Raw genomic sequence first — 57,086 nt, 5'->3', positions numbered from 1 at the left:
CCCGCGACGACCGCCTTCGCCGCGTTCCTCGACCTCATGCCCAGCAACTCCGCCGCCGAACTCACCGGCGGCCTCGACCCGCGGCTGCCCACCGATCCCAGCACCCTCGAGGCGGCGCTGACCGCCGCCCGCGCCGCGGGTGTGGCGCCCACCCGGTACGCCGCGCTGCTGCACCAGTTCTGGCTGGCCCGCGGCGCCGTCGCGTCCGGCATCGACCTCGCCGGCTGGGACCCGAACGCGGGCTTCCTGTCCAACGCGACCCTGGTCGAGCGGGTGTACGCGAACTACGGCCGCTACCAACGCGAGCGCGCCGAACTCAACTGGGCGGGCATGGCCGGGATGGCAGGCGGCTCCTTCGCGGCCGGCTTCTGGGACCTCGACATGGGCCGCACCGTGGTCTCCGTGGACGCCCTCCATCGGCTCGGCACCGCGGTGGCCGGCGTCCTCGCGGCGCTGCCCGCCCAGGCCGCAGCCGCGCTGCCTGCCGACGTCCGGGCGCTGGCCGCGTCGGGTCCGGCCACCACCGCCGCCGACCTCGACTGGTACCAGCGGCGGCTGCTGATCATGCAGAAGCACATCTACTTCGACATGGTGCCCATGCACGAGGCCTACCTCACCGGGGGCCGACCCGCGATCGAGGAACTCGATCGGGCCGGCCTGCTGGACGACAACGCCCGGGCGGCCTGGCACGGAATCTTCTCGGGCACCCGCGACGGCCTCGACGAGGCCACCCGACGGATGGCCGACCGGGAGCAGAACCAGGTGGTCGCGGACCAGTGGGACGCCACCGCCACGGGCCGCGACGGGATCGGCCGGGTGCTCGCCTACGTCACCACCCTCGCCGCGCAGCCGGCGATCCCGGGGGCGCGGGCGCCGGGCGTGGTCGCGCCGCTGACGGTGGTCGGCGACGGCTTCGAACTGCGCGCCCCGCTCCCCGACTTCAACTGGGCCGACCGGGCCCCGCGGTGGCGGTACATCGCCGACGACACCGCGACGGCCTACGCCCGGCTCGTCGCGGACGGACCGGGCCGGGCGCAGGGGCTGCTCTCCCGGCCCTTCCGTCAGTTCATGGACGAGCAGCGGATCCTGCACCGGGTGCCGGACCTCGCCCGGGACGCCGTCATCGGCTGGTCGTTGACACGAGAGCCGTAGCCGCCCGACAGCCCAGCGGGTAATTGGTCCGACCGGCAATGAGACAATCGGGCCGTGAGACGACGTTCTCACCCGAGACGACACCTATGCCGACGCCCACCCGCGTCGCCTGCAAGGAGGCACTGCCCATGACGGCGAGCACCCCAACGAGTCGCCGCGAGGCACCGGACCGCAACCTCGCGCTGGAGCTCGTCCGCGTGACCGAGGCCGGCGCACTGGCGGCTGGACGCTGGGTCGGCAAGGGCGACAAGGAGGGCGGTGACGGCGCTGCCGTCGACGCGATGCGGCAGCTCGTGAGCAGCGTGTCGATGCGCGGCGTCGTGGTGATCGGCGAGGGCGAGAAGGACGAAGCGCCCATGCTGTTCAACGGCGAGGAGGTCGGCAACGGCGACGGCCCCGACTGCGACTTCGCGGTGGACCCCGTCGACGGCACCACCCTGATGTCGAAGGGCATGCCGAACGCGATCTCCGTGCTCGCGGTCGCCGAGCGCGGCGCGATGTTCGACCCGTCCGCCGTGTTCTACATGGAGAAGATCGCCGTCGGCCCGGACGCCGCCGACGTCATCGACATCTCCGCCCCGATGGCCGAGAACATCAAGCGGGTCGCGAAGGTCAAGAAGGCGTCGGTCTCCGACGTCACCGTCTGCATCCTGGACCGGCCCCGCCACGCCCAGCTGATCGCGGAGGTCCGCGCGACCGGTGCCCGCATCCGGCTGATCTCGGACGGCGACGTCGCCGGCGCGATCGCGGCGGCCCGCCCCGAGTCCGGCACCGACATGCTGGTCGGCATCGGCGGCACCCCCGAGGGCATCATCGCCGCGGCCGCGATGCGCTGCATGGGCGGCGCCCTGCAGGGCAAGCTCGCCCCGACCGACGACGACGAGCGCCAGAAGGCGATCGACGCGGGCCACGACCTGGACCGGATCCTGCTGACCGAGGACCTGGTCTCCGGCGAGAACGTCTTCTTCAGCGCGACCGGCGTCACCGACGGCGACCTGCTGCGCGGCGTCCGCTACTACGGCGGCGGCGCGTCGACGCAGTCCATCGTGATGCGAAGCAAGTCCGGCACCGTGCGCATGATCGACGCGTACCACCGCCTCGAGAAGCTGCGGGAGTACTCGTCCGTCGACTTCGACGGCGAAGACGGCGCGGTTCCGCCCACCTTCTGATCCACCTGCTGTCCGCGCCCTCCCCCGGTCAACCGTGGGAGGGCGCGGACAGTTGTCTGTGGTGGCAAGCTTGGTTGGCATGACGGACAACAGCGAATCGCAGTTCCGGATCGAGCACGACACCATGGGCGAGGTCCGGGTCCCGGTCGACGCCCTCTGGCGCGCCCAGACCCAGCGCGCCGTGGAGAACTTCCCGATCAGCGGGCGCGGACTCGAGCGCACCCAGATCCGCGCGATGGGCCTGCTCAAGGCGGCCTGCGCACAGGTCAACCGGGACCTCGGCCTGCTCGACTCGGCCAAGGCCGACGCCATCATCGCCGCCGCGAACGAGATCGCGGCCGGCCGTCACGACGACCAGTTCCCGATCGACGTCTTCCAGACCGGCTCGGGAACCAGCTCCAACATGAACGCCAACGAGGTCATCGCATCGATCGCGAAGGCCGCCGGGGTCGACGTCCACCCGAACGACGACGTCAACATGTCGCAGTCCTCCAACGACACCTTCCCGACCGCAACGCACGTCGCGGCGACGGAAGCGGCCGTCGCCGATCTGATTCCGGCGCTCGCCCGCCTCCAGCAGGCGCTGACGGCGAAGTCCGCCGAATGGAAGACCGTCGTCAAGGCCGGCCGCACCCACCTGATGGACGCGGTGCCCGTGACCCTCGGCCAGGAGTTCGGCGGCTACGCCCGCCAGATCGAGGCCGGCATCGAGCGGGTCACCGCCACCCTCCCCCGCCTCGGCGAGCTGCCGATCGGCGGCACCGCGGTCGGGACCGGCCTCAACGCACCCGACGGGTTCGGGCCGAAAGTCGTTGCGGAACTGATCAAGTCGACCGGAATCGAGGCCCTGCGACCGGCGCGGGACAGCTTCGAGGCGCAGGCCGCGCGCGACGGCCTGGTGGAGGCGTCGGGGGCGCTGCGCACCGTCGCGGTGTCCCTGACCAAGATCGCCAACGACATCCGGTGGATGGGATCGGGACCGCTGACCGGGCTCGGCGAGCTGCACCTGCCGGACCTGCAGCCGGGTAGTTCGATCATGCCGGGCAAGGTCAATCCGGTGCTGCCGGAGGCGGTCACGCAGGTTGCCGCGCAGGTGGTCGGCAACGACGCCGCCGTCGCCTGGGGCGGCGCGGGGGGCGCCTTCGAGCTCAACGTGTACATCCCGGTGATGGCGCGCAACCTGCTCGAGTCGTTCCGGTTGCTGGCCAACGTCTCCCGGCTCTTCGCGGACCGGTGCATCGACGGACTCGTCGCCGACACCGAGCGCCTGCGTACCCTCGCCGAGTCGTCGCCGTCCATCGTCACGCCGCTGAACTCGGTGATCGGCTACGAGGAGGCGGCGGCCGTCGCCAAGCAGGCGCTGAAGGAGAAGAAGACGATCCGGCAGACCGTGATCGACCGGGGGCTGGTCGGCGACGGACTCACCGAGGCCGAGCTCGACCGGCGGCTCGACGTCCTCGCCATGGCCAAGGTGAAGGAGTAGCTGCCGCCGATTCCGGTCAGCGGGTGATCGCGATGACCGCGCCGGGCTGCAGCCAGCGGATCAGCCACACCAGCGGGGCCTCGGCGACCGCGACGCAGCCCTCGGTGGGCTGACCGTTGGCCACGTGCAGGAAGAACGCGCCGCCCCCACCCGGCCGCCGCTCCGCGTTGACGCCCATCACCACCGCGTAGCGGTAGGCCGGGATCGCGAGCTGCTCGCTCTGCGACTCGTCGAAGCCGCAACTGCCGGGCGCGCAGACCTGATGGGTGTTGTAGGTCGCGCTCTGCGGGTCGCCGTCCCACCAGTCGTCCGCGCCCACCACCCGGTAGGGCAGCCCGCCGCCCGGGGCCGCCGCGGTGCCGAACGCCGCGTCCAGGCTGTACACGCCCTCCGGGGTGGCGGGCACGCCGTCCCTCGCCTCAGGCGCGAAGCCGTCCACCCCCACCTGCGCGGGAATCGACGGCGAGATCCGGTGCCAGCCGAGCGGCGAGCGCTGCCATGCCTCGACGCTCGACCCCGACCCCGACCCGTGGACGGCGACGACCTGGCTGGCGGAGCCGACCGCGCTCGAGAACCACGGACCCTGCGCGACCGCGTGCGGGGCACACAGCAGGGCCAGGGTGGTCGCGACGACGATCGACAGGAGCGCACTTCCCGTTCTCCGCATCGAAGCATCGTGACCCACGTCATACACTGCGTCAATTCAGCCACGACCCGCCGACGTCACCAGGAGTGCCCCATGACGACCCCCGCAACGACCGACCGGAGCGACGCCGCGGTCGCGGTGGTCACGGACTTCTTCGAGGCGCTCGGCGCACTCGACGTCCCGCGCGCCACCGCGCACCTCACCGAGGACGTGCAGTGGCAGAACGTGTCGCTGCCCACCCTCCGCGGCCTCCCCGCGGTCGGCCGCGCGCTGCGCGCGGCCGGACGTCCGCGGTTCCGGTTCGAGGCCGTCATGCACCACATCGCCAGCGACGGCGACACGGTCCTGACCGAGCGGACCGACACCCTGATCGTCGGCCCGCTGCGTTCGGTGTTCTGGGTGTGCGGGACCTTCGAGATGCGCGACGGCAAGATCGCGGTGTGGCGGGACTACTTCAGCTGGCGCGCCTTCCTCGTCGGCACGGTGGTGGGCACCGTCCGCTCGGCGCTGGGGCGGTAGGACCGCCCCAGCGCCCCGGACCCGGCTCAGCTGTTGGGACCGAACTCCTCGAGCATCTCGGTGACCAGCGCGGCGATCGGCGAGCGCTCGCTGCGGGTGAGGGTGACGTGCGCGAACAGCGGATGCCCCTTGAGCTTCTCGATCACCGCGGAGACCCCGTCGTGCCTGCCGACGCGCAGGTTGTCCCGCTGGGCGACGTCGTGGGTGAGCACCACCCGCGACCCGGTGCCCAGTCGTGAGAGCACGGTCAGCAGCACGTTGCGTTCGAGCGACTGCGCTTCGTCGACGATCACGAAGGAGTCGTGCAGGGACCGACCGCGAATGTGCGTGAGCGGCAACACCTCCAGCATGCCGCGGCTGATCACCTCGTCCATCACCTCCGGACTGGCCAGGCCGTCGAGGGTGTCGAAGACGGCCTGCGCCCACGGGCCCATCTTCTCGGCCTCACCGCCCGGGAGGTAGCCGAGCTCCTGGCCGCCGACCGCGTACAGCGGGCGGAACACCACCACCTTGCGGTGCGAGCGCCGCTCGAGGACCGCTTCGAGTCCGGCCGTCAGGGCCAGCGCCGACTTGCCGGTCCCCGCGCGCCCACCGAGCGAGACGATCCCGATGCTCTCGTCCAGCAGCAGGTCGAGCGCGATCCGCTGTTCGGCGGACCGCCCGTGCAGCCCGAAGGCCTCCCGTTCGCCGCGGACCACCTGCACCCGCTTGTCCGCGGTCACCCGGCCGAGGGCACTGGACCGGCCACCGATCAACCGGATCCCGGTGTGACACGGCAGGTCTCGCGCGTCGTCCAGGTCGACGACGCCCTCGGTGAACAGCTCGTCGATGCGTGCCGAGTCCACCTCCAGCTCGGTCATGCCGGTCCACCCCGAGGCCACCACGTCATGCGCGTGGTACTCGTCCGCAGGCAGCCCGACGGCGCCTGCCTTCACCCGCAGCGGGATGTCCTTGCTCACCAGCACCACGTCCCGGCCGTCCGCCGCCAGGTTGAGCGCGCAGGCCAGGATCCGGGAGTCGTTGGAGTCGGTGCGGAATCCGACCGGCAGCACCGCGGGGTCGGTGTGGTTCAGCTCCACCTGCAGGGTGCCGTCCTCGGCGCCGATCGGTACCGGCTGGTCCAGCCGGCCGTACTCGACCCGGAGGTCGTCGAGCATCCGAAGCGATTCCCGCGCAAACCATCCGAGCTCGTGGTGGTGGCGTTTGCCCTCGAGCTCACTGATCACCACCAGCGGCAGCACCACTTCGTGCTCGGCGAATCGCGTGACGGCCCACGGATCCGAGAGCAGGACCGAGGTGTCGAGAACGTAGGTGCGGACTGCGTGGTTGGCGGCGGAGCGGGATGCGGTCACGGTGGGCTCCTACTGCTGCGCGGCACCCGCGCAGACGGCGTTCGCTGGGCCGTTCGGTCCGGGTGGGTCTTACGACCCACGGGGACCGGGCGCCGGCCCCTTCGCCCTGAACAAGTCAGTCACGATTCGAACCTCCCGGACGGGCGGCTTCTGCACCACCCGCTGACCTGAACGCTACGGCGACGGACCGGGCCGGTGTCGGACCAACACGATGAACGTTGTGTAAACGTGTGGTGGGGGTCAGTAGACGTCACGCACGTACCGCTTCTCGGCGGCCAGGGCCTTGACGTACGCCTCGGCACTGCGGGGCGCGAGCCTGCCGTACTGCGCGACGATGCCGTTGAGCGCGCCGTCGACGTCCTTGGCCATCCGGGCCGCGTCGCCGCAGACATAGAAGTGGGCACCGTTCTGCAGCCACTCCCACAGCAGCGCGCCACGCTCGCGCATCCGGTCCTGGACGTAGACCTTCGCGGACTGGTCTCGGGAGAACGCGACGTCGAGTTCGGTGAGGAACCCGTCCCGGCGCAGCTCCTCGATCTCCTCGCGGTAGTAGAAGTCGGTCGCGGCGTGCTGCTCACCGAAGAACAACCAGTTCGGTCCGGTGTGCCCCAACGCCCGCCGCTCGTGCAGGAACGCGCGGAAGGGCGCGATGCCGGTGCCCGGCCCGACCATGATCATCGGGGTCTCGGGATCGGCCGGCGGCCGGAAGTGACTGGACTTGTGCACGTAGATTCCGATGTCGTCGCCGTCGGCGTAGTCGGCGAGGTAGGTCGAGCACACCCCGCGCCGGGGCACGCCCGCGACGTTGTACCGCACCGTCGAGACCGTCAGCTGCACCTCGCTGGGGCTCTCCTTCGGGCTCGAGGAGATCGAGTACAGCCGCGGCTGAAGGGGTTTGAGGACGGTGAGCCACTCGTCGACGGAGGCGCGAACCGGGGACTGGGCGAGCACGTCGACGGACTGGCGCCCCCACGAGAAGTCCCTGAGCGCGGACTTGTTCTCCGGCTTCATCAGTTCCGCAAGGTCGGCGTCCGCGGTGCGCTGTTGCACGAACCGGAGCAGGTCGCCGTTGAGTCGGGTGATCTCCAGCCGTTCGGCGAGGGCGGTGCGCAGCGTCATCGCACCGTGCTCGGCGAGTTCGACGGCGGCATCGCCGTCGAGTCCGGTGACGGCCAGCCACTCGTCGACGAACGGGCTGCTGTTGCGGGGCCAGACACCGAGCGCGTCGCCTGCCTCGTAGCTGACGGTGCCCGGCGGCAGGTGAAAGCCGAACTGCCGCACGTCCTTCGTCGATCCGGGTCGGTTTAGGACCACGTTGCGCGTGAGCGAGGTGACCAGCGGCGACTTCTTGCTGTACTGGCGCGGTTCGCCGGGTGCGGGCGCCGGGTGGGCGCCGACCTCCGTCCGGGAATCGACCGGCACAGCAGCGCGATCCGCCCCGCCACCGGTCGATTCCGCCGGGTCCTGCAGCGCTGCCGTCACCGCGTCCAGCCAGTCGGCCGCGGACTCCTCGTAGTCGGGTTCGCAGTCGATGCGGCCGGCGAGGCGGGTGGCGCCGAGTTCGGCGAGCCGGTCGTCGAGCTTGCGGCCGTGTCCGCAGAAGTCGTCGTAGTTGGAGTCGCCGAAAGCGATGACGGCGTACCGCATCTCGGCCAGTCGCGGCGCCGAGTCCGAGCTCAGGACCCCCCACAGGCCGCTGCCGTTGTCCGGCGGCTCGCCGTCGCCGGTGGTGCTGGTGACCAGGAGCAGCTCGCGGGTCGTCGACAGGTCGGCCACCGCGAACTCGTCCATGCCGAACGTCACCACGGGCAGGCCTGCCTCGCCGAGCCGGGCGGCGCAGGCGGCGGCGAACTCCTCGGCGGTTCCGGTCTGCGAGGCCCAGAGCACGACGATCGGGGCCCGCCCGGGAGCGGGCACCTCGGCAGGCTCGGTCCGTTCGCCCCCGGGGATCGGGGCACGCGAGAACAACCCGGCCAGGACGCCGTCGACCCACATCCTCTTGCCTGCGTCGAAGGGGCTGTTCGCGGGCAGGGTCGGCACCCCGGGGGTGCGGCCCGCATCCGATCGCAGGGCCGCGAGGAGCCCCGCGAGGTAGGCCTTCTCCATCGGGTCGAAATCGACTGCCGGTGTGTCGGTCTGCCCGAGCACTGCGGCCAGGACGTCCAGTCGCGACGAACCGCCGTCCGCGGCGCCGAGCGGCGTGGGAGTTGACTCCGGCGCATCGGCGGTCTCGGTGGGCAGCGCGTCGGGTGTGGTCACGGCAACCTTGGTCAGTGTCACGGCGCAGGCCTTGAACTCCGGCTGCTGCGACGCGGGATCGATCGCGTCGTTGGTGACGGCGTTGATGGACAGGTACTCGCCGAAGGAGTCGTTCCAGTGGAACGGCGCGAAGCAGTTCCCGGGACGGACCCGATCGTTGACCAGGGCAGGCAACACCGCCCGTCCGCGGCGCGAGGACACCTCGATCGGATCGGAGTCGGCGACACCGAGGCGGGCGGCGTCGTCGGGGTGGATCTCGATGAACGGCCCCGGGTTGAGCTTGTTGAGCTTGGCCACCTTGCCGGTCTTGGTCATGGTGTGCCACTGGTGCGCGAGACGGCCGGTGTTGAGCAGGAACGGGTAGTCGTCGTCGGGCATCTCGGCGGGCGGCAGGTGCGGCCGGGCGAAGAACATCGCGCGGCCGCTGGCGGTGGGGAACGCCAGCCGCGGGGCGACGCCGTCCGCGCCGACGAGGAGCTGCTGGCTCACGCCGTCGTTGAGGTACCGGATGGGATGGCGGTCCTGGTCGCTGTCGGGCGGGCACGGCCACTGGATCGAATTCTCCCGGAGGCGGTCGTAGGTGACGCCCCGCAAGTCGTAGCCCGTCTTCGGGTTCCAGAACTGCTTGATCTCCTCGAACACCTCCTCCGCGCAGGTGTAGGTGAACGCCTCGGCGTACCCCATCTCGCAGGCGATCCGGGCGATGATCTGCCAGTCCGGCAGCGCCTGCCCGACCGGGTCGAGTGCCTGCTGGAACAGGGTCAGGTTGCGTTCGGAGTTGATCATCACCCCATCGGACTCGGTCCACAGCGCCGCCGGGAGCAGCACGTCGGCGTACTCGTTGGTCTCGGTGCCGAGGAACGCGTCCTGGGTGACGACGAGTTCGGCCCGCTCCAGCCCGTCGATGACGGTCTTGCGGTTGGCCACCGTCGCAACGGGATTGGTGCAGATGATCCAGCAGGCCTTGATCTCACCTGCGGCCATCCGGGAGAACATGTCGATCGTCCCGCCGCCGGTCTCGGTGCGCAGCGACCCGCGCGGTATTCCCCACCGGTCCTCGACGAACTCGCGGTCGGCGTCGAACATCACCGCGCGCTGGCCGGGCAGACCCGGCCCCATGTATCCCATCTCGCGCCCGCCCATGGCGTTCGGCTGGCCGGTCAGGGAGAACGGGCCGCTGCCGGGCCTGCAGATGGCGCCGGTGGCCAGGTGCAGGTTGCAGATGGCGTTGGTGTTCCAGGTCCCGTGGGTGCTCTGGTTCAGACCCATCGTCCAGCAGCTCATCCAGTTCCCGGCCGCACCGATCCACCGCGCGGCCGTGCGGATGTCCGCCGCCGGGATCCCGGTGATGTCGCTGACCTTGTCCGGGGTGAACTCCGCCAGGAAGCTGGGCATCACCTCCCAGCCCTCGGTGAAGTCGGCGATGAACTCCTGGTCGATGTCACCGCTGACGACGAGCAGGTGCAGGAGCCCGTTGAGCAGCGCCAGGTCGGTGCCCGGCGCGATCTGCAGGAACAGGTCGGCCTTGTCCGCGGTGGCGCTGCGCCGGGGGTCGACGACGATCAGCTTCGCACCGGCCTTAACCCGCTCCATCATGCGCAGGAACAGAATCGGGTGACAGTCGGCCATGTTGGCGCCGATCACGAAGAACACGTCCGCGGACTCGAAGTCCTGGTACGAGCCGGGCGGGCCGTCGGCACCCAGGGACTGCTTGTAGCCGGTGCCTGCGCTGGCCATGCACAGGCGCGAGTTCGACTCGATCTGGTTGGTGCCGATGAAGCCCTTGGCCAGCTTGTTCGACAGGTACTGGGCCTCGAGTGACATCTGCCCGGACACGTACAGGGCCACCGCGTCGGGGCCGTGCTCGTCGACGATCGCCCGCAACCGCTGCGCGGTGTCGGTGATGGCGGCGTCCATGTCGGCGGCCTCGAGCGACTGCCCCCGGGCCGGCCGCAGGTACGGCGACTCCATCCGGCCCGGTCCGGCCAGCATGTCCGCGGTGGTGGCGCCCTTGGTGCACAGTCGACCGAAGTTCGTGGGGTGCGAGGCGAGACCCGACGACTTCGCGGCCCAGCGGCGCCCCGTCTCCGGGTCGGTGACGATGTCGAGGACCAGGCCGCACCCGACACCGCAGTAGGCGCAGAGTGTGTCGACACTGGTGCCGTGGCTGCGAGCGCCCATAGTCCGTGCATCCCTTCGGCCGCGGATCAAGGTCGCCACCGATCATCGGGCGCGGATGTTTCGGGACGTCACATCCGGTGTTGCGGACCGGTCAACACTTGCCCTCCGCGGGCGGGGACCGGCTGTGCGGTTCCTGACGTCGCCACGATCCCGGCGTGACAACGGCGGCGGCCCGCACCCCCGGGTGGGGATGCGGGCCGCCGCGCGAGCCGAAGAGCGAGGTCAGACGGTGCGGGAGAGCAGTCCCCAGTCCTCGAGACCGTCGTACAGCGGGAAGTCGAGCGCCAGCTTGGAGACCCGGGCCCGCAGGGCCGGGACGTCGGCCGCGGAACCGGCGGCCAGCGCGGTGCCGATGATGTCGGCAACCTCGGTGAAGGCCGCGTCGTCGAATCCGCGGGTGGCCAGCGCCGGGGTGCCGATGCGCAGGCCCGACGGGTTCATCGGCGGACGCGGGTCGAACGGCACGGCGTTGCGGTTGACGGTGATGCCGATCTCGTGCAGGAGGTCCTCGCCCTGCTGACCGTCGAGCTGCGAGTGCCGCAGGTCCACCAGCACCAGGTGCACGTCGGTGCCGCCGGTCAGCACCGAGATGCCGTTGCCCGCGACGTCGGCGCCGCCGAGACGCTCGGCGAGGATCTTCGCGCCTGCGAGGGTGCGCACCTGCCGGTCCTTGAACTCGTCGGTGGCGGCGATCTTCATCGCGACGGCCTTCGCGGCGACCGCGTGCATGAGCGGGCCGCCCTGCTGACCCGGGAACACCGCGGAGTTGAGCTTCTTGGCCCACTCCTTCTTCGCCAGGATCATGCCGGAGCGCGGTCCGCCGAGGGTCTTGTGCACGGTGGTGGAGACGACGTCGGCGTGCGGCACCGGCGAGGGGTGCAGACCGGCGGCCACCAGGCCGGCGAAGTGCGCCATGTCGACCCACAGCTTGGCGCCGATCTCGTCGGCGATCGAGCGGAACGCCGCGAAGTCGAGCTGACGCGGGTACGCGGACCAGCCGGCGATGAGCACCTCCGGGCGCTCGGCCAGGGCGGTCTCGCGCACCTTGTCCATGTCGACGACGTGGGTGTCCTCGCGGACGCCGTAGGACGCCACCTGGTAGAGCTTGCCCGAGAAGTTCAGCTTCATGCCGTGGGTGAGGTGACCGCCGTGCGCGAGGTCCATGCCCATGAGCTTCTCGCCCGGGTTCATCAGCGCCATCAGCACCGCGGCGTTGGCCTGCGCGCCTGCGTGCGGCTGCACGTTGGCGAACTCGGCGCCGAACACCGCGCAGGCGCGCTCCTTGGCGAGGTTCTCGACGATGTCCACGTGCTCGCAGCCGCCGTAGTAGCGGCGACCCGGGTAGCCCTCGGCGTACTTGTTGGTCAGGACGCTGCCCTGGGCCTGCAGCACCGCGCGCGGGACGAAGTTCTCGGACGCGATCATCTCGAGGGTGTCGCGCTGACGGGCCAACTCGCCGTTCATCGCGGCGGCGACCTCGGGGTCGAGCTCGGCGAGCGAAGCGTTGTTCACGTCGGTGCTGGGCACAGCGGTCATCGAAGAATCTCCAAGCGGAAGCCGGGCAGGGGCGCTACCAGTCTAGAACCGCGCGAACCACCCGACCCGCCGGGCCCCGCCACGACTCGTCCCGGTGACAGGGATCACAACGCCGACCCGGGCCGGCGGCGGGCTAGCGTGCCGTCGGCGCCGGGGCCCATCCGCGCCACCACGACACCTTCAGGAGACCCGATGCCCGCCGCCGAAGCCACCGTCGAAGACCTGCTCGCCGAGCGCGCCATCCATCGCACCCTGATCCGGATCGCCCGGGCGATGGACGAGCGGGACTGGACCGCGCTGGACGATCTGGTGCTGGCGGAGGCGACCGCCGACCTGGGCGCCGGGAACCTGACCGGACTCGCCGCGATAGTCACTAGCATCCGGTCCTTCCTCGACGACTGCGGCCCGTCCCAGCACCTGCTCGGCAACGTGCTGATCGACGTCGACGGGGACACCGCGACCAGTCGCGCGTACGTGAGCGACCTGCACGTCGGCACCGGCGAGGCGGCGCACCTGACGTTTCAGACCCTCGGCGACTACCACGACGAGTGGGCCCGGCGAGGCGGCCGGTGGCTGCTGCGCAGGCGGGTCAAGCTCAGCCGCGCCCACACCGGGTCATTCGAGGCGCTCGGCCCCGGACCGGCCGGTTGGTCGCCACGCACCTGACGGACAGCAGGGTCAGCGCAACGCGGACGGGATCAGCGGCTCGTCGAGAAGCCGCCGGAACAGCTCCGACCGCTCGTCCGTGGTCGCGCCCCGGTCCAGCCAGGACCCGAGCAGCCGGTAGCCCTCCACGTACGTGCTGGTGTACGCCCGCCACAGCGGCGAGGACAGGAACCGCAGCGTCTGCCGGGCCCGTTCCGGCGTGGTCAGGGTCCAGCGCTGCAGGAACTGCGCCACCTCGTCGTGGCCGCGGCCGCGGTCGTGCAGGAGCAGGGCCGCGTCCTGCCGGACCCCGAGCAGCTTGCCCGACGCCGCCGAGAGCGCCTCCGCCCGCTCGCCGTCGAAGCGCAGGCCCAGGTCCGCGTAGATCTCCTGCGCCCACCGCCCCCAGCCCGGCCCGACGACCGACTTCAGCGCCAGGTCCGCCAGGCCCTCCGCCATCAGGCACTGCGGGGTGTTCACCAGGAACAGCGTCTGCTCCTGCTGCCCGGCGGCCACCAGCCCGGCCTCCTTGCGGCAGTGCTCGGTGTGGTGACCGGGATAGGACTCGTGCGCGATCAGGTGCGGCAGGTGCGCCATCTGCTGCTTGAGGTCCGAGTTGATCGCCACCTTCGACCGGTAGTCGCCGAGGTAGTAGTTGAAGCCCGACCACGGCTTGTCGCCGACCACCTCGTACTCGACCCGCTCGGTCTCCGGCAGCGGGTACCGGTCGCGGACCAGGTCGCGCAGCGCACTGGAGAACGCCTCGACGCACTCCGCGAGGCGCTCCGGCGGGATCTCGTCGGCGGCCCGGTGCGCCTGCAGTCGCTCGGCCAGGGGTCCGGAGCCGGCCCCCGCGAGCACCTCGTCCATGGCCCGGTGCGCGTCCCGGTAGTCCTCCTCGCGGCCGGGTTCGATCCGCACGTCGAAGTAGGCGTGCACCTCGTCGACGAAGCCGATGTCCTCGCCTGCGAACTTGCGGCCGGAGCACTCGAGCGCGCGCAGGTGCACGTCGAGGAAGTCCGCCCGCTGCGCCGTCAGGTCCACGCTGGGCAGCTCGGCCCGCAGTTCCGCGGCGCGACGCGCCAGGTCCGCAGGCGCAGGCACGGGCGCGTCCACCACCCGTCGCCGCAGCTCCGGGTCCCCGGTGTACGCGTCGACGAAGCCGTCCTCGAGCCTGTCGAAACCGAGCCCCAACAGCAGGTATTCGCGGACGAACGCAACGGGATCCATGCTGACCCACGGTAGCGGGCCCCGGCACGGCCGGGTCGCACGGGCACGCTCGTGTTCGACACAATCCGGACCCGCCGCAGCAGACTCCCGTGTCGACGAGCACAATTCGACCCATGCAGACCGAGCGCGAGGTGAGCGCATGGCCAAGATGAGCGAGACCAGCCCGTACGTCGAATTCGACCGGAAGCAGTGGCGGACGCTGCGCAAGGCGACACCGCTCGTGCTGACGGAGGAGGAGCTCCTCGGCCTGCGCGGCCTGGGCGAGCAGATCGACCTCGACGAGGTCGCCGAGGTGTACCTGCCGCTCTCCCGCCTGATCCACCTGCAGGTGGCCGCGCGCCAACGGCTGTTCGCCGCGACCGCGACCTTCCTCGGCGAGAAGCACCCTGACCGTCAGGTCCCGTTCGTGATCGGGGTGGCGGGCAGCGTGGCGGTCGGCAAGTCGACCACCGCGCGCGTGCTCCAGGCGCTGCTGGCCCGCTGGGACCACCACCCGCGCGTGGACCTGGTGACCACCGACGGCTTCCTGTACCCGACCGCCGAGTTGACCCGGCGCGGCATCATGCACCGCAAGGGTTTTCCCGAGAGCTACGACCGCCGCAAGCTGCTGCGCTTCGTCACCGAGGTCAAGTCCGGCGCGGAAGAGGTTGCGGCGCCGATGTACTCGCACCGGTCGTACGACATCGTGCCCGGCCAGCACCACCTGATCCGCCAGCCCGACATCCTGATCATCGAGGGCCTGAACGTGCTGCAGACGGGTCCGCGGCTGATGGTCTCGGACCTGTTCGACTTCTCCATCTACGTCGACGCCCGGATCGAGGACATCGAGCGCTGGTACGTCAAACGCTTTCTCGCGCTTCGCAAGACGTCGTTCGCGGACCCGAACGCGCACTTCCACCACTACTCCGGGCTGTCCGACGAGCACGCCACGGTGGCCGCCGAGGAGATCTGGAACTCCACCAACCGCCCGAACCTGGTGGAGAACATCCTGCCGACCCGGCCGCGCGCGACGCTGGTGCTGCGCAAGGACGCCGACCACTCGATCAACCGGCTGCGCCTGCGGAAGCTGTAGGCGACCTCGTCGCCCGCCGCCTAGGCGCCGAAGCGCCGGTGCCGGGCGGCGTAGTCGCGCAAGGCCCGCAGGAAGTCGACGCGGCGGAACTCCGGCCAGTACGCCTCGGTGAACCAGATCTCGGAGTAGGCGCTCTGCCACAGCAGGAACCCGGAGAGCCGCTGCTCCCCCGACGTGCGGATCACCAGGTCCGGGTCGGGCTGACCGGAGGTGTAGAGGTGGCCGTCGATGCCCTCGACGCTCATCGCCTTGACCAGGTCGTCGCCGGTCAGGCCCTCGCGCAGCTTCTCGCTCAGCAGCGACTGCACCGCGTCGGCGATCTCCTGACGCCCGCCGTATCCGACCGCGACGTTGACGTGGCAGCCGGTGCCGCCGATCGTGCCCGCGGCCGCCTCGCGCAGGCGTCGGGCCTGCTCGGGTGGCAGCAGGTCGAGCGTGCCGACGATCTTGACGCTCCAGTTGTTCGCCGGCCCCGAGATCTCCTCGACCACGTCGGTGATGATCTCGAGGAGCGTGTCCAGCTCCTCGGGGTCGCGACGCAGGTTCTCGGTGGAGAGCAGGTAGATGGTGGCCATCTCGATGTCGGCCTCGTCGCACCAGCGCAACAGCTCGGCGATCTTGAGTGCGCCCATCCGGTGCCCGTGCGCGACGTCGGTGAACCCGTTCTCCCGGGCCCATCGCCGATTGCCGTCGCACATGACCGCGACGTGACGAGGCGTGGCCAGCCCCTCGAGCTTTCGGGCCAGGCGCCGCTCGTAGACCCTGTACAGCAGGTTCGGAACCTTCACCTGGACATCACCACGCTGGCCACATTACGCCGCACACACAACGCCCCCGCGAGCAACTCCACGGTCACCCCGACTCCCAAACCTACGGTACCGTAGGTTTGGCTTGCGGACCGACCAGAGGAGCTCCACATGACTGCACTCGAGACCGCCGTCGCGCCGGTCAAACCGCGGCTCCGCGGCTGGATTCACCTGTGGGCGTTCGCGGCTGCCGTCGTCGCGGGCGCGGTGCTGGTGGTGTGCGCGGCAGGCGAGTCGACCCGCGCCGGGGTGGCCACCGCGATCTACGCGACGACCGTGTGCGGGATGTTCGGCGTCAGCGCCACCTACCACCGGGTGCACTGGTCGACCGTCCGCGCGCGGATCCGGATGAAGCGTGCGGACCACTCGATGATCTTCGTCTTCATCGCCGGCAGCTACACGCCGTTCGCGTTGCTCGGGCTGCCCCCGGAGACCGGCCGCACCCTGCTGACCGTGGTCTGGGCGGGCGCGCTCGCCGGGGTGGCTCTGAAGATGCTCTGGCCCACGGCCCCGCGCTGGGTGGGGGTCCCGCTGTACCTGATTCTCGGCTGGGCGATCGTCCCCGTCGCGGGCGAGCTGGCGGCCCAGGTCGGCTGGGCGCCGCTGGTCCTGCTCGCCGTCGGCGGCGTCCTCTACAGCGTCGGCGCGATCCTGTACGCCACCAAGTGGCCCAACCCGTGGCCCGCCACGTTCGGCCACCACGAGTTCTTCCACGCAGGCACGGTGGTCGCCGCGCTGTGCCACTACGTCGCGGTGTGGCTGGTCGTCTTCGGCTGACCCCGCGGGTCAGCGGGCGAGGGCGGCCCGCAGCTCCGAGGTCTCGGTCACCGGTCGGTCGCAGACGAACCCCCGGCAGACGTACGCCGCGGGGGCACCGCCGACGAGCGGGCGGTCCGCCAGCAGCGGGGCCGAGTCCGGCGCGCCGCCGAGCACGACCGCGCCTCCCGGCGCTGCGCGGCGGGCGACATCGAGCAGTCCGGTCTCGACGCCGTCCGTCGCCACCGCGACCTGGATCGGGCCGCGCACGGACGCCTCCGCCACCGCCAGCCAGTGCCCCGCGGACCGCGCCGACCGCGCGAGCAGCGGCGCGCCCCGGTCCAGGGTGTCCGCGACCGCGACGGCGTACCGGGCCGACCGTTCCGGCTCGGACAGCGCCGCGGCCGCCTGCAGCGCCTCCGCCATCGTCGACGCCCCCGACGGGGTGGCGCCGTCGAACGGGTCCCGCGGCCGGGTGATCAGCCGTTCGGCGTCGTCCGCGGTGTCGAACCAGCAGCCGGGCTCCGCCGGGTCGGCGAAATGGGTGACCGCCAGGTCCACCAGGTCCTGCGCTCGGGTGAGCCACTGCGCCTCGCCGGTCGCCTGGTGCAGGGCGAGCAGCCCGACGGCCAGGGCCGCGTGGTCGTCGAGCACCGCGGCGGCCTCCCCGACCGCCCCGCCCAGCGAGGCGCGTCGCAGTCGACCGTCGACCAGGTGCGTGTCCAGCAGGTACCGCGCGCATTCGGCGGCGGCGTCCACCCAGTCCCGACGGCCGAAGCCGGCTCCCGCCTCGGCCAGCGCGGTGACCGCGAGACCGTTCCAGGCGGTGACCACCTTGTCGTCACGGGCGGGCTGGGGCCGACGCGTGCGAACCTCGAAGAGCCGCTCGCGCACCGACTCGAAGCGCGGCCAGTCCTCGGGGTCGGCGGGCAGCTGCAGCACCGAGGTGCCTGCCTCGAAGGTGCCCGCGGTGCTCACCGCGAGCAGCCCCGCTGCCCAGATGCCGTCCTCGAAGCCCAGCGCGGCGGTCAGCTCGTCGGGGGTCCACGCGTAGGTCAGTCCCTCGACACCCTCGGTGTCGGCGTCCAGGGCGGACGCGAAGCCGCCGCCTGCGGTCCGCAGGTCTCGCAGCAGGAACTCGGCGGTCTCCTCCGCCACCCGGACCGCGAGCGCCGACCCGGTGCGCCTGCCCAGGTGCGCGTAGAGCCGCAGCAGCTGCGCGTTGTCGTAGAGCATCTTCTCGAAGTGCGGCACCACCCAGTCCGCGTCGACCGCGTACCGCGCGAAGCCGCCGCCGAGCTGGTCGTAGATGCCGCCGCGGGCCATCGCCTCCGCGGTCCGCTGCACGGTCGCCAGCGCGGCCGGGTCCCCGGTCCGCTCGTGCCCGCGGAGCAGCCCCTCCAGCAGCGCGGTGGGCGGGAACTTCGGGGCGCCGCCGAAGCCGCCGCGGGCGACGTCCTCGTCACGCCGCGCCGCCGCGGAGGCGGCGTCGAGCAGCGCCGCGTCCACCGGCACCTGGCCGCCGGGAATGCCCGCCGAGTTTGCCTGCAACTGCTCCGCGACCTGTGCCGACGCCCGGTGCACGTCGTCGCGGCGGGTCTGCCAGGTGTCGGCGATCGCCTCGAGCAGCTGGGTGAACGACGGCATCCCGCCGCGCGGCGTCGGCGGGTAGTAGGTGCCGCAGTAGAACGGTTCCGCGTCGGGCGTCAGGAAGCAGGTCATCGGCCACCCGCCCTGCCCGGTCATCGCGACGGTCGCGTTCATGTAGACCGCGTCGAGGTCCGGGCGTTCCTCCCGGTCCACCTTGATGCAGACGAAGTGGGTGTTCATCACCTCGGCCGTGGCCTCGTCCTCGAAGGACTCGTGCGCCATCACGTGGCACCAGTGGCATGCCGCGTAGCCGACGGACAGCAGGATCGGCACGTCCCGCTCGCGCGCCCAGGCCAGCGCGTCGGGGCCCCACTGCTGCCAGTGCACCGGGTTGTCGGCGTGCTGGCGCAGGTACGGGCTGGTGGCCTCGCCGAGGCTGTTCCTGCCGCGGGCGGTCATCTAGCCGGCGGTCTGCGTCGGCGGTTCGGGCTTCTTCTCGGTGGCGACCTTCTCTGTGGCCACCTTCTTGGCGGTCTCCGCCTTCGGCACCTGCGCGGCACCAGGGTCGGTGCCGTCGTCGACGGCCTGGTCGGCCTCCGGATGCTCCGGCTCGAAGGTCTCCGGCAGCTTCTTGAGCTGGCGGTTCATCGACCGGATCAGCAGCGCCGTTGCGGCGAGCAGCAGCAGGATCAGGATCAGTCCGAACGGCGAGGCCTTGCCGTACTCCGGTCCGGTGGGGGTGCCGGGGGTCTGCGCCAGCAGGTCGACCGCCGCACTTGCCAAGATCACTTCTTCTCCTCAGGTTCGCTGCCGACATGATCGATGCCGGCAAACAGGTCGTTCTCGGGGATCGAGGTGCGCACGCGGGTCTTCGCGAGCTCGAACTCCTCGGTCGGCCAGATCTTCTGCTGGATCTCCAGCGGCACCGCGAAGAACGACCCGTTGGGGTCGATCTGGGTGGCGTGCGCGCGCAGCGCGTCGTCGCGCTGCGGGAAGTGGTCGCCGCAGACGATCTGGGTGGTCACGCGGGCCATCAGGTCGCCCTGTTCGACCTTCCACTTCTTGAGCCACTCGGCCATCGGGAACTCCTCGCCCCGGCGGTCGTACTCCTCCTGGAACAGCTCCAGCCGCTTGCGGATGAACCCGTGCGAGTAGTAGACCTTCTGCACCTCCCACGGCTCCCCCGCGTCGGGGAACCGCTCCGGGTCGGCGGCGGCCTCGTAGGCGGCCATCGAGACCTCGTGGCAGCGGATGTGGTCGGGGTGCGGGTAGCCGCCGTTCTCGTCGTACGTCGTCATCACGTGCGGACGGAACTTGCGGATCTCCCGGACCAGCGCCTCGGTGGAGATCTCGAGCGGCACGAGCGCGAAGCAGTCGTCGGGCAGCGGCGGCAGCGGGTCGCCCTCGGGCAGCCCGGAGTCGACGAAGCCGAGCCAGGTCTGCTCGACACCGAGGATGCGGGCCGCGGTGGCCATCTCCTCGCGGCGCACCTCGGGAAGCCGGTCCCGGACCCCGGGCACGTCCATCGCGGGGTTGAGGATGTCACCCCGTTCACCGCCGGTCAGGGTCACGACCAGCACTTCGTGACCCTCGGCCGCATATCGGGCCATGGTCGCGGCGCCCTTGCTGGACTCGTCGTCGGGATGGGCGTGCACGGCCATGAGGCGCAATCCGCTCACAGTGTTCCTTCACCTCAACTTCGCCTGTAGCCACAGTCGGCCATGTCGGACGGTTCGGCGGACCGCGCCAGCGGCACGCCGTTGTCCTTCCCCTATAGTTCCACCCGATACCTCCGACGTCAGCCGTGGCCCTGCCCAGCCGCCGGAAGAAGGTGCGCCCCGCCGGGCGACGCAGCTCGCCCGGACCGCTGTACGAGAGCTGAGCCGATGACCGAAACTGTGCCCACTGACCGCTATCCCGCACCGGAGCGGAGCCTGCGCGGATCACGAATCCTGGCGGTCGTGCTCACCATCGGAGTCGTCGCCCTTGGCGTCGCACTCGCCTTCCTCGCCTACAACAAGTTCGAGAACAAGGACGTCGAGGCGCAGATCATCTCGTACGACATCGTCGACGACTCGACGATCAGTGCCCGATTCACCGTCACCCGCGAGGTCTCGTCCGAGCCGGCGGTCTGCATCCTGCGGGCCCGTTCCAAGGACGGCTCCGAGACCGGCCGCCGCGAGGTGTACGTGCAGCCCTCGGACAGCGGCACCGTCGAGATCACCCTCCCCATCCGGACCTCACTGCGCCCCGCGATCGCCGAGATCTACGGCTGCGGCATGGGCGCCCCGGGGTACCTCAACGCGGGCTGACCGGCGGACCGACACGCATTCGGCCAGGGCCCTTGGACCCCCGATCGTGCTAGAATTCCTCGAATACACGGTTCCTGACTGGAACCGTGTATTGCTGCATTGGCGGCAGGGTGTAACGGCTCGACTCCACTGAGCCCGCCGGGGGAATCACTTCCGGAGGAACACGCGCTGCCACCGTCGACCGCTGCATTTCAGCGGTCCGTCCGGGGGGCCCGTGAGGGTTCCGACTACGAGGAGTGATCGAGACATGACCGAGACCCAGGTGACCTGGTTGACCCAGGAGTCCCACGACAGGCTCAAGACCGAACTCGACCAGCTCATTGCGAACCGCCCGATCATCGCGGCCGAGATCAACGAGCGTCGTGAAGAGGGTGACCTCAAGGAGAACGGTGGCTACCACGCCGCCCGCGAGGACCAGGGCCAGCAGGAAGCTCGGATCCGTCAGCTCCAGGACCTGCTGAACAACGCCAAGGTCGGCCAGGCGCCCACCCAGTCCGGTGTCGCGCTGCCCGGTTCCGTCGTGAAGGTGTACTACGACGGTGACGAGACCGACACCGAGACGTTCCTCATCGCCACCCGCGAGGAGGGCGTCCGCGAGAACGAGCTCGAGGTCTACTCCCCGAACTCCCCGCTCGGTTCGGCGCTGCTCAACGCGACGATCGGCGACACCCGGGAGTACGTGCTCCCCAACAACAAGACGATGAAGGTCACGCTGATCAGCGCGGAGCCGTACCACAGCTGACGCCAGTCACGTTCCCTCACACAACCCCGGTCGAGCCCGAGCTCGACCGGGGTTGTGCGTCTACGCGTCAGCCCCGGGCGAACGCGAGGCTGAGGACGTCGACCAGTTCGTCCGGCTCGGTCTCCTCCGACCCGCACAGTTCCAGCAGCTCGTCCCGGTACTCCGGGTCGACCGGCTCGATGCCGCCGAACGCCCGGACCGACTCACCCGTCGGCAGCAGTCGGGCGCAGACCAGCGTCCCGACCACGAAGTTGTGGCCGGCCACCGAGTCGGTCACCTCGACCACGTCTCCGCCGGTCACCTCACGCAGGGTCAGCGACTCGCCCGGCGCGGCCGCCGTCACCTCGTACAGGCCCCGGCTGCCCGTCAGCCACTGCCGCGCGAGCTCGAGTTCCTCGGCAGGCAGCAGTTGCTCGCGGCGTTCCACGAACTGCTCGAGGACGCCACCCTCGAACAGTGCGGCGTCGATGACCAGGCCGCCCTCGAGTGCCTCGATGGTGGCGTCCTCGTCCTCGGAATGGCCGGCGCGGATCTCGGCGAGGTTGTAGACCAGGTCGAACAGCTCCGGGGTGCGCGCGAACATCAGCGCCTTGGTGTACAGCCACGATGCGCGGGCGTCGACGGTGAGCTCGGACTTGCCGAGGTGGCAGGCCTTGTACTTGCGGCCGGATCCGCACCAGCAGCGATCGTTGCGGCCCAACCCGGGATGTTCCACCGGCTGGTACCGCTCGAGCACCTCGTGCAGGGTCTCCGCATCGCCGCCCTCGATGCGGCCGAGCAGCGACTGCGCCCGGGTCAGGTCGCCGGCGTCGGCGGCGAGCAGCGCCAGGTCGAAGGTGGCGAGCGTCCATTCCGGGTCCCGGTCCAGCGCGCTCTCGTAGTGCGTCATGGCGGCGCGGACGTCGCCGAGCCGGTCGGCGGCCTTGCCCGCCAGCCAGTGCGCGGACACCTTCGCCTGGCGCGGGGCGTGCTCGATCAGCGCCACCGCGGCGGCGTGCAGGGCGTGTGCGCGGTCCTCTCCGGTGGTGGCGGTGAGGTCGAGCGCAATGGCCGCGACCGACGGGTCCTCGAGGAGTGCGTAGGCGTCCAGAGCGGCGACCACCCGGGCCGCGGCGACGGCGTCGGGGTCCTCGCCGCGCTCGACGGCCTCGGCGATGTCGCAGACCAGGTCGTTGAAGTCGACGACGGCGCCTGCCTCGTCGAGGCGCAGCTTGTTCTCCCGCGCGATCGACTCGACGAGATTCGCCCGGTGGTACGCGGCGAAGTCGAAGCCGCGGGCTGCCACGTAGTTGCGTTCGCTGACGTAGCCCGCGCCGTCGAACAGTTCTGCCAGCGGCGCGGCCGGGGCCGTGAACAGTTCCGGGTCGTCGGCGATCAACTGCCAGACGACGGGATCGGCGTGCTCGGCGGTGCCGTCGGCGATGATCCGGCCCAGCCGCTCGGCGAGGTCCGGGGCGGCGACGGCCCGGTCGACCCGGACCAGGCGCAGCGCCCCGCCCGCCATGCCGAGTCCGATCATGTCGCCCGCGACGTGTTCGGCGAGCGCGTCGGGATCGAGCAGCAGCCGCTCGAGCTCCGGCGCATCGATGTCGGTGCGGCCCCGCGCGGCGAACACCGCGGCGTCGAATTCGGGGAAGACGACGGTGACGTCCCGCCCGCCGTCGGGGGTGCCCTGTTCGACGAGGCACGTCAGCGCGGACAGGTCGGGGTCGATGTCGACGATGCCCGAGGCGATCTCGGCTGCGGTGAGCCGATGCGTGAGCACCCGGCCCTCGAGCAGGCTGTCGACTGCGACCTTGCGCCCGTCGGCGAGCTGTCCGAGCGCCGGGCCCTCCAGGACGGCCGCCAGCTCGGTCATCTCCTCGATCGTGCCGAACTCCGCCTCGACCAGCACGCTCGCCCAGTCCTCGGCACTGAGCGGGCCTCGTTCGCGGAGCACGTCCATCGCGCACTCGGCGACGTCGACCACATCGAAGTCGACATCGAGGCCGAGGAGCTCATCGGTATCGGGATGCTGGTCGTCGCGGGATTCGATCAAGTCGGTCACCCCGAGATCGTAGGCGACCGGCGAGAACCTCAGTTCGGCAGGAAGACTCGGCTGAGGAAGTCGACCAGCTGATCGGGCTCGGTGTCCTCGGAGTCCAGCAACTCGAGCAGTGCGTCCCGCTCCGACGGGTCGATCGGCTCCATGCCGCCGAAGGCCCGGACCGACTCGCCGGTGGGAAGCAACCGGGCGCAGAGCACCGTCCCGACGGCGAAGTTCTGGCTCCCCCACTCGTCGACGACCTCGACCGGGTCGCCGCCGCGCACGTCCTGCAGGGTAAGTGACTCGCCCGGCGTCGTCGCGGTCACCTCGTAGACCGATCGGCGGCCCGCCAACCACTGCCTGGCGAGCTCGAGTTCGGCCGGCGGCAGCAGGTCGCCGCGCCGGGAGACGAACAGGTCGAAGATGCCTGCCTCGAACAGCGCGACGTCGACGGCCAGGCCGCCCTCGAGCGCCGCGGCCAGGCCGTCCTCGTCCGACCAGTACTCGGCGCGGATCTCGGCGAGGCTGTACACCAGGTCGAACAGTTCCGGGGTCCGCGCGAACAGCTGCCCCTTGGTGTAGAGCCACTCCGCGCGCGCATCGACCGACAGGTCGGACCGGCCGAGGTGGCAGGACTTGTACTTGCGTCCGGAACCGCACCAGCACTTGTCATTTCGACCCAGCTCGGGGTGTTCGACGGGCTGGTACCGGGCCAGCACCTCGTACAGCGCCTCCGCGTCCCCGCCCTCGATGCGGCCGAGCAGCGACTGGGCGCGCGTCACGTCGCCGCCGTCCGCGGCGAGCAGGGCGAGGTCGAAGATCGCCGGCACCCAGTCGGGGTCGCGGTCCAGTGCGCTCTCGTAGTGCGCGGCGGCCGCCTCGACGTCGCCGAGCCGGTCCGCGGCCTTGGCCGCGATCCAGTGTGCGGCTGGCAGGGTCCGGCGCGGTGCGTGCTCGAGCAGCGCCACCGCGGCGGCGTGCAGCGCCTCGGTCCGGTCGTCCTCGATCCGGGCGGCGAGGTCGAGCGCCGCGGCCGCGGACACCGGGTCCTCGAGTGCCGCGTAGCTCTCCGGCGACTGCGCAACCCGGGTGGCCGCCAGCACCATCGGGTCCTCGCCGAGTGCTGCCGCCTCCGCGACCTCGCGCACCAGGTAGGCGAAGTCGACGACCGCGCCTGCCTCATCGGCGTGCAGTTCGTGCTCGCGCGCGACCATCCCGACCCGGGTGGCGCGGTGGTACCCCTCGAAGTCGAAACCGTGGACGGCGATGTGGTCCCGCTCGCAGGTGTACCCGGCGGCGGTGAGCAGGTCGGTCAGCGGCGCGGCCGGGGTGGCGAACAGCGTGGGATCGTCGGCCATCAACTGCAGGGCGACGGCGTCGACGTAGCCCGCGGTGCCGTCGACGATGATGCGGCGCAACGGATCTGCGAGATCCGTCTCGGTCGCGGGCGAGTCGAGGCGGACCAGCCGCAGCGCTCCGCCCGACACCTCGATGCCGATCAGGTCACCGGCGGCGCAGCCGCTGAGTGCATCCGGCCGCAGCAGCAGCCGCTCCAGTTCCGGGGCGGGGGCGTCGGTCAGCCCACGCGCGGTGAACACGTCGGCGTCGAAGTCCGGGAAGACGACGCTGAACTCGCGGTCGTCGTCGGGGCTGCCCGCCTCGACCAGCGTGGTCAGCGGCGAGAGGTCGGGCAGGACGTCGAGGATGCCGGACTCGATCTCCGCCGCGGACAGTCGATGGGTCAGCGTGCGACCCTCGAGCACCGCGTCGGCGGCGGCGTAACGACCGTCCGCGAGGACGGTGAGCGCCGGATCCTCGAGGAACCCGATCAGCTCGACGGCCTGCTCCGCCGAGCCGAGCCCCTGCTCCGCCAGCGCGCCTGCGAAGTCGTCGACGGAGAGCGGTCCCCGCGCGCGCAGGACCGACATCGCGGTCTCGGTGAACTCGGGTACCGTGCCGAACTCGGGGTCCGCGCCGAAATCAGCGTCGAACAGGTCTTCTTCACGGGGATCGCTCGAGTCCGTCACCCTGCGATCGTATGCGACCGGGTCGGCCCGGTCGACGCCTCTGCGGCCCCGCCGAGCGGGCACCGCCTGTGTCCGGAGGCGCTTCGCGCTCGTGCGCGTCTGCCGGGTCCGTGGACCCGCAAGACGCGCACGAGCGGCGCAGCCGCCTCACACGATCCGGCGGGCCTTCATGTTCTCGAAGACCGCCCCGACACGCACCACGTCGCCGGTCTGCGGCGCGTGCACCATCTGACCGTTGCCGATGTAGATGCCGACGTGCCCGGGTCCGCCCGCCTGCCAGTTGCCGAACACCAGGTCACCGGGTCGCGCCGCCTCCATCGGGATCTCCATGCCGATGTTCCACTGCGTCTCCGAGGTCCGCGGCAGCGTCAGCTTGTCGCCGGTCGCCTGGTACATCGCGAACGACGTCAGGCCGGAGCAGTCGAAGCCGCCGCCCGACGGGCCGTTGATGTTGCCGCCGCCCCACACGTACGGCAGGCCAAGGAACTTCAGCGCGGCCTCGACCACCTTGCTGCCGACGCTGCCGTCGGAGTTCCCGGTGAACGGCGCCAGGATCATCGCGAACTGGGCCTCGGTGGCCCGGATCTTCCTCACGTACGGCTTGGTCTGGTTCTCGTAGTCCGGCAGGCCGGACGGCATGCCCGCCGACCGCCGGACCGCGCCGACGCCTGCGTTGTAGCCGGCGATCGTCAGGTCGAGGGTGTCGCCCTGGACCAGGCCCTGCTTCTTCCAGGCGTCGATCTCGCCGTACATGTCGCACAGCAGGTTGCCCGAGGCCATCACCGAGTCCGCGACGGACAGGACGTCCACCTTGCCGTCGCCGTCCGCGTCCTTGCCGTACTTGGCCCAGGTACCGGGCATGAACTGGCCGGGGCCCATCGCGCCGTCCCGTGACACCGGTGCCGTCGGGCCGAACCGGAATCCGTTCTCCGCGTTGTACAGCGCCGCCAGGACCGGCGGCTTGACACCGTCGCAGATCTCGCCGGCCTTCTGCAGCCAGGGCACGAACACCGCGATTGCGCCGATCGGTGCGATCGAGCCCGGAAACACCGCGGGCAGCGCGGACGCCGCACGGGAGAGATCGCCGACGAACGGGACGTCAGCAAACGCCTGCGGCGCCGCGTACAACGGCGAAACGACGGCAGGCGGGGCCGTGGGTGGGGCTGCGGGTGGCACGAGTGGCGCCTCGACGGGCGGCGTGACGACCGCTGCCTGCGGCTCCGGCGGCAGGTACGGCTGGGCTGCATCCCGGGCCGCACCGGCCGCGTCCGAAACCGCCTGCCGGGCCTGTCCCTGCACCTGCTCGGGCAGCAGGGCGATGGCCTCGTCGAGCTGCTTCGACGCCCCCGGAGCAGCCGCCTCGATCGATTGAATCGTCTGTGTCACATGATCTTTGACCGGAAGTGGAATGTCTGCACCCTGCACGAGTCCGCCCAGAGCGGTCGCAACAGCCACGATGACCGCGGCGGGATCAACCGGCATTCGCAACTCCAATACATCTCGAAAGTTCACTGGCCTTCAACCGTAGACGGGCAGCGCCCCAGGCCAGTGACATTCGCCACCTTTCGGGAGTTTTGCTGTCATTCGTTGAGCCGTCCCCAGTATTGAGTGCCTTTCGACACCATGTCCGGGGTTCCGGCAATTGTCAGCAAAAGTTCAGACAGTTCTCAGGAACGGGGTGAAGGCTGGGTCGGGTGAGCCTCACGCCTGCCGACCGCCCCCACCGCCAGTCCCGGATCCGACGCGCGATCGCCGCGTCCGGCGTCGTCGGCGCGATCGGTCTCGGTGCGCTGACCACAGCCACCGTCGCCGCCGCCGCGCCCCTGCTCGGACCGGCCAGTTCGTTGCTGCCCGGCAGCAGCAGCGCCGTACCGTCCGGCCCGGCGGTCAGTGCAGGCACCGGACGGCACGACGTCGTCTCCGGCGGGTCGTGACCGCCGCAGTGGACAAGGCCGCCAAGAGTTGGTCCATGTGGGGTGTGCGAGCGACGGTGGTGGTCACCGACCCCGACCTGCTCGACTCCGCGTGGCACCTGGTGCGCGGGCACCTCGCCGGCGCCGACGTCGTCGCCAGCGACACCCGCGAGGACGCCGAGGTGGCCCTGCTGAACGCGGCCGCCGGCCGGCCCCTGCGGGTGAGCACCGCGCTGGCGCAGCAGATCCGCCGGGCGCTCGAGGCCGCCGAACTCACCGACGGGGCCCTCGACCCCGTCGTCGGGGCGTCGCGACCGCACGCCTGGCGGTCCGTCGCGGTGCGCGGAGACGAGGTCACGCTGCCCGCCGACACCGCGCTCGACCTCTCCGCCACCTCCCGCGCGGTCACCGCGGACCGGTGCGCGGCGGAGGTCGCCACCCTGCTGGGCTGCGGGGTCCTGGTCAGCCTCGGTGGCGACGTCTCCACCGCGGGACCGGAACCCGAGTCGGGCTGGCAGATCAAGGTCGAGGACCTGCCCGGCGATCCGTCCTGCCAGGTGTCCATCCCGTCCGGCTCCGGACTGGCCACCGCCAGCACGGTCACTCCCCTGCACCCGCAACCCGGCGACGGGCCGCGCTGGCGGACCGTCACCGTGGTCGCCGACTCGGCGTTCCGCGCCGCGGCCGTCGCCAGGGCTGCCGTGCGCCGCGACGCCGACGCGACCGCCTGGATCGACGGGCTGGGCCTGCCCGCGCGACTGGTGGACCGCGACTTCCGGGTCACCCGGCTCGGCGGCTGGCCGTGACCGGCGGCACCGTCGCTCAGTCCTGGACCTGCACCGAGTAGCCAGCGGCATCGAGTACCGCCAGTACCTGCGCACGGTGGTCGGGTCCGCGGGTCTCGACCGTCAGCAGCACCTCCACCTCGTCGAGGTCCAGGGTTCCGCTGGTGCGTGAGTGCCACACGTCGACGACGCTCGCGCCGGAAGCGCTGACCTCCTGCAACAGTGCGGTCAGGCCGCCGGGCCGGTCCGGGATCCGCACGCGCACCGCGAGGTAGCGTCCGACCGCCCCGAGACCGTGGGTGAGCACGTGGGTGAGCAGCAGCGGGTCGATGTTGCCGCCGGAGAGCACCGCGCACACCGGCCCGTCGGCCGCCAGCAGCGCCGGATCCACGGTCAGCAGCGCCGCGACCGCCGCCGCGCCTGCCGGTTCCACGACCACCTTGGCCCGTTCCATGCACAGCAGCAGTGCCCGCGAGAGCGCGTCCTCGGTAACCGTGACCACCTCGTCGACGAGCGCCGCGACGTGTGCGAACGGCACCGCCCCCGGCAGCCCGACCGCGATGCCGTCCGCGATCGTCGACCGCGACGGCGCCGCCACCGGGTGGCCCGCGGCCAGCGAACCCGGCCACGACGCGGCCCGCTCGGCCTGCACCCCGACAACCCGCACGGACGGACGGGCCGCCGCCACCGCGGCCGCGATGCCGGCCAGCAGTCCCCCGCCGCCGAGCGGCACGACGACGGTGCCGACGTCCGGCAGCTGGTCGAGGATCTCCGTGCCGACGCTCGCCTGGCCGGCGACCACGTCCGGGTGGTCGAAGGGATGGATGAGGACCGCGCCGGTCCGCTCGGCGTACTCGTGCGCGGCAAGCAGTGCGTCGTCGACGCTCGCACCCTGCAGGTGGACTGTCGCGCCGTACCCTCGGGTCGCGACGAGCTTGGGAAGCGACGCCCCGACCGGCATGAACACGGTCGCGGTGATCCCCAGCAGGCGCGCCGCCCAGGCCACCCCCTGCGCGTGGTTGCCCGCGCTGGCCGCCACCACCCCGCGGGCCCGCTGCGTCGGGCTCAGGTTCGCCATCCGGCAGTAGGCGCCGCGCACCTTGAACGATCCTGTGTGCTGGAGGTTCTCGCACTTGAGCAGGACCTCGTGACCGGTCCGCTCGGACAGCACCCGGGACTGCAGCATCGGGGTCCGGCGCACCACCGGCCGCAGCAGCGCCGCGGCCTCCGCGATCTGTTCCCGTGTCACCAGCTCCATCACGCCACCCTAGGCGGCGATGCCGCTCGTGCGCGGTTGACGGGTCCGTGGACACGTCAACCGCGCACGAGCAGCGGCGCGGCCTACGCCAGGGCCTGTTCCACGTCCGCGAGCAGGTCCGCGGCGTCCTCGATGCCGACGGACAGGCGCACCAGGTCGTCCGGCACCTCCAGGGCCGACCCTGCGGTCGACGCGTGCGTCATCGCGCCGGGGTGCTCGATCAGTGACTCGACGCCGCCGAGCGACTCGGCGAGCGTGAAGATCTCGGTGCGCGAGCAGAAGTCGAGCGCCGCCTGCTTGCCGCCTGCCAGCCGGACCGAGATCATGCCGCCGAACCGGCGCATCTGCTTGTCGGCGACCTTGTGGCCCGGGTGCGACTCGAGGCCGGGGTAGATCACCTGGGAGACCGCGGCGTGCCCGCTGAGCAGTTCGACGATCTTCTCGGCGTTGTCGCAGTGCCGGTCCATCCGCAGCGCCAGGGTCTTGATGCCGCGCAGGGTCAGGAACGCGTCGAACGGGCCGGGCACCGCGCCTGCGCCGTTCTGCAGGAAGGCGAACTTCTCGTCCAGCTCCTGCTCGTTGGTCACCAGCGCGCCGCCGACCACGTCGGAGTGCCCGCCGATGTACTTGGTGGTCGAGTGCAGCACCACGTCGGCGCCGAGCGAGAGCGGCTGCTGCAGGTACGGCGAGGCAAAGGTGTTGTCCACCACCAGCTTCGCACCGGCGGCGTGCGCGACCTCGGCCACCGCCTCGATGTCACCGATGTTGAGCAGGGGGTTGGTCGGCGTCTCGACCCACACCAGCTTGGTGTTCGGCCGGATCGCGGCGCGGATGGCGTCGACGTCGGCGACCGCGGCCGGGGTGTGCTCGATGCCCCACTGCGAGAACACCTTGTCGATCAGCCGGAAGGTTCCGCCGTAGGCGTCGTCGGGGATGACCAGGTGGTCGCCCGGCCGCAGCACCGACCGCAGCAGGCAGTCGGTCGCCGCCATGCCCGAGGCGAAGGCCCGGCCGAAGGTGCCGGACTCGATGGCCGCGAGGTTGGCCTCGAGCGGCCTGCGGGTCGGATTGCCGGTGCGGGCGTACTCGAATCCGTTGCGCATGCCGCCGACGCCGTCCTGGGCGAAGGTGGAACTCGCGTAGATCGGCACGTTGACCGCACCGGTCTGCGGGTCCGGCTCGTAGCCGGCGTGGATGGCCTTTGTGGAGAATCCCTGCTCGCTCATGCCGACCAGCCTAGCCAGCCCCGCCCCGAGGGACCGGGCGACCGGAAGGGCCGCCCGGTCCGTCGAAGGCTACGACCCGGCGCTGAGGAAGCCGAGCAGGTCGTGCCGGGTGATGACGCCGACCGGCTTGCCGTCCTCGACCACCATCAGCGCGTCGGAGTCGCCGAGCGCCTTGGTCGCGGCGGTGACCGGCTCGCCGGCGCCGATCAGCGGGAACGGCGCACTCATGTGCTTCTCGACGGAGTCCGCAAGCTGCGCGCGGCCCTCGAACACCGCGGAGAGCAGGTCCCGCTCGGTGACGCTGCCCGCCACCTCGCCTGCCATCACGGGCGGCTCGGCGCCGACCACCGGCATCTGCGAGACGCCGTACTCGCGCAGGATCTCGATGGCGTCGCGCAGCGTCTCGGACGGGTGGGTGTGCACGAGGTCCGGCAGCGCGCCGGACTTGGCGCGCAGCACGTCCCCGACGGTCGGCTCGTCGACGGAGCCGTCGAGCCGGGTGCGCAGGAAGCCGTAGGAGGACATCCACTTGTCGTTGAAGATCTTCGACAGGTAGCCGCGGCCGCCGTCGGGCAGCAGCACCACGATCACCGCGTCGGGCTCGCGCTCGGCGACGCGCAGCGCGGCCACCACGGCCATGCCGCAGGAGCCGCCGACCAGCAGCCCCTCCTCGCGGGCGAGGCGACGGGTCATGTCGAAGGAGTCGGCGTCGGAGACGGCGATGATCTCGTCCGGGATCGACGGGTCGTAGGCGGACGGCCAGAAGTCCTCGCCGACGCCCTCGACCAGGTACGGCCTGCCGGTGCCGCCGGAGTACACCGAGCCCTCGGGGTCCGCGCCGATGACCTTGACCTTGCCGCCGGAGACCTCCTTGAGGTAGCGGCCGGTGCCGGTGATGGTGCCGCCGGTGCCGACGCCTGCGACGAAGTGCGTCACCTTGCCCTCGGTGTCCCGCCAGATCTCGGGTCCGGTGGTCTCGTAGTGGCTCGCGGGCCCGCCCGGGTTGGAGTACTGGTTGGGCTTCCAGCCGCCGGGCAGCTCGCGGGCCAGCCGGTCGGAGACGTTGTAGTAGCTGTCCGGGTGCTCGGGGGCGACCGCGGTCGGGCACACCACGACCTCGGCGCCGTACGCCTTGAGCACGTTGCGCTTGTCCTCGCTGACCTTGTCCGGGCAGACGAAGACGCACTTGTAGCCGCGCTGCTGCGCCACCAGGGCCAACCCGATGCCGGTGTTGCCCGACGTCGGCTCGACGATGGTGCCGCCGGGCTTGAGCTCGCCGGACGCCTCGGCCGCGTCGATCATCTTGACGGCGATCCGGTCCTTGGAGCTGCCGCCCGGGTTCAGGTACTCGATCTTGGCCGCCACCAGCCCGGAGCCCGGTGCGACCACCGAGTTCAGCTTGACCAGCGGGGTGTTTCCGATGAGGTCCACGACATGATCCGCGATGCGCATGTGACCATCGTCCCAGAGCGCGCCGTCTCGGCAACACCTGGTATGCGGACCCTCGGCGCCCGCGCCCCCTCCCGCTGACCGGGACGACAGCTGCTTTCCCACCGACGTCCGACCGTCGCGGCGCCGCCACGCGCTCCCGGCGGCGCGGTCCGGTACGCGAACCCGACTGTCCGCCAGCCATTTTCCACACCGGCGCGACTTCGCGTCGCGCGACCGGACGGTTGCCTCGCGGGCCGAACCCCCGGCGCCCGAACCGGCGGCCGGGGCGCCGAAAATCCTCGATCCCGGACGGCCTCGCCGGTACCCGAAGCGCGCCACGTAACGTCTGACCCAAACCACAGGGTGCGGGGCACCGCCCACGCACCCTCAAGAACAAGAAGAAGGAGTTCTCATGCCTGAGGCCGTCATTGTCTCCGCCGTGCGCTCGCCCATCGGCCGGGCCGGCAAGGGTTCGCTCAAGGACATGCGTCCGGACGATCTGGCCGCCCAGATGGTCGCCGCCGCCCTCGCGAAGATCCCGGAGCTCGACCCCACCGAGATCGACGACCTGCTCATGGGCTGTGGCCAGCCCGGTGGCCAGTCCGGCTACAACATCGGCCGCGTCACCGCCGTGAACCTGGGCTACGACTTCCTGCCCGGCGTCACCGTCAACCGCTACTGCTCCTCCTCGCTGCAGACCACCCGGATGGCCATGCACGCCATCCGCGCGGGCGAGGGCGACGTGTTCATCTCGGCCGGCGTCGAGTCCGTGTCCAGCTTCGCCACCGGCAACGCCGACGGCTGGCCCAACACGAAGAACCCGAAGTACGCCGAGGCCATGGAGCGCTCCGCGAAGGAAGCCGAGGGCGGCATCGCCTGGTCCGACCCGCGCGACAAGGGCCTGATCCCGGACGTCTACCTGGGCATGGGCCAGACCGCCGAGAACGTGGCGTCGCTGACCGGCATCAGCCGTGAGGACCAGGACCGCTGGGGCGTCCGCAGCCAGAACCGCGCGGAGGACGCCATCAACCGTGGCTTCTTCGCCAACGAGATCACCCCGGTCACCCTCGCCGACGGCACCGTCGTGAGCACCGACGACGGCCCGCGCGCCGGCACCGCGTACGAGAAGATCAGCCAGCTCAAGCCGGTCTTCCGTCCCGACGGCACCGTCACCGCCGGCAACGCCTGCCCGCTCAACGACGGCGCGGCCGCGCTCGTCATCATGAGCGACACCAAGGCGAAGGCCCTCGGCCTGACCCCCCTCGCGCGCATCGTCTCCACCGCCGCGACCGGCCTGTCCCCCGAGATCATGGGCCTGGGCCCGATCGAGGCCGTCAAGAAGGCCCTCGGCTACGCGAACATGTCGGTCTCCGACATCGACCTGTTCGAGATCAACGAGGCGTTCGCGGTGCAGGTCATCGGCTCCGCCCGTGCGCTGAACCTCGACGAGGACAAGATCAACATCTCCGGTGGCGCGATCGCCCTGGGCCACCCGTTCGGCATGACCGGTGCCCGCATCACCAACACCCTGCTCAACAACCTGCGTGAGCAGGACAAGACCTTCGGCGTCGAGACCATGTGCGTCGGCGGCGGCCAGGGCATGGCGATGGTGCTCGAGCGCCTCAGCTAGTTCCTCTGCTCCACCGCGAACGGGCGGTTACCGGGACAACGACCGAGAGGTCCTACCGGTAACCGCCCGTTCGTCGTCTGTGGACAACGTCGCGGGTTGTGCACAGGTCACCCGGCACCCGTGTGCGGTGGTGCGGGGCACGGCAGGGTGAGGCGATGGGGACCTTCGACGCGCCGTTCAGGGGTTCGACAGCCATCGCAAGCGGCGGCCTGACCGAGCACCAACTCCGCCACGACTTCACCCGCCTCTACCGCGACGTCTACGTGGCCAGGCAGGTCGACGTCACCGCCGCCGTGCGGGCCAGGGCCGCCTGGGTCTACGCCGGCCCGGACGCGGTCCTGACGGGGTTCTCTACGCCGGCCCGGACGCGGTCCTGACGGGGTTCTCTGCGGCGGCGCTGCACGGGTCCAGGTGGATCGACGCGTCCGCGCCCGCCGAGGTGATCAGGTCGGGCCATTACCGGCCGGCCCCGAACCTGCTCCTGCTCGACTTCCGCCTCGAACCCGGCGAGAGCACCTTCGTCGAGGACATACGGGTTGCAACGCCGGCGCGGGCGGCGTTCGACCTCGGCCGACGGCTGCCCCGCCGTGAGGCGATCGTCGCCCTCGACGGACTCTGCCACGCCACCGGTCTGAAGCCCGAGGAGGTCGGCATGCTCGCGGACCGGCATCCGGGTGCCCGCGGGATCGCCGCGCTGCGGTCGCTCCTCGTCGACGTCGACGGCGGTGCCGAATCCCCGCCCGAGACCCACACCCGCCTCACGCTGGTCGACTCCGGGCTGCCCCGACCGGAGACACAGATCGTGCTCTTCGGGACGGCCGGCTGGGAGTTCGCCCGCGCAGACCTGGGCTGGCGGGAGTGGCGGGTGCTCGTCGAGTACGACGGCGAACACCACTGGAAGGAGCGCCGTCAGCGGGCGTGGGACATCGAGCGTCTGGCGAGGATCGAGGCGCTGGGCTGGACCGTGGTGCGGGTCGGGGCGGAGCTGCTCTACGACCGCCCCGGCGTGCTGGTCCGCCGGGTTCGCGACGCGCTGCGCACAGCGGGGGCGCCGGTATGACGACGAACGGGCGGTTACCGGGGAGGCCTCTCGGCCGTTGTCCCGGCAACCGCCCGTTCGGGGGTTGAGCGCGCGCTACTAGTCGCTGTTGAAGTAGGTCAGCAGGCGCAGGATCTCGACGTAGAGCCACACCAGCGTGACGGTGAGGCCGAACGCGACGCCCCAGGCGGCCTTCTCCGGCGCCTGCGCGCGGATCAGCTGGTCGGCGGCGTCGAAGTCGAGCAGGAAGCTGAACGCCGCGATGCCGATGCAGACGAGGCTGAAGATGATCGCCATCGTGCCGCCGTCGCGCAGGCCGAGCCCGCCCTCGGTGAAGAAGCCGGCGATCAGGTTGCCGAGTGCGAGGACGACGACGCCGATGAGGGCGCCGATGATCATCCGGGTGAGCCGCGGGGTGACGCGGATGGCGCCGGTCTTGTAGACCACCAGCATGCCGAAGAACACGCCGAAGGTACCGAGGACCGCCTGCGCGATGAGGGTCGCGCCGCCGACGCCACCGAAGGTGATGTCGGTGAACATGAACGACAGCGCGCCGAGGAAGACGCCCTCCGCCACCGCGTACGCGAGGACGATCGCCGGGTTGTCCATCTTCCGGCCGAACGTGGCGACCAGCACCAGCACGAGGCCGACGAGGCCGCCGCCGATCACGAACGGCGTCGCCAGGCTCGTGTCGCTGTTGACCAGGAAGTAGGAGACGATCGCGGAGATCGTCAGCACACCGAGCGTGATGCCGGTCTTGGTGACGACGTCGTCGATGGTCATGGCCGGCTGGGCCGGACCGGTGGTGTAGGGCTCGGCCTGGGTGTACTGCGGCTGGCCGAACTGCTGAGTCATCTGCCCGGCGCCCGCCGTGGCAGAACCGAACGAGGCGTATCCGCTGCCCTCCTGCTTGGGGAGGTTGCGGAACACCGGGTTGCTGGAGGTGCGCACCGTGCGTGTCCCTTCATTCAACGGGAAAGTCCCGTTTGGGTGGATCGTCTGCTCTTGAAACGACTGGCGCCCGCCGGATAGTTCCCGCACGCGGGGACAAACTCACCGGAAGGACAAATCGGACTCTACCGTCCGGGTCGGCCGTTCCGCGCGTCCACTACGCGCCCCTGACGGACCGCGAGACGGTGAACTTCGAGTTGCGCGCGATCTGCTCGGTCGGCCCGACGGACGAGCGCAGTGGGCCCTTGTAGCCCAGGTGCGAGTTGTAGACCGTCCACAGTTCGCCGCCCGGACTCAGCACCCGGCCCGCGGCACGGAACATCGACAGCGCTCCCCCGGTGTGCACGGCGGCGCCGACGTGGAAGGGCGGGTTGCACACGATCAGGTCCGCCGAGGCATCGGCGAGGGTGGCCATGGCGTCGTCGCGCAGGGCGGTCACCCGGTCGCCGACGCCGTTGGCGTGGGCGGTGGCGGCCGCCGAGGCGACGGCCGCGGCGGACTGGTCGGTGGCGATCACGGACAGGCCGGGTCGCGCCTTCGCGAGGCTGACAGCCAGGATCCCGGTCCCGCAGCCCAGATCGACGGCCGTCGCGGCGTCGGGCGCCATCCGGGGCAGGTGGTCGAGCAGGAAGCGGGTCCCGATGTCGAGTTTGGTGCCGGCGAAGGCGGCGCCGTGCGCGAGCACCTCGAGGTCGAGTTCGGCGAGTCGTTCCCGGCGCGGGTAGCCGGGCGTCGCCGGCACCGGACGGGTGCCACGCGCGACCAGCACGCGCGCCTTCTGCCGGCCGAGGCTGGCGTGGACATCCACGAAGCTGCGTGCGAGCACCTCGTTCATCGCCACCGACAGGTGCTTGACGCGGCCGCCCGCGAAGACCACGACATCCGGATCCGCGTACCGCGCAATCGCTTCCGCAATCTCCTCGAGCTCGGCCAGACCACGGGGCAACTGCATGAGGACCACCGTCGCACCGGCGAGGAGGTCCGCGTCGAGTGGGCAGGCGCGGTAGCTCTGCGCCAGGCCGGCCCGGGCCGCGTTGGCCGCGAGGGCCTGTTCGCCGGTGAGCGGGTCCTGGTGCACCCGTGGTTCGAGCACCCCGAACCCCGCGACGGCCCCGAGGGTCAGCGCGCCGTAGCGGTCGCCGATCACCGCGACCGTACCGGGCTCCGCGGCGAGCAGCGCGGCGGCCGCCTCGTCGAGGATCAGTCGGTCGGCGCCGTCGACCGCGAACAGGTTGGGCGCCTCGACGTCGGGGAAACGTCGCAGCTGGGACAGGAGCTCTTCGGGGACCGGCACGGCACCCAGTGTTTCATCGGTCAGGCGTTGCGGCCGAGCCAGGTGACGGAGACGCCGCGGTCGCTCAGCCAGGCGCCCGGATCGACCTTGTCGCCGTTCGCGTCCCAGACCTCGAAGTGCAGGTGCGGGCCGGTGGACTGGCCACGGTTGCCCACGGTCGCGATCTGGTCACCGGCGCTGACCCGCTGGCCCTCGTACACCTGGTAGTCGTTGATGTGGCCGTAGACGGTGATGGTGCCGTCGTCGGCCTGCACTCGCACCCACTGCCCGAATCCGGAGGCGGCGCCGGCGGAGATGACGGTGCCGTCGGTGGCCGCGAGAATCGGGGTGCCGATCGGCGCGGCGATGTCCAGGCCGCCGTGGTGCGCGCCCCAGCGGGAGCCGAAGTCGGAGGTCAGGGTGCCGGACACCGGCTGCACGGTGCGCGCCTTGAACGCGGACTTGAGCGGCGCGGTCGTCTTGATCTGCTCGTCCACCCACTGCTTGGCGGCGTCGACCCCGGGACCGAGGTCCGGGAGGGCGAGGGGCGAACCCATGTCGATCTGAGGGGCCGCGGGGGCCGACTGAGCGGCGGGCGCGGACTGGGTGACGGGAGCCGAGGGGGTGGTGGGCGTCTGCTGCAGCCCGAAGCCCTCGGGAAGGACGATCCCCTCGGGGAGCGCGATGCCCTCGGGAAGGGCGATGGTGGTCGGCAGTTCGATGCCTGCGGGCAGCAGGCCCGCGGGCAGGTCGGGGAGCGTGATGACGGGGGCGGCGGACGCGGTCGCCGCGCTCAGCTGTGCGCCACCCGCGAGGACGGCGCCGGTGGCGACGGCGACCGTCGCAGCCTTGACACCCACACCGGCGTGTGGAGCAGGTGCGCGGTGACGACCGCGAGCGGCCTCGGAGTCGATGCTGAACGCGGAAGGCCGACTGCTCGACCTGCGGTGATCGCTCACGATAAGAACCTCGTCCACTCGGTTGGGGCCGACCTCGGTAACGGTCCGCGCCTTGTCCGGGAACGAATGTAACAAAACGATATCGAGCTCGTCCACCGTAATGGAATCTTGACCTTGTAACGCGTTCCTGGCCCGGGGAGGGGCCTTTCTGATATGTATTCGCCCATGAAGAAGACGATCGTCGCAGCTCTCGCCGCTGCCACGTTATTGCTGGCAGGTTGCGGTTCCGACTCGGGTGAGACCACCCCCGAAACCACCACCGCATCGGCGTCGGTGACGACGCCGAACGAGAACACGTCCGACACGGATTCGGCCACCACCCCCGCGGACGCACCCGCGGACGCGCCGGCCGAGTCCCCCGCACAGGCCCCCGCTCCGGCCCCCGCACCCGCAGGCGGGGAAGACGCACCCGCGGGCGACGGCGGCGCCACGAGCCCGGCCGGGGCCGACCTCTACGCCTCGACCTGCGCGGACATGTCCGAGTACCTCGAGATCAAGGGCGTCACGTCGCCCCAGGAGCGCGCCGACACGATCAAGTCCCTGATGGAGTCGGTCGAGCCCAGCGCCGAGTGGGCCGAGTACTCCGAGGCCCAGCGGGACCAGATCCGCAAGGCGGCCGCCGCCGCACAGGAAGGTAAGTGCTGACCGCAGCGCGCACCGACCACTGAACGAAACGAGGCGCCCCCGGAGTACCGGGGGCGCCTCGCGCAAATCTGGAGTTACCGTCGTGGGCCGTCAGGTCACCAGGTGACCGCGACGCCGCGCTGCTGCAGCCACGCCCCGGGATCGACCTGGTTCCCGGCCGGGTCCCACACCTCGAAGTGCAGGTGCGGCCCGGTCGACTGACCGCGGTTGCCGACGGTCGCAATCTGCTGGCCGGCGGCGACCCGCTGGCCGACGTTGACGAGGTGCTCGTTGATGTGGCCGTAGACGGTCACGGTGCCGTCGTCGTGACGCACCCGCACCCACAGCCCGAACCCGGAGGCCGGACCGGCGGAGATGATCTCGCCGTCGGCGGCGGAGAGCACCGGGGTGCCGATTCCCGCCGCGATGTCGATGCCGCCGTGATGGGAGCCCCAGCGTGCCCCGTAGCCGGAGGACAGGGTTCCGGACACCGGCTGCACGGTGAGCGCGCGGGACGGCGCGGCGGGCATGAGGTTCTTGACCTGATCGTCGAACCAGCGCTGCGCGGCGGCGGCGGGGTCGGTCAGGGCGGGAGCCGCAGGCAGGGCGGGCAGCTCGACCGCGGGGAGAGCGGGCATTGCGGGCAACCCGACCGGGGCGGCCGATGCGGTGGCGATGCCGGAGGGTGCGGTGCCGACCAGGATGGCGCCTGCGACTGCGGCGACCGCGGCACCCTTGATGCGGCCCGATCCGGTGGAGCGATTGAACGTGCTGCGGAGAACTCCCACAGTGATCACCTCGTCTTTGTTGGCTGGGCCCGGGTCTCGGAAGTTGCAGATCCGGGCTTTCGTTGCCGACAAAGTTACGAACTGATCTCAATCCTGTCGATCGTGACCAACCTGTTATCGAAAATTGATCTTGATATACGCTGTACTATGATAGGCAACAGGCGCTGGTCAGCGAACTATTGCAACGATGCGCATCAATTGGAGTGATCTGCGACACTCGGGCGGCCGAACGGCCTGTTGGGGCCCGATATCGGCGCCCGCGGGGCGGGTCACACGCCGGGGTATCGGCGGGACGGAAGGTGACCGGCGCCGCACTCTAGGCAGACGTGAGTGCGGCGCCCGAGTCGCGGCGAACAGGCGCACGCTTCCCATCCGACGAGGCACCGGCTCAGCCCGAGCGGGTGCCCGTTCGGGCAGTGATCCGGCGCCGGCTCGACGTAGGGACCATGCCCTAAGCGCAATCAGGATCGAACTCACGTTCTATACTTGCTAAATCTGGCCACGCGGGCGGCGGAGGGAAGCCCGCAGCCCGCGCCAGAACCCGGCGATGTATAGGCGCATGGACAAGCGCCTGAAAGCGGGGTCTGAAGAGACTCTCTGGTATGCATACCGGATGAATAAGCGGTCCGCACCCATCGAGCGTCAGCCGATGAAGCCAATGCAGACGTGGGAAACGCTGCAGGTTGATGTTCTTGACGCGATCGTTCTCGACCCGCGCAACGTCCGATTGGGTTACCCAGCGGAAGCCGCTCAGGACGAGATCATCTTTGACCTTTTCAAGAATGAGCAGGTACTCGCGCTCGTCGAGAACATCGCCAAGGTCGGCCTTCTCGAACATGAGCTTCCGGTCGTCCTGGATCGCGATGGCGAACTCGTCGTCGTCGAGGGGAATCGCCGGGCCGCAGCCCTGAAGGCGATTCAGAATCCGATGCTTGTCCCCGAGTTCCAGGCCCGTATCGAGAGGCTCGTCGCGGACATCCCCGATCGCAGCGACCTGAAAGTGATCACGGTCCGGAAGGCGCCCACTCAGGCCGAGGCCGAGAAGCTAATCGCCGCACTCCACACTGGGGCTCAGCGGCGCCCGTGGTCACCGACGCGGAGGGCAGAGTTCTTTCAGGCGAAGGTCGATGCTGGCGAGACGCTCGGCGACCTCATCGCCTCGTATCCAACAATCGACGTGCGGACGTACGTCCACGATGCGCAACTCATGCGACTGTTCCGTTCAGCGGACTTCTCCGACGCCACACTGAAGGATTACCTCAGTAGCCGGCGATTCCCAGTCAATACTTTTGCGCGACTGTATGACAACGACAGCTTCCTCAGGCTCGCTCGAGTGACTATCGATCCAGCGACTGAGATCGCCAGCGTCGCACCGCCATTCACCAGATTCTCTGAATTGATCGAGAAGGTTGTCGCTGATATCCAGAGCAAGGCCATCACAACCCGAGTGCTGAACAAGCAGACGGGAACCGGTTACAAGAAGTACATGCTTGAATTGGAGCAGTTTCTTAGCCAGTTTGCGGAAGACCCTGAAGATACCGCGGAGGCATCAGCACGGTCCCGAGGTCAGGACGGGAGCGGCGGGGGCAACCCGTCAGGCGAATCGTCGTCTACCGACACGCCGCCTGAGTCTCACCCCGGGGGCGCGTCGAGTGTCGCCAGTGCGGACGCTGCGGGATCTAGCCCGTCCGGCAAGGCGTCTAGCCCGTCCGGCAAGCCGACCGGCCCGACCGGCAAGGCGGAAGGCCACGAAAATGGCGACGATGCAACGCCAGTCGCGAGTGACAAGAGCAAGCCCCGGCCCCGCGCAAAGAGACTCCCCATCTACCTCAACAACACCGATTCGCTGGTAGTGCCAGGCCCGTGGCCAGAAGCGATGCACGCCACGTACGCCGAACTCAGAACCCTGAACTACCGGGTGTTCCCGACGGCGATGATGGACTTGCTTCGAACCGTCCTAGAGAAGACCATCAAGGCCTACGTCCAGGCTCAGGGGACGAGTGTGCGGGCCGAACTTCACCGAAAGAAGAAGCCCATCAACGGCAGCTTCGAGCAGTTGGGAGACTGCCTCACCTACCTCGAACTGCACCTGGAGGAGCGCAAAGAAAACGGGCTCTTGCAGGTTGTGCGGAAGCTTAAATCCTCCAAGGTCGACTCTTGGGCGGTGTCGGCAACCCACCTGAACGCCCTCAACCATAACCCGCACATCTGTGCATCAGCCTCCGAGGTCGAGAACATGTGGACGGCAATGTCCAGCCTGATCCGGTTTATGCTTGCGCCATGACCGTCGCCACACCATTCGGCTCGAAAGCGCGTAGGCGCGTTGCGATCTCGCCACTCAGATACCCGGGCGGCAAGGGATCGCTCTACGAACCGCTCCAGCGACTCATCCGGACGAACGGGCTCGCGGGTGGGACCTACGTCGAACCGTACGCAGGAGGAGCAGGTGCGGCGCTTGCGCTTCTCGTGACCGGGCAGATGGAGCGCATCGTAATCAATGATCTCGATCCCGCGGTTTACGCCTTCTGGCGGTCACTCGTCAGCAACCCGAGAGAGTTCAGCGAACGCGTGGCTGAGGTGGACCTCACCATCGAGGAGTGGGAACGGCAGAAGCGGATCTATCTCGAAGCTGACCGTGACAGCTACGACGAGCTCGGTTTCGCGACGTTCTATCTCAACCGAACGAACCGATCCGGGGTCTTGAACGGCGGTCCGATCGGCGGCAAGGACCAAACCGGAAACTACAAGATTGACGCGAGATTCAATCGAGACGGGCTCCGAGAGCGGATCCGTCTGATCGGGTTGTATGCGAACAAGATCAAGGTGACAAACCGGGACGGACGAGCCGTGATCCGGTCATATGCGCAATCCGCTCGCACGCTGATCTATGCAGATCCGCCGTACTTCGAGAAGGCTGGTTCCCTCTACATGAACTCCTTCCTGCCAGCAGACCATCGCAAATTAGCGGAGTGCCTCAACGCTCACTCGTCAGCGAACTGGATATTGACATATGACAATGTTCCTCAAGTTGGGGAGTTGTATGCCGACCGGCGCCGAGAGGTGTTCTCGCTCAATTACTCCGCGCACCGCGTAGTCAAGGCGAACGAAACAATGGTCTACTCCGACGCTATCAATATTGACTACTGACGCCTCACCTGTTGAGCCTCAACCCACCAATGTGTCGGGCCACGCGCGCTCACTCCCCTTGCTGGACGACCCCGCCGCGGAGCTGCCGGCCGCGCGGCGTCGACAGGCCGAGGACCGCCTGCGGATCGGCGGGGCGTGGCAGGACTCGGGGTATGTCGTCCTCAACGAGGAGGGTACGGCGATGTCCCCCGGCGCGATCTCATCGCGTTTGGATGCACGCCGTGCGCCGGGCCGGTTGGTCGACGATCCGGCTTCACGACGCCTGGCACACCTGCGCGATGCGTCTGCGGGGTGTGTCGACCGCGGTGATCGCAGCGTGGCTGGGTCACCCGTTGGCGGCACTCATTCTGGCGAAGTACGCGCACTCGCAGGACCCGGCGCTGGTGGCTTTCGCCAGTTCCGCCCCGGTTGTGAAATTCCGTGACAACCAAGGCACCTGACCGAACGGACTAGGACCCAGAAACAGGCCTGACCAGTGCCCCCAGTCGGACTCGAACCGACACTTGGCGGATTTTAAGTCCGCTGCCTCTGCCAATTGGGCTATGGGGGCGAGGTACCCCGCCCGCAGGCGGGGACCCTGAAGAAGACCTCAGACCAGCGAGTCCAGCACCGACAGCGCGATGCCGTCGAGGATGTCGTGCTCGCTGACGATCAGCTCGTCGATGCCGGCCCGGCGGGCCAGTTCCCGGCCGAGGACGTCGGCGACGACGGCACCGCCGCCGATGACGTCGACGCGGCCCGGGTGGATGGTGGCGATCGCGGCGCGCTGCTCGTGCGTCATGTGCAGCAGGCTGTGGTCGACCTCGTGCAGCCGCTCCAGCGACATTCGCGACAGGTGCACCTGCTCCGCGTCGTACTCCGGCAGGCCCAACGACACGGCGGCGAGGGTGGTCATCGTGCCCGCGACGCCGACCCAGGTGCGGGCCTGCTCGACGGGGACCCGGTCGAACGCCTCGGCGAGCTTCTCGGCCGCGAAGGCCTGCGCCGCCTCGACCTGGTCGGCCGTCGGCGGGTCGTCGTGCAGGCAGCGTTCGGTGAGACGGACACAGCCGATGTCGGTGGAGTACGCGGCGTGCACCCCTTCCCCGTCGCCGAGGACCAGCTCGGTGGAACCGCCACCGAGGTCCACGACGACGAAAGGCCCTGCCGCCGGGTCGAGTTCACCGACCGCGCCGGCAAACGACAGCCGCGCCTCCTCGTCGCCCGAGATCACCTCGGCCTGCGCGCCCGGGATCACCGCACCGAGCACCTCGCGGGTCATCGCGAAGAAGTCCTCGCGGTTCGCGGCGTCCCGGGTGGCCGACGTCGCGACCATCCGCACCGCGCCCGCCCCGGACGCCCGGATCATCCCGGCGTACTCCTCGAGGGCGACGCGGGTGCGCTCGATCGCCTCGGGCGCGAACTGCCCGGTGGCGTCGACGCCCTGCCCCAGCCGGACCACCCGCATCTCGCGATGCACGTCGCGGAGCCGGCCGTCCTCGGTCGCGTCGGCGACGAGCAGTCGGATCGAGTTGGTGCCGCAGTCGATCGCCGCGACGCGGGTCATTCGCCCGCCGCCGCCGTCGGCGGCTGGTACTTCGGCCAGTCGGCCGGGATCGCGGTCCCACGCAGCTTGCCCTCGGCGGCCAGCGCCACCGACTCGTCACCGAGCGGGTTGACGCCAGGCCCCTTGGCCAGCGAGTGCGCCATCAGCACGTGCAGGCACTTGACCCGGTCCGGCATGCCGCCGCCGGTGAAATCTGTTCCGAGAGACTCGATCTCGTTTCGCTCGGCCAGGTAGGACTCATACGCCCGCCGGTACGCAGCGGCGAGTTCCGGGTCCGTGCCCAGGCGCTCGGTCATCTCCCGCATCACGCCGGCGGACTCCTGCCGGCTCGCCTCCGCGGTGAGCCGCGGGTCCGTCAAGTAGTACAGCGTGGGGAACGGCGTGCCGTCGGGCAGCCGCGGCGCGGTCTTCACCACGCCGGGACGGCCGTCCGGGGCGCGGTACGCGATGGCGAGCACGCCTCGCGGGTCGCGACCCAGCTGCGCGGCGACCGCGTCCAGATCCGCCTGGGGAATCTCGGGGGTGGAATTGTTTTCGGTCGGCTCCGTCACCGGACTGGCCCTCCTTGTTGATCAGGCATGGTCATCGATCCCGCCGGGGCCGGCCCGGGCGGCGGTGGTGCGGTCGGCAGCGATGCCGGACCGACGGGCGCAGGCTCCGGCTCGGGCTGCGGCTCGACGATCGGGCGCCACAGGTTGGTGTACCAGGGGTCGCCGGTGTGCTTGGGCTTGTTCACCGTCTCCACCGGCGGCGCAACCGCACCGGGAAGTTGCACCTGGTAAGGGGTTTCGCCCGGCATCACGTACTGCAGGCGGTCACGGGCCTGCGCCTTGATGTGCGCCGGGTCGTCGTTCTGCTGCTTCTCCCGGGTCAGCCGGGCGACGTCTTCCTCGAGCTGGATCTTGGCGGCCGCCACCTGCTCGGCGTCGGCGCGCTGGGTGAGGTAGGTGCGTAGCGGCATCGCCAGGGTCAACGCCAGCGCGCACACCACCATGGCCAGCACCACCGCGCGGGCGGTGGACAGGCCCATGAAGGTCCGCTCCGGCTTGCCGGACACGTCGCGCCGCCGCGAACTCCGCGCCCCCACCAGCTTCTCGGTCGGTGAGGTGCCACCGAGATCCGGCGAGGCGGCGCCGTCGGCGCCGCGGGCGCCCGACGCGGCAGGTCCGGTCGGGCGGGCCCGCGACGGACGCCGCGTACCCGCCCCGTCGCGTTCGCGACGGGGCTCCCGACCACCCGGGCTCTTCCCCGGGCGTGACCTACCGCGTTGGTTCACTTCCGAAATTCCTCTGCTGCGGTCAGCTCGCGGAGCCGTCGAAGGAGAAGCGCGGGAACGCGACCTCGCCTGCGTAGCGGGCCGCGTCGCCGAGGTTCTCCTCGATGCGCAGCAGCTGGTTGTACTTGGCGACGCGCTCGGACCGGGCCGGGGCGCCGGTCTTGATCTGGCCGCTGCCGACGGCGACGGCGAGGTCGGCGATGGTGGTGTCCTCGGTCTCTCCGGACCGGTGGCTCATCATCGTCTTGTAGCCGTTGCGGTGCGCGAGGTCGACGGCGTCGAGGGTCTCGGTGAGCGTGCCGATCTGGTTCACCTTCACCAGCAGCGCGTTCGCGGCGCCCTTGACGATGCCCTCTTCGAGGCGCTCCGGGTTGGTGACGAACAGGTCGTCGCCCACGAGCTGAACCTTGTCGCCGATCTGCTCGGTCAGCGCGACCCAGCCCTCCCAGTCGTCCTCGTCGAGCGGATCCTCGATCGAGACGAGCGGGTACGCGGCGATCAGCTCGGCGTAGAACGCCGACATCTCGGCGGCCGTGCGGACCTTGCCCTCGAACTTGTAGCCGGAGCCCTTGGTGTAGAACTCCGTGGCCGCGACGTCGAGCGCCAGCGCCACGTCGGTGCCCAGGTTCAGGCCGGTCTTGGCGATGGCCTCGATGATCAGGTCCAGCGCTTCCTTGGTGCCCGCGACGTCGGGGGCGAATCCGCCCTCGTCACCGAGGCCGGTGGACAGGCCCTTGGCCTTGAGCACGGCCTTGAGCGAGTGGTACACCTCGGTGCCCCAGCGCAGCGACTCCTTGAAGGTGGCGGCACCGATCGGCGCGACCATGAACTCCTGGACGTCGACACCGGTGTCGGCATGCGCGCCACCGTTGAGGATGTTCATCATCGGGACCGGCAGGATGTGCGCGTTCGGTCCACCGACGTAGCGGTAGAGGTCCAGTCCGGAGGACTCGGCGCCGGCGCGGGCGACCGCGAGCGACGCGCCGAGCAGTGCGTTGGCGCCGAGGCGGGACTTGTCCGGGGTGCCGTCCAGGTCCAGCAGGGCCTGGTCGACCACGCGCTGCTCGGTGGCGTCCAGACCGATGATGGCGGGGGCGATCTCACCGAGGACAGCCTCGACGGCCTTCTCGACGCCCTTGCCGCCGTAGCGGGCTCCGCCGTCACGAAGCTCGACTGCCTCGTGCTCGCCGGTGGAGGCGCCGGACGGCACCGCGGCGCGCGCGAAGCTGCCGTCGTCGAGCAGCACCTCGACCTCCACCGTGGGGTTGCCCCGGGAATCGAGGATCTCGCGAGCTCCGACCTGCTCAATGATGGCCACGGATGGTTCTCCTTTTGGCGGCTTCGTTGTTGACGATTTTGCTCAATGGTGCCAGGTCTGAGGGCAACCGCGGCAATCGGCCGAAACGGACGACGTCGGGCGGCGTCGTCACGGCCGGGTGCCCACCGAGTACGCCGCCGCGCGGTCGCGGACCTCCGCCAGGTACGCGCCGGAGAGGTTGTAGGCCATCAATGCCCGCTGCCACCCGTCCGCAGTGGTCAGGTCCCCGCCCCGCGCGCACAGGTAGCGGGCCGCGGTCAGCGACGCGTCGTCGATGCTGTCCGGGTCGACCACCCCGTCGCCGTTGGCGTCGACACCCCAGCGCTGCCAGGTCTCCGGGATGAACTGCAGCGGACCCATCGCGCGATCGTGCACCGCGTCGCCGTCCCGCAGGCCGCCGTCGGTGTCCGGGATCTCGGCCACACCGGGTCCGCCGTCGAGCGGGATCCCGCGAATCTGCGGGGACACGGCGCCGTCCGGCCCGACGCTGGAACCGCGGTGGGTCCCGTGCCTGCTCTCGACCCCGGCGATGCCGGCGATCGTGGTCCAACCGATCCCGCAGTCCGGCCGCGACTGCGCCATCACCGCGGCCGCGTAGCCGTACGCCTCGAGCGCGACGACGCCGATGCCGAGTTCGCCGGACTGCTCCTCGGCCCAGCCCCGCAACTGCTCGGCGGTTCGGCCGGGGGCGTCGACGTCGATGGGCGGCAGTGCCGCGCCGGGGCCCGGCGGGATGCCCTCCGGAATCGGCACGCGGGGCGCTCCCCCACAGCCGGCCAGCACCGCGGCGGCGGCCAACGCCGCCACGCTCCCGACGGCCCGCCTCTTCCATGGATTCACTCGCTCCATCATCCACAGTCGGCGGTGACCTGGACTGCGACATGCCGCGGCGCCGACCCGCCCAGAGGGTAAAGAAACACAAAAGTCCTGGTCGAGAGAGATTTTGGCTCGGCGCCGGGGTGTATCTTTTCGGTCGACATAAGGTTCGCCTTGCCTATCACCACCCAGGAGTGGCCGTGCTCATCCTCGCCGCCGGCGGCACACCGGGCATCGCCACCCAGCTGTTCGGCAGCGGACTGATCGGGGTCCGCGAGGGCCTCGAGACCGGCATCGTGGTGATGATCCTGGTGGCCTTCCTGGTCAAGTCGGACCGCCGGGACGCCCTGAAGTGGGTCTGGCTCGGCGTCGGCACGGCGGTCGCGATGGTCGTCGGCCTCTTCGTCGCCATCCACTTCGGCACCTCCACCGTCACCGGCACCGCCGCCGAACTGATCAGCGGTCTCGCGTCCCTGGTCGCGGTCGCGATCGTCACGGCGATGGTGCTGTGGATGCGCACGGCCGCGGCGTCCATATCCGGCCACCTGCGGGACGGGCTCGCCCGGGCGCTCGCGATCGGCCCGCTCGCGGTGGCGGCGATGGCCTTCTTCGCCGTCGGCCGCGAGGGGGTGGAGACCGCGCTGCTGCTGGTCGGCTACGCCGAGAACGCCGCGGGCAGCATCTGGCCGCTGGTCGGACTCGTGCTGGGCATCGCGATCGCCGCGGTGCTGACCGTGCTGCTCTACTTCGGCGCGGTGCGCATCGACTTCGCGAAGTTCTTCCGGTACACCGGCGTGTTCCTCGTCGTGGTCGCCGCCGGGATCCTCGCGTACGGCGTCCGGGCGCTGCAGATCGCCGGCTGGCTGCCGGGCGGGTCCACCCTCGCGTTCGACGTCTCCGGCGGCTTCGACATCTCCAGCTGGTACGGCACCGTCGCGCAGGGCATCTTCAACTTCCGGCCCGACCCGACGCTGCTGCAGGCGATCGCCTGGGTGACCTACCTGGTGGTGGTGCTGGCGCTGTTCCTGCGCCCCCTCACCCCCGAACCCGACGCGGCCCGTCCCGCTCCGCCCCAGCCCACCTCCGAAGTTCCCGTTTAACCGAAAGGCACGCCCGTGCGTCGTTCCACCACTGCCCTCGCCATGCTGGCGCTCACGCCGCTGGCCCTCGCCGCGTGCACCGCGAAGGCCGGGTCCGCCGACGCCGTCACGGTCACCGCCACGGACACCGCCTGCGAGATCTCCGCCGACAGCGCCGAGACCGGCAACACCACCTTCGAGATCACCAACAACGGCTCGAAGGTCACCGAGTTCTACGTCTACGGCGAGGGCGACCGGGTGATGGGCGAGGTGGAGAACGTCGGCCCGGGGCTGACCCGCAAGCTGATCGTCAACCTCGCCTCGGCGGGTACCTTCCACACCGCCTGCAAGCCGGGCATGGTCGGCGAGGGCATCCGCGCCGAGTTCACCGTCACCGGCGATTCCGCCGCCCCGACCGACGAGACCGGGCAGCTCGCCGAGGCCGCCGCGAACTACAAGCGGTACGTGCTCAGCCAGACCGTCGCGCTGCAGGAGACCGCCGGGAAGTTCGTGGCCGCGATCAAGGCCGGCGACGTCGAGGCCGCCAAGGCCCAGTACCCGACCACCCGCACCTACTACGAGCGGATCGAACCGATCGCGGAGTCCTTCCCCGACGACCTCGACCCCCGCCTCGACCTGCGCGAGGTGGACCTCGAGCCCGGCCAGCACTGGACCGGCTTCCACCGCCTGGAGAAGGACCTGTGGGCGCAGGGCCTGCAGCCCGACACCAACGCCATCGCCGACCAGCTGACGGCCGACCTGACCGAGCTCACCGACGGCATCGAGTCCGACGACTTCACCGTCGACCCGATCCAGGTGGCAGGCGGCGCCCAGACCCTGCTCGACGAGATCTCCCGCACCAAGATCACCGGCGAGGAGGACATCTTCTCGGGCACCGACCTGTGGGACTTCCAGGCCAACGTGGACGGCTCGCAGGCCGCGATCGCCTCGGTGCGCCCGATCCTCGACGAGCGCAACCCCGACCTCGGCACCCGGGTGGACCAGCGCTTCACCGAACTCGACGCCGCCCTCGCCGAGTTCCGGCTCGGCGACGGGTTCGTCCGCTACTCCGCCGTCACGGAGCCGCAGCGGCTGGCGCTCTCCCACAAGATCGACGCGCTGTCCGCCGAAGTGAGCCAGGTGCAGGGTGTCGTCGCCGGACGATAGGCCCGCGGGCCACGGCGGCATCTCGCGGCGACGGCTCTTCGGTGCCGTCGGGGCAGGTGCGGTGGCGGTCGGCGCCGGTGCCGCGCTCGGCCGGCTGACCGCACCCGACGCCGTCGCCGCCGAGCACAGCGAGGTGGTGCCCTTCCGCGGCGGAGTCCAGGCGGGCATCGTCACGCCCGCCCAGGACCGCATGCACTTCGCGGCCTTCGACGTGACAACCGAGTCGCGCGACGAACTGGTTGCGCTGCTGAAGAAGTGGACGCAGATGGCCGAGCGGATGACCGCGGGCCTCGAGACCACCGAGGGCGGCGCCGTCGACGGCGCCGAGTACCGCCCGCCGGACGACACGGGCGAGGCCCTCGACCTCGACGCCTGCCAGCTGACACTCACCATCGGCTTCGGGCCGTCGCTGTTCGTCGGTGCCGACGGAGCGGACCGCTTCGGCATCGCCGACAAGCGGCCTGCGCAGCTGGCGGACCTGCCCAAGTTCACCGGCGACGCGCTCGACCCGGCACGCAGCGGCGGCGACATCTGCATCCAGGCCTGCGCGAACGACCCGCAGGTGGCCGTGCACGCCATCCGCAACCTCGCCCGCGTCGGCTTCGGCACCGTCGCGCTGAAGTGGTCGCAGCTCGGATTCGGCCGCACCTCCTCGACCTCCACCTCGCAGACGACGCCACGAAACCTGTTCGGATTCAAGGACGGAACCCGCAACGTCAAGGCCGAGGAACCGGCGGCGCTCGCCGAACACGTCTGGGCCGCCCCGCTGGACGGTCAGCTGTGGATGGCCGGCGGCTCCTACCTGGTGGCCCGGCGCATCCGGATGCTGATCGAGCCGTGGGACCGCACCACCCTGCACGAGCAGGAACGGGTGATCGGTCGCAGCAAGGGCAGCGGCGCGCCACTGGGCGAGCGCGACGAGTTCGACCCGCTCGAGTTCGAGGCCAAGGGCGCAGGCGGCAAGCCGGTGATCGACGAGGACGCCCACGTGCGGCTGGCGTCGGCGGAGGCACTCGGCGGCATCCAGATCCTGCGCCGCGGCTACAACTTCACCGACGGCTCGGACGGTTTCGGCCACCTGGACGCCGGCCTGTTCTTCATCGCGTACTGCCGGGACCCGCAGGCGCAGTTCGTGCCGATGCAGCAGAACCTGGCCCGCAACGACGCACTGAACGAGTACATCAAGCACGTCGGGTCCGCGGTCTTCGCCGTGCCGCCGGGCGTCGGGGACGACGGCTACTGGGGCTCGACGCTGTTCGCCTGAACACGCAAAATGCCCGACGGCGCCCAACCGATCCCATATCCTGGGCCGAGCAGCGGAAGACGGCTGCTCGACGCTCGCACCGGGGGGATCGGGACGGCATGGGAACCACACCGAGAACGAGGATTTCGACACTGGTCGCGGGGGTCGCGGCCGTCCTGACCGCCGCCACCGTGCTGGTCGCACCGGCGGTACAGGCGGGTGGCGTCGACGCCTACCTGAACCTGCCGCTGGTCAACCGCGACGCCGAGGCGTCGCCCGGCGGGGTCAACGGCGCGCTGCCCACCGACCCGGACGTGCTGCGCGGCCTCCTCGAGACGGCCCGGTCGCGCGGGCTGGCACCCGCCTCGTACCGGGCCCTGCTCTTCCAGTTCTGGCTGACCGAGGCGACGCAGGCGGCAGGCATCGACCTCGGTTCCTGGGATCCGCGGGCCGGGGTGAAGGCCAACCGCGAGAACCTGATCCGCTCCTACCGCTACTACGAAGACCTGCAGCTCGGCCACCGCGAGCTGCAGTGGGCCGGGATGGGCGGCCAGGTCGGCGCCGACTTCGGCGGCGGCCTGGCCGATTTCGACCTGCTCACCGACGTCTACGACCTGCCCGGCCTCGCGGCGACCTCCCGCGCGGTCGTCGGCGCCGTCACCGACGCCGCCGGCCCTCAGGCACTCGAGCTGTTGCCTGCCGGGCTGCGCGCGCTGGCCTCGGCAGGCGACCGGATCACCACCGAGGACCTGCACTACATCCTCGGCATGATCCTGGTGATGCAGAAGCACATCTTCTCGGACCTGATGCCGATGCACCGCGCCTACGTCACGCAGGGCCTGCCCGCGCTGGAGGAGATGGAGCGGGCCGGGCTGTTCGGCGCCGACCTGATGACCGCCTGGCGCGACATCGCCTCGAAGGACCCGGACCGCGTCGCGCGCGGCAATGCCGCACTGCTGCAACGCGAGCAGGGCGTGATCATCAAGGACCAGTGGGACACGGTGCGCGCCTACAAGGGCGACGTCGGCGAGGCCGTCACCTACCTGTCCACGGTCGCCGGGTCACCGTCGGTCGCCGGGGTGACGCCGCCCCGCTCGTACCGCCCGGTCCGGGTGCGCGCGGGCCTGCCGGACGGACGCACCGTCACCGTCACCAGCCCGCTGCCGTCGTGGAACTGGTCGGTGTACGAGCAGCGCTGGGACTACATCGCCGCCGAACTGCTGCCGCGGTACCGGGCCCAGGTCGACGGCAACTGGCCCACCCTCGAGGCGCAACTGCGGGTGCCGTACGAGACCCAGTTCGAGTCCAAGCGCCCGTTGCTGAGCATCCCGCAGATCCTCGAGTCAGCATTGGCCAACACCAAGGTGGAGGTGTCCTAGATGCGAAAGCACCTGGCACGACGCACAATTCAGACGGCGGCTCTGACCTTGGCCGCCATGCTCACAGCACTGGGCCCGGCCGCGGCCGGGCCGCCGGAAAGGACCCAGGGTCCGGTGGCCACCCCCGGCCCCGGCGAGGTCTTCCAGGGGTACACGCTCTCCACCCTGACCGACGGCCGCATGGCCACCCGTGAGGAGTTCGACGCGGGCCTGGCGAACCACGACCCGTTCTACGCCGAGCCGGTCCTGACCGGCACCGAGGCGCCCGGCACCCTGCTCAAGTCGAAGCCGGTGCAGGTGCAGTTCACCGGATTCCGGCCGGCCCACCTCGCGGCGTGGAAGCTGATGTACGTCACCACCGACCTCGACGGCAGCCCCGCGATCAGCACCGGCATCCTGATGGTCCCCGTCGACGGCCGGGACGACGCGACCCGCGCGGTGGTCGGCTACCAGGAGGCCAACGACAGCATCGGCGCCTACTGCCACCCGAGCACCCAGTGGACCGGCGGCGACCCGATCGACGGCGCGTCCTGGTCCGCGCTGGGGCCGCTGGGGCTGATGTTCAACCGCGGCCTGGCCGTGATGATCACCGACGTGGGCAACGACGGCGACCCGAACCCGCACGGGGTCTTCGCCGGCCGCTTCGGCGGGATGGCCAACCTGGACGGCCTGCGGGCCGCACTGGCGCTGCCCGAGGCGGGGCTGTCGGCCGACGCTCCGATCGGCCTGTTCGGCGTTGCGGGCGGGGGCGTCGGCGCGGCCTTCGCCGCCGAGTACCAGCCGACCTACGCACCGGAGCTGAACGTGCGCTCGGCCGTGCTCGAGGGCATGGTCGTCAACCAGCGCAACTTCGTGCGGACCGCGAGCGGCTCGGTCGGATCCGGCTTCGCCTTCGCGGCGCTGCTCGGTCTCGAACCCCGCTACCCGCAGATGCGGATCGACGAGAAGCTCACCCCGGTGGGGAAGGCGATCGCCGACAACTTCCGCACCCAGTGCCAGACGCCTGCCTACTTCGCGCTGCCCTTCGTGCCGCTGAACACCCTGTTCGTCGGCGGCGCCGACCCGGCGGACATCCCGGACTTTCAGCCCGTCTACGACGACAACCAGCTCGGCGTCGGCACCGCCCCGAAGTCCAAGGTGCTCATCACCTCCTGCCAGGCGGACGACTCCCCGATGTCGCTGGTGCCCGCGCAGGACGCGCGCGACCTCGCCGACCGCTACCGGGCGGGCGGCACCGACGTCACCTACGCAGGCAGCAACTGCAGCATGGACCGGTTCCTCACCGACATCTACGGCTGGGGCACCGACCTGTTCGGCATGCAGACCGTCGACTGGCTCGCCGACTCGCTGAACTGACCGACTCCCTGAACTGACCGGGGCGAACCCCGGTCAGTCGCCTGCGCCCCAGTGCGCCAGCCAGGCGGCGGCGTCGAGCCCGCCGTGCGGCACCCCTGCGGCGTGCGCGGCCTGCTCGGCCGCCCGGATCTGGCGCACGAAAGCCAGTGTCGCCTTGCGCAACTGGTCCTCGGCACTGCCCGGGCCGTCGAGCCGGACCGAGCGCAACCGGGCCGGGACCAACTCGTCGGGCAGACCCGCCCGGCCGGCCCGCTCGATCACCTTCTCCGCCAACGCGAGCGCAGGCTGAGCCATCGCGATGCCGTCGATGCACGACGCCCGCGCCTTCTCCGCCGCCTTGGCCACCTCCCAGGCGGCCTCCTGGGCGGCCACGTCGACCGGTCCGGTGTGACCGTTGCTCAGGTGCGGGCTGCGATTGGCGAGCTTGGCGACCAAGGCGTCGGCGACGTCGTCGACGGTGAACGGGTCGGTCGCGGACTCGGCCGCGATCCGGGAGTGGAAGAGCACCTGCAGCAGCAGGTCGCCGAGCTCCTCGCGCAGGCCCTGCGGGTCACCCTCGTCGATCGCGTCGAGCAGCTCGTAGGTCTCCTCGAGCAGGTAACGCCGCAGCGAGTCGTGGGTCTGGGTGACCTCCCAGCCACCGAAGCCCCACAGCCGGTCCATCACGTCGACGGCCCGGACCAGGTGCTCCCCCGCCGCCCGCTCGACCTCCACCAGCCCCTCGCCTGCCCCGACCCGGTGCCGGACCGCCGCACTGTCGCGATCCATCGCCACCAGCACCAGGGCACCGGGCTGGTGCGGAACCCGCAGCGCCGTGCGCACCGCCGCGGGCACGTCCTCGGCGAACTCCACCGGCCCGCGCAGCAGCGGTACCGCCGCCATCGGCACCACCGTGGGGCGCAGCGGGTCGAGCAGGACCACCGTCATCGCGTCACGCGCTCACGTCCACGGCCCCGGCCGCCCGGCCGTCCATCGCGAGCAGGAAGTCGGCGATGTACTGCAGCAGCTCCACGTCCCGTACCCGGTCCGCGCCGATGCCGCCGGAACCGGTGCGCGGCAACGGCATCTGCACCATTCCGGTGGTCGCCCGGTACTGCGCGGACGGATAGATCCGCTTGAGCCGCAGCTGCTTCGAGTCGGGCAGCTGCATCGGCGCGATCTTGAGCTGGGTGCCTGCGACCGAGACCTCCTCGATGCCGTACTCGCGGCACAGCAGCCGCAACCGGGCGACGGAGACCAGCCGGCGCACCTCCTCCGGGAGCGCGCCGTAGCGGTCCACCAGTTCCTCGATCACCGCGGCGATCTCGTCCGGGTCGGCCGCCGCGGCCAGCTTGCGGTACGCCTCGAGCCGCAGCCGATCGCTGGTGACGTAGTCCGGCGGGATGTGCGCGTCCACCGGCAGGTCGATGCGCACCTCCTTGACGGCCTCGTCGGTGGTCACCGGGCGACCGTCGGCGATGGCGCGGTAGGCCTCCACCGCCTCGCCGACCAGTCGCACGTAGAGGTCGAACCCGACCCCGGCGACGTGGCCGGACTGCTCGGCGCCCAACACGTTTCCGGCACCGCGAATCTCGAGGTCCTTCATCGCGACGGCCATGCCTGCGCCGAGGTCGGAGTTCTGCGAGATGGTCGCGAGCCGGTCGTAGGCGGTCTCGGTCAGCGGCTTCTCCGGCGGGTACAGGAAGTAGGCGTACCCGCGCTCGCGACTGCGGCCGACCCGCCCGCGCAGCTGGTGCAGCTGCGAGAGGCCAAGCGAGTCGGCGCGCTCGACGATCAGGGTGTTGGCGTTGGAGATGTCCAGGCCGGTCTCGATGATGGTGGTGCACACCAGCACGTCGAACTCGCGCTCCCAGAAGCCCTGCACGGTCTTCTCGAGGGTGTCCTCGTTCATCTGACCGTGCGCGACCACCACCCGCGCCTCGGGCACGAGTTCGCGAAGTCGCTTGGCGGCCTTGTCGATCGAGCTGACCCGGTTGTGCACGTAGAAGACCTGGCCGTCGCGCAGCAACTCGCGGCGGATGGCCGCGGCGACCTGCTTGTCCGCGTACGCGCCGACGTAGGTGAGCACCGGGTGCCGCTCCTCCGGCGGGGTGAGGATGGTGGACATCTCGCGGATGCCGGCCATGCTCATCTCGAGGGTTCGCGGGATCGGGGTGGCGGACATCGTCAGCACGTCCACGTGGGTACGCAGGGCCTTGATGTGCTCCTTGTGCTCGACGCCGAAGCGCTGCTCCTCGTCGACGATGACCAGTCCGAGATCCTTCCACCGGACGCCGGTCTGCAGCAGCCGGTGGGTGCCGACAACCACGTCGACGTCCCCGTCGGCGAGGGCCGCGATGATCTCCTTGGAGTCCCCCGGATCGGTGAAGCGCGAGAGCCCCCGGACCTTCACCGGGAACGCCGCCATCCGCTCGGTGAAGGTCTGCAGGTGCTGCTGGGCCAGCAGCGTCGTCGGCACCAGGATGGCCACCTGCTTGCCGTCCTGCACCGCCTTGAATGCCGCGCGCACCGCGATCTCGGTCTTGCCGTAGCCGACGTCGCCGATCACCACCCGGTCCATCGGAACCGGCTTCTCCATGTCCGCCTTGACCTCGCTGATCACCGTCAGCTGGTCCTGGGTCTCGGTGAACGCGAAGGCGTCCTCCATCTCCCGCTGCCACGGGGTGTCCGGGCCGAAGGCGTGACCGGGCGCCGCCTGGCGGGCCGCGTACAGCTGCACCAGCTCGCCGGCGATCTCCCGAACCGCCTTGCGCGCCTTGTGTTTCGTGTTGGTCCAGTCGGAACCGCCGAGCTTCGACAGCGCGGGCAGCTCGCCGCCGACGTAGCGAGAGAGCTGGTCGAGCGACTCCATCGGCACGAACAGCCGGTCGCCGGGGTGTCCACGCTTGCTGGCCGCGTACTCGATGACCAGGTACTCGCGCCGGGCCCCGCCGATGGTGCGCTCGACCATCTCCACGAACCGGCCGATGCCGTGCTGGTCGTGCACCACCATGTCGCCTGCGGACAGCGCGAGCGGGTCCACCTGGTTGCGGCGCTTGGCCGGCAGTCGCCTGCCGTCGCCGACCGCGGCGACCCGGTTGCCGGTCAGGTCCGACTCGGAGATCAGCACCAGCCCGGGGACGTCGCCGGAGCCGGCGAGCACCAGTCCGTCGTGCAGGCTGCCGCACAGCACGCTGACCTGGCCGCGCGCCGGCGCAGACCCGGGGTCGACGGCGGCCGCGGGCACCTCGGCCTCGGCCAGCCGCTCGCGGACCCGCTGTGCGGTACCGGATCCGGCCACCACGATCGCGGCCCGCCCGCCGGTGGTCACGTGCGCACGCAGCGAGACGAACAGCTCGGCCAGCAGGTCGTCGGAGCCGCGGACCTCGGGCGCCGGCTT

The 57,086-nt window shown here is 70.5% G+C and carries 49 protein-coding genes and 1 tRNA gene (2 of these 50 running past the window's edge); 23 read left to right on the top strand and 27 right to left on the bottom strand.

Translation table 11 applies throughout. The features are described 5' to 3' along the window. The 3 genes from ACFO6S_RS17790 to ACFO6S_RS17780 all read left to right on the top strand — a co-directional run. A protein-coding gene (locus tag ACFO6S_RS17790) for a hypothetical protein (RefSeq protein ID WP_378419246.1) crosses the window boundary here: on the top strand, window positions 1–1,152 show its 3' portion. It extends 135 nt beyond the left edge of the window; the window shows 1,152 of its 1,287 coding nt (coding positions 136–1,287); its start codon lies beyond the left edge, outside the window; its stop codon occupies window positions 1,150–1,152. A 128-nt stretch (window positions 1,153–1,280) separates the two neighbouring features. After that, window positions 1,281–2,321, top strand: a complete 1,041-nt coding sequence (gene glpX, locus ACFO6S_RS17785) for a class II fructose-bisphosphatase (protein WP_378419244.1) — start codon at window positions 1,281–1,283, stop codon at window positions 2,319–2,321. A gap of 79 nt (window positions 2,322–2,400) precedes the next feature. After that, on the top strand, window positions 2,401–3,804 hold the full coding sequence (locus ACFO6S_RS17780) for a class II fumarate hydratase (RefSeq protein ID WP_378419242.1): 1,404 nt from the start codon (window positions 2,401–2,403) through the stop codon (window positions 3,802–3,804). Window positions 3,805–3,820: 16 nt separating this feature from the next. Here ACFO6S_RS17780 and ACFO6S_RS17775 read toward each other — a convergent pair whose 3' ends face one another. Next, window positions 3,821–4,471: a L,D-transpeptidase family protein gene (locus tag ACFO6S_RS17775; RefSeq protein WP_378419240.1), complete on the bottom strand. Its 651-nt coding sequence runs from the start codon at window positions 4,469–4,471 to the stop codon at window positions 3,821–3,823. Between the two features lie 72 nt (window positions 4,472–4,543). Between ACFO6S_RS17775 and ACFO6S_RS17770 the strand changes: the two genes are divergently transcribed. After that, window positions 4,544–4,969, top strand: a complete 426-nt coding sequence (locus tag ACFO6S_RS17770; protein WP_378419239.1) for a limonene-1,2-epoxide hydrolase family protein — start codon at window positions 4,544–4,546, stop codon at window positions 4,967–4,969. Window positions 4,970–4,995: 26 nt separating this feature from the next. Here ACFO6S_RS17770 and ACFO6S_RS17765 read toward each other — a convergent pair whose 3' ends face one another. From ACFO6S_RS17765 to glyA, 3 genes are all read right to left on the bottom strand, one after another. Next, window positions 4,996–6,321, bottom strand: a complete 1,326-nt coding sequence (locus tag ACFO6S_RS17765; protein ID WP_378419237.1) for a PhoH family protein — start codon at window positions 6,319–6,321, stop codon at window positions 4,996–4,998. 240 nt (window positions 6,322–6,561) lie between these two features. After that, the gene (locus ACFO6S_RS17760) at window positions 6,562–10,761 is read right to left on the bottom strand and encodes a molybdopterin-dependent oxidoreductase (RefSeq protein ID WP_378419235.1); all 4,200 of its coding nucleotides are present in this window, start codon (window positions 10,759–10,761) and stop codon (window positions 6,562–6,564) included. 222 nt (window positions 10,762–10,983) lie between these two features. Then, window positions 10,984–12,297 (bottom strand): serine hydroxymethyltransferase, encoded by a 1,314-nt coding sequence (glyA, locus tag ACFO6S_RS17755; RefSeq protein WP_378419233.1) that lies wholly within the window; start codon window positions 12,295–12,297, stop codon window positions 10,984–10,986. Window positions 12,298–12,489: 192 nt separating this feature from the next. Between glyA and ACFO6S_RS17750 the strand changes: the two genes are divergently transcribed. After that, a complete protein-coding gene (locus ACFO6S_RS17750; protein WP_378419232.1) occupies window positions 12,490–12,963 on the top strand; it encodes a nuclear transport factor 2 family protein in 474 nt (157 codons plus the stop codon). A 12-nt stretch (window positions 12,964–12,975) separates the two neighbouring features. Here the strand turns inward: ACFO6S_RS17750 and ACFO6S_RS17745 are convergent, their stop codons facing one another. Continuing rightward, the gene (locus tag ACFO6S_RS17745) at window positions 12,976–14,172 is read right to left on the bottom strand and encodes a DUF885 domain-containing protein (RefSeq protein ID WP_378419230.1); all 1,197 of its coding nucleotides are present in this window, start codon (window positions 14,170–14,172) and stop codon (window positions 12,976–12,978) included. A 139-nt stretch (window positions 14,173–14,311) separates the two neighbouring features. Here ACFO6S_RS17745 and coaA point away from each other — a divergent pair, with 139 nt between their 5' ends. After that, window positions 14,312–15,244, top strand: a complete 933-nt coding sequence (coaA, locus tag ACFO6S_RS17740) for a type I pantothenate kinase (protein WP_378419228.1) — start codon at window positions 14,312–14,314, stop codon at window positions 15,242–15,244. Window positions 15,245–15,264: 20 nt separating this feature from the next. Here the strand turns inward: coaA and ACFO6S_RS17735 are convergent, their stop codons facing one another. Continuing rightward, a complete protein-coding gene (locus ACFO6S_RS17735) occupies window positions 15,265–16,032 on the bottom strand; it encodes an isoprenyl transferase (RefSeq protein WP_378419226.1) in 768 nt (255 codons plus the stop codon). Between the two features lie 129 nt (window positions 16,033–16,161). Here ACFO6S_RS17735 and trhA point away from each other — a divergent pair, with 129 nt between their 5' ends. Next, complete coding sequence (gene trhA / locus ACFO6S_RS17730) at window positions 16,162–16,827, top strand: PAQR family membrane homeostasis protein TrhA (protein ID WP_378419224.1); 666 nt, start codon at window positions 16,162–16,164, stop codon at window positions 16,825–16,827. A gap of 9 nt (window positions 16,828–16,836) precedes the next feature. On the opposite strand, the gene ACFO6S_RS17725 is transcribed toward trhA, so the two are convergent. From ACFO6S_RS17725 to mca, 3 genes are read right to left on the bottom strand one after another with little or no spacing between them, the layout of a single operon-like run. After that, a complete protein-coding gene (locus tag ACFO6S_RS17725; RefSeq protein WP_378419222.1) occupies window positions 16,837–18,855 on the bottom strand; it encodes a thioredoxin domain-containing protein in 2,019 nt (672 codons plus the stop codon). Then, window positions 18,856–19,185: a hypothetical protein gene (locus ACFO6S_RS17720; RefSeq protein WP_378419220.1), complete on the bottom strand. Its 330-nt coding sequence runs from the start codon at window positions 19,183–19,185 to the stop codon at window positions 18,856–18,858. It lies immediately after the preceding gene. Then, a complete protein-coding gene (gene mca / locus ACFO6S_RS17715) occupies window positions 19,182–20,075 on the bottom strand; it encodes a mycothiol conjugate amidase Mca (RefSeq protein ID WP_378419219.1) in 894 nt (297 codons plus the stop codon). The genes ACFO6S_RS17720 and mca overlap by 4 nt, the downstream gene beginning before the upstream one ends. A 207-nt stretch (window positions 20,076–20,282) precedes the next feature. Between mca and ACFO6S_RS17710 the strand changes: the two genes are divergently transcribed. Both ACFO6S_RS17710 and greA read left to right on the top strand, forming a co-directional pair. Further along, window positions 20,283–20,708 (top strand): DUF4307 domain-containing protein, encoded by a 426-nt coding sequence (locus ACFO6S_RS17710; protein WP_378419217.1) that lies wholly within the window; start codon window positions 20,283–20,285, stop codon window positions 20,706–20,708. A gap of 247 nt (window positions 20,709–20,955) precedes the next feature. Then, window positions 20,956–21,450: a transcription elongation factor GreA gene (greA, locus tag ACFO6S_RS17705; protein ID WP_378419215.1), complete on the top strand. Its 495-nt coding sequence runs from the start codon at window positions 20,956–20,958 to the stop codon at window positions 21,448–21,450. Window positions 21,451–21,517: 67 nt separating this feature from the next. Here greA and ACFO6S_RS17700 read toward each other — a convergent pair whose 3' ends face one another. The 3 genes from ACFO6S_RS17700 to ACFO6S_RS17690 form a co-directional block, all read right to left on the bottom strand. Beyond that, window positions 21,518–23,497 carry an SEC-C metal-binding domain-containing protein gene (locus tag ACFO6S_RS17700; RefSeq protein WP_378419214.1) on the bottom strand — a complete coding sequence of 660 codons (1,980 nt, stop codon included), beginning with the start codon at window positions 23,495–23,497 and terminating at the stop codon, window positions 21,518–21,520. A gap of 29 nt (window positions 23,498–23,526) precedes the next feature. Then, a complete protein-coding gene (locus ACFO6S_RS17695; RefSeq protein ID WP_378419212.1) occupies window positions 23,527–25,503 on the bottom strand; it encodes an SEC-C metal-binding domain-containing protein in 1,977 nt (658 codons plus the stop codon). Between the two features lie 147 nt (window positions 25,504–25,650). Further along, window positions 25,651–26,985: a C40 family peptidase gene (locus ACFO6S_RS17690; RefSeq protein WP_378419210.1), complete on the bottom strand. Its 1,335-nt coding sequence runs from the start codon at window positions 26,983–26,985 to the stop codon at window positions 25,651–25,653. Window positions 26,986–27,197: 212 nt separating this feature from the next. On the opposite strand from ACFO6S_RS17690, the gene ACFO6S_RS17685 reads away from it, so the two are divergent. Together ACFO6S_RS17685 and ACFO6S_RS17680 are read left to right on the top strand one after the other, a co-directional pair. Further along, entirely contained in the window at window positions 27,198–27,437 is a 240-nt protein-coding gene (locus ACFO6S_RS17685) for a hypothetical protein (protein WP_378419208.1), read from the top strand. Then, window positions 27,434–28,222 carry an FAD:protein FMN transferase gene (locus tag ACFO6S_RS17680; RefSeq protein WP_378419206.1) on the top strand — a complete coding sequence of 263 codons (789 nt, stop codon included), beginning with the start codon at window positions 27,434–27,436 and terminating at the stop codon, window positions 28,220–28,222. Before ACFO6S_RS17685 ends, ACFO6S_RS17680 begins: the two co-directional genes overlap by 4 nt. A 16-nt stretch (window positions 28,223–28,238) precedes the next feature. Here ACFO6S_RS17680 and ilvA read toward each other — a convergent pair whose 3' ends face one another. From ilvA to ACFO6S_RS17665, 3 genes are all read right to left on the bottom strand, one after another. Continuing rightward, window positions 28,239–29,459, bottom strand: a complete 1,221-nt coding sequence (gene ilvA, locus ACFO6S_RS17675) for a threonine ammonia-lyase (protein WP_378419205.1) — start codon at window positions 29,457–29,459, stop codon at window positions 28,239–28,241. 83 nt (window positions 29,460–29,542) lie between these two features. Continuing rightward, window positions 29,543–30,685, bottom strand: coding sequence for a cystathionine gamma-synthase (locus tag ACFO6S_RS17670; protein WP_378419203.1), 1,143 nt, complete (start codon window positions 30,683–30,685; stop codon window positions 29,543–29,545). 69 nt (window positions 30,686–30,754) lie between these two features. Then, complete coding sequence (locus ACFO6S_RS17665; RefSeq protein WP_378419201.1) at window positions 30,755–32,137, bottom strand: cystathionine beta-synthase; 1,383 nt, start codon at window positions 32,135–32,137, stop codon at window positions 30,755–30,757. Between the two features lie 391 nt (window positions 32,138–32,528). Here ACFO6S_RS17665 and ACFO6S_RS17660 point away from each other — a divergent pair, with 391 nt between their 5' ends. The 3 genes from ACFO6S_RS17660 (at window position 32,529) to ACFO6S_RS17650 (ending at window position 34,806) form a co-directional block, all read left to right on the top strand. Further along, window positions 32,529–33,746: an acetyl-CoA C-acetyltransferase gene (locus ACFO6S_RS17660; protein WP_378419199.1), complete on the top strand. Its 1,218-nt coding sequence runs from the start codon at window positions 32,529–32,531 to the stop codon at window positions 33,744–33,746. Between the two features lie 155 nt (window positions 33,747–33,901). Further along, window positions 33,902–34,123 (top strand): hypothetical protein, encoded by a 222-nt coding sequence (locus tag ACFO6S_RS17655; protein ID WP_378419198.1) that lies wholly within the window; start codon window positions 33,902–33,904, stop codon window positions 34,121–34,123. Between the two features lie 62 nt (window positions 34,124–34,185). Next, complete coding sequence (locus tag ACFO6S_RS17650) at window positions 34,186–34,806, top strand: endonuclease domain-containing protein (protein ID WP_378419196.1); 621 nt, start codon at window positions 34,186–34,188, stop codon at window positions 34,804–34,806. 78 nt (window positions 34,807–34,884) lie between these two features. Here the strand turns inward: ACFO6S_RS17650 and ACFO6S_RS17645 are convergent, their stop codons facing one another. From ACFO6S_RS17645 to ACFO6S_RS17635, 3 genes are all read right to left on the bottom strand, one after another. Continuing rightward, window positions 34,885–35,736, bottom strand: a complete 852-nt coding sequence (locus tag ACFO6S_RS17645; RefSeq protein WP_378419194.1) for a Bax inhibitor-1/YccA family protein — start codon at window positions 35,734–35,736, stop codon at window positions 34,885–34,887. Between the two features lie 157 nt (window positions 35,737–35,893). Further along, the gene (locus tag ACFO6S_RS17640; protein ID WP_378419192.1) at window positions 35,894–37,030 is read right to left on the bottom strand and encodes a class I SAM-dependent methyltransferase; all 1,137 of its coding nucleotides are present in this window, start codon (window positions 37,028–37,030) and stop codon (window positions 35,894–35,896) included. A gap of 20 nt (window positions 37,031–37,050) precedes the next feature. Then, the gene (locus tag ACFO6S_RS17635) at window positions 37,051–37,968 is read right to left on the bottom strand and encodes a M23 family metallopeptidase (protein ID WP_378419191.1); all 918 of its coding nucleotides are present in this window, start codon (window positions 37,966–37,968) and stop codon (window positions 37,051–37,053) included. A gap of 165 nt (window positions 37,969–38,133) precedes the next feature. Here ACFO6S_RS17635 and ACFO6S_RS17630 point away from each other — a divergent pair, with 165 nt between their 5' ends. Beyond that, window positions 38,134–38,613 carry a hypothetical protein gene (locus tag ACFO6S_RS17630; protein WP_378419189.1) on the top strand — a complete coding sequence of 160 codons (480 nt, stop codon included), beginning with the start codon at window positions 38,134–38,136 and terminating at the stop codon, window positions 38,611–38,613. Window positions 38,614–38,708: 95 nt separating this feature from the next. On the opposite strand, the gene ACFO6S_RS17625 is transcribed toward ACFO6S_RS17630, so the two are convergent. Continuing rightward, complete coding sequence (locus ACFO6S_RS17625) at window positions 38,709–39,380, bottom strand: M23 family metallopeptidase (RefSeq protein WP_378419187.1); 672 nt, start codon at window positions 39,378–39,380, stop codon at window positions 38,709–38,711. A gap of 559 nt (window positions 39,381–39,939) precedes the next feature. On the opposite strand from ACFO6S_RS17625, the gene ACFO6S_RS17620 reads away from it, so the two are divergent. The 3 genes from ACFO6S_RS17620 (at window position 39,940) to ACFO6S_RS17610 (ending at window position 42,967) form a co-directional block, all read left to right on the top strand. After that, entirely contained in the window at window positions 39,940–41,664 is a 1,725-nt protein-coding gene (locus ACFO6S_RS17620; RefSeq protein WP_378419185.1) for a hypothetical protein, read from the top strand. Then, entirely contained in the window at window positions 41,661–42,527 is an 867-nt protein-coding gene (locus ACFO6S_RS17615) for a DNA adenine methylase (protein WP_378419183.1), read from the top strand. Before ACFO6S_RS17620 ends, ACFO6S_RS17615 begins: the two co-directional genes overlap by 4 nt. Window positions 42,528–42,739: 212 nt before the next feature. Further along, window positions 42,740–42,967: a site-specific integrase gene (locus ACFO6S_RS17610; protein ID WP_378419181.1), complete on the top strand. Its 228-nt coding sequence runs from the start codon at window positions 42,740–42,742 to the stop codon at window positions 42,965–42,967. A gap of 36 nt (window positions 42,968–43,003) precedes the next feature. Here the strand turns inward: ACFO6S_RS17610 and ACFO6S_RS17605 are convergent. The 6 genes from ACFO6S_RS17605 to ACFO6S_RS17580 form a co-directional block, all read right to left on the bottom strand. Beyond that, window positions 43,004–43,077 (bottom strand) — tRNA-Leu (locus tag ACFO6S_RS17605). Between the two features lie 39 nt (window positions 43,078–43,116). Beyond that, window positions 43,117–44,073, bottom strand: coding sequence for a Ppx/GppA phosphatase family protein (locus ACFO6S_RS17600; RefSeq protein ID WP_378419180.1), 957 nt, complete (start codon window positions 44,071–44,073; stop codon window positions 43,117–43,119). Continuing rightward, window positions 44,070–44,624 carry a DUF501 domain-containing protein gene (locus ACFO6S_RS17595; RefSeq protein ID WP_378419178.1) on the bottom strand — a complete coding sequence of 185 codons (555 nt, stop codon included), beginning with the start codon at window positions 44,622–44,624 and terminating at the stop codon, window positions 44,070–44,072. The genes ACFO6S_RS17600 and ACFO6S_RS17595 overlap by 4 nt, the downstream gene beginning before the upstream one ends. Next, on the bottom strand, window positions 44,621–45,349 hold the full coding sequence (locus ACFO6S_RS17590) for an FtsB family cell division protein (protein ID WP_378419176.1): 729 nt from the start codon (window positions 45,347–45,349) through the stop codon (window positions 44,621–44,623). Before ACFO6S_RS17590 ends, ACFO6S_RS17595 begins: the two co-directional genes overlap by 4 nt. A gap of 22 nt (window positions 45,350–45,371) precedes the next feature. Then, entirely contained in the window at window positions 45,372–46,667 is a 1,296-nt protein-coding gene (gene eno, locus ACFO6S_RS17585; protein WP_378419174.1) for a phosphopyruvate hydratase, read from the bottom strand. Window positions 46,668–46,775: 108 nt separating this feature from the next. Further along, the gene (locus ACFO6S_RS17580; protein ID WP_378419172.1) at window positions 46,776–47,516 is read right to left on the bottom strand and encodes a lytic transglycosylase domain-containing protein; all 741 of its coding nucleotides are present in this window, start codon (window positions 47,514–47,516) and stop codon (window positions 46,776–46,778) included. A 167-nt stretch (window positions 47,517–47,683) separates the two neighbouring features. Here ACFO6S_RS17580 and efeU point away from each other — a divergent pair, with 167 nt between their 5' ends. The 5 genes from efeU to ACFO6S_RS17555 all read left to right on the top strand — a co-directional run bounded on the left by efeU (window position 47,684) and on the right by ACFO6S_RS17555 (window position 53,707). Next, on the top strand, window positions 47,684–48,583 hold the full coding sequence (gene efeU / locus ACFO6S_RS17575) for an iron uptake transporter permease EfeU (protein WP_378419170.1): 900 nt from the start codon (window positions 47,684–47,686) through the stop codon (window positions 48,581–48,583). A gap of 42 nt (window positions 48,584–48,625) precedes the next feature. Next, window positions 48,626–49,729: an iron uptake system protein EfeO gene (gene efeO / locus ACFO6S_RS17570; RefSeq protein ID WP_378419458.1), complete on the top strand. Its 1,104-nt coding sequence runs from the start codon at window positions 48,626–48,628 to the stop codon at window positions 49,727–49,729. Beyond that, a complete protein-coding gene (gene efeB / locus ACFO6S_RS17565; protein WP_378419168.1) occupies window positions 49,710–50,993 on the top strand; it encodes an iron uptake transporter deferrochelatase/peroxidase subunit in 1,284 nt (427 codons plus the stop codon). Before efeO ends, efeB begins: the two co-directional genes overlap by 20 nt. A gap of 98 nt (window positions 50,994–51,091) precedes the next feature. Beyond that, window positions 51,092–52,351, top strand: coding sequence for a hypothetical protein (locus ACFO6S_RS17560; protein ID WP_378419166.1), 1,260 nt, complete (start codon window positions 51,092–51,094; stop codon window positions 52,349–52,351). A gap of 57 nt (window positions 52,352–52,408) precedes the next feature. Continuing rightward, window positions 52,409–53,707: a lipase family protein gene (locus ACFO6S_RS17555; protein ID WP_378419165.1), complete on the top strand. Its 1,299-nt coding sequence runs from the start codon at window positions 52,409–52,411 to the stop codon at window positions 53,705–53,707. 33 nt (window positions 53,708–53,740) lie between these two features. Here ACFO6S_RS17555 and ACFO6S_RS17550 read toward each other — a convergent pair whose 3' ends face one another. Together ACFO6S_RS17550 and mfd are read right to left on the bottom strand one after the other, a co-directional pair. Next, window positions 53,741–54,634 (bottom strand): nucleoside triphosphate pyrophosphohydrolase, encoded by an 894-nt coding sequence (locus ACFO6S_RS17550; RefSeq protein WP_378419163.1) that lies wholly within the window; start codon window positions 54,632–54,634, stop codon window positions 53,741–53,743. 4 nt (window positions 54,635–54,638) lie between these two features. Then, window positions 54,639–57,086, bottom strand: partial view of a transcription-repair coupling factor gene (gene mfd, locus ACFO6S_RS17545; RefSeq protein ID WP_378419161.1) — the 3' portion only. The gene runs 1,239 nt beyond the window's last position; 2,448 of the gene's 3,687 nt are visible here — the last part of the coding sequence; the start codon falls outside the window, past its right edge; it ends in the stop codon at window positions 54,639–54,641.

It is taken from the genome of Rhodococcus kronopolitis (genome assembly GCF_042654025.1).
GTDB classification, from domain to species: Bacteria; Actinomycetota; Actinomycetes; order Mycobacteriales; family Mycobacteriaceae; genus Rhodococcus_G; species Rhodococcus_G kronopolitis.
This window is presented reverse-complemented; position numbering and strand designations above follow the sequence as displayed.

Bases quoted from the DNA above. Each gene is read 5' to 3' on its own strand.
- ilvA (WP_378419205.1), bottom strand. From the start codon at position 29,459: ATGGAGCTGGTGACACGGGAACAGATCGCGGAGGCCGCGGCGCTGCTG.
- efeO (WP_378419458.1), top strand. From the start codon at position 48,626: ATGCTGGCGCTCACGCCGCTGGCCCTCGCCGCGTGCACCGCGAAGGCC.
- ACFO6S_RS17600 (WP_378419180.1), bottom strand. From the start codon at position 44,073: ATGACCCGCGTCGCGGCGATCGACTGCGGCACCAACTCGATCCGACTG.
- greA (WP_378419215.1), top strand. From the start codon at position 20,956: ATGACCGAGACCCAGGTGACCTGGTTGACCCAGGAGTCCCACGACAGG.
- ACFO6S_RS17725 (WP_378419222.1), bottom strand. From the start codon at position 18,855: ATGACCGCCCGCGGCAGGAACAGCCTCGGCGAGGCCACCAGCCCGTAC.
- ACFO6S_RS17760 (WP_378419235.1), bottom strand. From the start codon at position 10,761: ATGGGCGCTCGCAGCCACGGCACCAGTGTCGACACACTCTGCGCCTAC.
- ACFO6S_RS17690 (WP_378419210.1), bottom strand. From the start codon at position 26,985: ATGCCGGTTGATCCCGCCGCGGTCATCGTGGCTGTTGCGACCGCTCTG.
- ACFO6S_RS17750 (WP_378419232.1), top strand. From the start codon at position 12,490: ATGCCCGCCGCCGAAGCCACCGTCGAAGACCTGCTCGCCGAGCGCGCC.
- ACFO6S_RS17615 (WP_378419183.1), top strand. From the start codon at position 41,661: ATGACCGTCGCCACACCATTCGGCTCGAAAGCGCGTAGGCGCGTTGCG.
- ACFO6S_RS17555 (WP_378419165.1), top strand. From the start codon at position 52,409: ATGCTCACAGCACTGGGCCCGGCCGCGGCCGGGCCGCCGGAAAGGACC.
- ACFO6S_RS17780 (WP_378419242.1), top strand. From the start codon at position 2,401: ATGACGGACAACAGCGAATCGCAGTTCCGGATCGAGCACGACACCATG.
- glpX (WP_378419244.1), top strand. From the start codon at position 1,281: ATGACGGCGAGCACCCCAACGAGTCGCCGCGAGGCACCGGACCGCAAC.
- ACFO6S_RS17630 (WP_378419189.1), top strand. From the start codon at position 38,134: ATGAAGAAGACGATCGTCGCAGCTCTCGCCGCTGCCACGTTATTGCTG.
- ACFO6S_RS17710 (WP_378419217.1), top strand. From the start codon at position 20,283: ATGACCGAAACTGTGCCCACTGACCGCTATCCCGCACCGGAGCGGAGC.
- ACFO6S_RS17770 (WP_378419239.1), top strand. From the start codon at position 4,544: ATGACGACCCCCGCAACGACCGACCGGAGCGACGCCGCGGTCGCGGTG.
- trhA (WP_378419224.1), top strand. From the start codon at position 16,162: ATGACTGCACTCGAGACCGCCGTCGCGCCGGTCAAACCGCGGCTCCGC.
- ACFO6S_RS17745 (WP_378419230.1), bottom strand. From the start codon at position 14,172: ATGGATCCCGTTGCGTTCGTCCGCGAATACCTGCTGTTGGGGCTCGGT.
- ACFO6S_RS17580 (WP_378419172.1), bottom strand. From the start codon at position 47,516: ATGGAGCGAGTGAATCCATGGAAGAGGCGGGCCGTCGGGAGCGTGGCG.
- ACFO6S_RS17775 (WP_378419240.1), bottom strand. From the start codon at position 4,471: ATGCGGAGAACGGGAAGTGCGCTCCTGTCGATCGTCGTCGCGACCACC.
- ACFO6S_RS17550 (WP_378419163.1), bottom strand. From the start codon at position 54,634: ATGACGGTGGTCCTGCTCGACCCGCTGCGCCCCACGGTGGTGCCGATG.
- ACFO6S_RS17560 (WP_378419166.1), top strand. From the start codon at position 51,092: ATGGGAACCACACCGAGAACGAGGATTTCGACACTGGTCGCGGGGGTC.
- ACFO6S_RS17620 (WP_378419185.1), top strand. From the start codon at position 39,940: ATGGACAAGCGCCTGAAAGCGGGGTCTGAAGAGACTCTCTGGTATGCA.
- ACFO6S_RS17610 (WP_378419181.1), top strand. From the start codon at position 42,740: ATGCACGCCGTGCGCCGGGCCGGTTGGTCGACGATCCGGCTTCACGAC.
- ACFO6S_RS17665 (WP_378419201.1), bottom strand. From the start codon at position 32,137: ATGCGCATCGCGGATCATGTCGTGGACCTCATCGGAAACACCCCGCTG.
- ACFO6S_RS17660 (WP_378419199.1), top strand. From the start codon at position 32,529: ATGCCTGAGGCCGTCATTGTCTCCGCCGTGCGCTCGCCCATCGGCCGG.
- glyA (WP_378419233.1), bottom strand. From the start codon at position 12,297: ATGACCGCTGTGCCCAGCACCGACGTGAACAACGCTTCGCTCGCCGAG.
- ACFO6S_RS17655 (WP_378419198.1), top strand. From the start codon at position 33,902: ATGGGGACCTTCGACGCGCCGTTCAGGGGTTCGACAGCCATCGCAAGC.
- ACFO6S_RS17670 (WP_378419203.1), bottom strand. From the start codon at position 30,685: ATGAGCGAGCAGGGATTCTCCACAAAGGCCATCCACGCCGGCTACGAG.
- coaA (WP_378419228.1), top strand. From the start codon at position 14,312: ATGGCCAAGATGAGCGAGACCAGCCCGTACGTCGAATTCGACCGGAAG.